The organism is Psychrobacter pacificensis (genome assembly GCF_900101915.1).
GTDB lineage: Bacteria > Pseudomonadota > Gammaproteobacteria > Pseudomonadales > Moraxellaceae > Psychrobacter > Psychrobacter pacificensis.
The window spans coordinates 1-57,671 of record NZ_FNAL01000016.1 but is presented as its reverse complement, the minus strand read 5'-3'; the positions used below and the strand labels follow the sequence as shown (position 1 = coordinate 57,671).

The window sequence follows — 57,671 nt, the reverse complement described above, 5'->3', positions numbered from 1 at the left end:
TCCAGACAATTTATCATTTGATCAAATCTTACAGTCAGGTAAGCGAATGCTACAGCCACCCAAAAAAGAAGTTACCTATGCCTTGGAGGGTAGTGTTTTTATGGCAGGAGCTATCATCCAATGGCTACGTGACAATTTGGGTATGATTCAACAAAGTAGCGATGTTGAAGATTTAGCTCGCCAAGTAGACAGTAGCGAAGGTGTGGTGCTATTACCTGCTTTTACCGGATTGGGTGCGCCTTACTGGCGTTCTGATATCAGTGCTAGCATCACTGGTATGAGCCGCGGTACTACTAAAGCCCATATTGCCCGTGCTGCGTTGGAAGCAGTTGCCTACCAGACTTATGATGTACTCATCGCCATGCAAAAAGACAGCCCTCATCCCTTGACTGAGCTGAGAGTAGATGGCGGCGCGGCAAATAATGATTTGCTGATGCAGTTTCAGGCAGATTTGCTAGATGTTCCGGTGCTACGTCCAAGAGACACAGAGATTACGGCAAAGGGTGCAGCACTACTCGCTGGTTTAAAGACTGGGCTTTACGATGAGTCAACCATGAAAGCATCATGGCAAGTAGATCGTATTTTTGAGCCAAGTATGTCGATTGATGCTCGTGAGCAACACCTTGATAAATGGCAACGTGCCATCGCAAGGTCATTAATGCAGATATAGGGTTGATTTCTATAGTAAATTTATCAATGCTAATCTCTTATGATTACCCAAAGTATGAGCGCACCGTACATAGACGTCATAAAGATACAGGCTGTAACGCAATGTAATCGCAATACGGACACAGTTTACATAATCAGGCTATCTGTCTCTACCTATAAGTTTCTATACTTCAGTTGGATTTAGCAATATCGCTAATCTTTTAGCAAATAAATAATTCAACAAATAATAAATAATTTAGGGACAATACTATGAGTAACCATGACGCTATCGATCGCAGTGAAGTAAAAAACATGTCTAAAGAGACAAAAGAAGATTTGAATGCAGACATTATTACAGGTGAGCCAGGCTCACATCCAGTAGGTACAGGTATTGGCGGTGTAGGCGGTGCAGCAGCAGGTGCAGCCATCGGTACTATGGCAGGCCCATTAGGTACGCTCATTGGTGGTGCAATCGGTGCAGTTGTTGGTGGCGGCGCAGGTCATGCAGCAGCTGAAGCCATTGATCCAACCCATGAGGAAGCTTACTGGCGCGCAGAGTATGCCAATGCTGATTATTACAAAGAAGGTTACGAGTTTGATCGCGACCTACACCCAGCGTATGCGGTAGGCTATGCAAATCGCGCTCGCTATCCAGTAGATGCACGTTTTGAAGATCATGAAGCCGACTTAGAGCGTTCATGGAATGAAGTGAAAGGCGATTCTCGTTTGGCGTGGGATGAAGCGCGTCTAGCATCACGTGACGCATGGCATCGTGTATCGTAGTACGTGTTTTACAAGAAAGTCAGATGTTAAAAAGACTTATGAATATGACTACTGTTTACTCAATGACTTTAATAGATAGCTAACTTAGCAGACGAGCTGTCTCTTAAAAACGCTGACAATAGATTACTATTTCGTTGCTGAAAATAGATTGATTGTACGATTGGTTCTATTAATGACTTTGACCAGCAGTATGTATGTTATTTTAAAACTTCCAAAGTCAACCTTTGGGAGTTTTTTTTGGCATAAAATTTGCTATGAATCCATATGTATGAATATAATATAAGAAAAACAGGGGACTTATGACTAATAATGACGGTAGTAAACAGTTTTATATTGCCACAGCTAATTTATTGAACTTTGCTAACCCTAATCGCATTTATTATGAGAATGCCCCAGCTTATGATAATAAAGCCTATGAGCATAAGCGACGTGGTCTGACAGATCTGCTGGCTAAAGCACACGCTGATATCATTGCCGTACAAGAAGTATGGGATAGTAATGCACTAGAAGCACTAGCTGTCGCACTAGGATTCAAACCAGAGCAGGTGGTTATTCCGCTTGCAAGCAATGACACTGCAAGTCCATATACTCAAGGTAGAGGCGCACAGCATACACCAGCCGTTGGTATTATTAGTCGATTTGAGCAATTAGAGACGACCTTATTAGAAGAGATTGCACCAAAAGCTGTGATTGATATCCCCGATATCGGGCCTCATCAGCATTTTAATCGTCCACCTTTGATATTGCGTGTTGACGCATATGGTCAACCAATAACGATCATCACGGCGCATCTAAAAAGTAAACGTGCGTTTTTCTTACGTGACGAAAATGGTAACCTATTAGAAGACATGGATGATCCAAATATCCGTATTCGTGCCAAGCTTCGTAGTTTGTGCATGCGTGCTGCAGAGGCGGCATCTATTCGTATGTCGATCATGGAACGTTTGCATCACACGCGTGAGCCATTGATACTGCTTGGCGACATGAATGATGTGACTGGTAGCGTAACAACCCAGCTGATGACGGAGACTGGCGAGGTTAATTATGATAAAAGTATGCGTGATGTCGCACTTTTTGACGCCGCTCGTATTCAAGCTCGCTATGGTTGGATGAAAGATGTGGCTTACACCCATATTCATCAAGGTATGCCAGAAGTGATCGATCAATTATTTGTTTCAGAAGAGTTCTTACCTGATAGCAAGTTTTCGCTCGGTCAGGTTGAAAGAGTTGATTATTTCAATGACCATCTTAAGTGGGATTATTCAGATAGGGTGACTGATCATGGTATTATAAGAGCGAAAATTAAACTGAATGATTAACTTCATAAAATTAGATAGTTAACTCTAGTAGAGTGTTAATCGATACATTAACTTTTAACCCATTCATGTCCCTTGCTTGATAGTGTACAAGCGTTTATGATGCCTCCTCATTGAGGTTAGTAGCGATAACGTTGGCTCTACATTTGAGCCACTCGTTGATTCTCCAGTGATTTAGGACGAATGCTACTCAATGAAGATTGAATTTATGAAATAGGACGTAACATTAAGAGATTTACAATGAGTGATAACAAAGACGAAAAAATTGAAGATGTGTTAGTAGATTCGGAGTTGGCAAAAAAACTTGTACCAAACAAGTTTAAATTTACCAGCCAACAGGGCCGCGCACGTCGTCAAAAACTTTTGGCTGGTGCCAAAAAGTTGAGTGAAACACAAGCTATTAATGATATTACTCTAGCAGCTGTGTGTGAAGAAGCAGGAATACCAAGAGCTTCTGCTTATCATTTCTTCCCTAACATTGAAGCAATATTTTTAGCATTGCGCTTTTTGAATGCGATTGAAATATTAGAGATGGTAGAAACCGTTGATATCGGCAACTACGATAGATGGCAAGGATATCTAACCGCGCTGATTGATCAATGCGTGACGATCTTCCATAACGATGAGACCAAAGCCAAACTCATTTATGACACCAATACGCCTGATTTTGAAGGTGATGAATTTGGCGAAGATATGGACCATCAAATTGTTGACTTGGTCTATAAGCGTTTATCAGAGCGTTATGAGATGCCAAATTTTGAGGATATCCAAAACACGCTATTGATTGCTTATAGTATTGTTAATGCGATATTTACCTTGTCTTATCGTCGTCATCAGACCATTACGGATGACTATATTCAAGAAGCAAATACCGCATTTATCGCGTACTTACGCTGCTATCTACCAGAAAAACTACCACGTAAAAACCGCTAATTTTATCTATAGTAGACACAAAAAAGCCGACAACTCTGTCGGCTTTTTTACCTCTGTTATTTAGTAAGGCGCTTTAATTATTAGGCGTTAGATCTTGTCCGCGGCAGATATCATCACTGGCATCTAAAGGCGCATACTGCTTATAGTAGCTGACGATAGATTGCTCTAAAGCCACATTGGTCTGCGCATCATGGGCATTAATATAGGCTTCGCGTGCTTGCTCAAGCCAGCGGTCCGCCATACGAAAATGTATGCCTGACTCACGCCACCCTCGCTTACATTGATTGGTCGCCGCCCAAATTAATGCCACTTCACTAAATGCCATCTCACGTGGCGCTGACTCTATACCGCCACTGTCTTTTAGCGCACTCAGCGTCGCCCACAGATCAGGTCGCATTAGAGCAGAGGTAGTAGGGATATCTTGCTGTAGTTTGATGCTTTGCGCTGTATCGTTCTTTAGCGATTGTAAGATAGACTCTGCCGTTTCTGCCGCAACTATGCCCGCAGCTGAGCGGTTATTCATACTGTCTTGATGGATCGCATAAGTAAGCCATGCTTGTGCTTTGTAAGCGAGGTACTGCTGATGAGCGGTTTTGTCTTTTTGCTGATAGGGCTGTAGTTGCTCTACCATACAGTTGAGTACACGTTGCTGCGTGCTTTGATATTTATAAGAAGGGGCTTGAGCCTGAATATCATCACGACAGTCTACAGCACTATTCGCATCAACGATTTGAGCCGTGTCGTTAGCGATGCTATCTTGTGCTGAAGCAAGGGATACGACACTCAAAAGTAACAGTGCCGAGAGTGCAGTATGTACTGGTTGTTTATAAGCAGTGGTTTTGATGGCAGCTTTAAACATGATGCAAACCTTATCTGAAGGTAATGAGTGTGGGTATTTACCATTATTAGGGCTGACTCTGCGACTCCTGTCTAATCGCTTATTATATTGCCAGTAGACAGGAGTTAAGACGCTATCATTAGCTTACAAGGTAGTCGTATTAACTTGCGTAGAGTCACTGTTTAAACGCTTGTTCTTACGTGGGTCTTCACGCTTGAATAGATTTTCATCAAACTTAAAGCGCAATCTAAAGTAAGCCCCTTCTTGAGTACTGTCGTCATAGGCGATGTCTTCATCTTCAAAGCCCATAAAGTTATAGCCAAGTGACAACCAAAGGTTGGTCATTGGGCTATAGCCCACTTCAGCACCTAACATATAAGACAAATCATCTGCTTGCTTATTCCAATAAGTACCCGCTTGCAAACCAACATCCCAACGTTCGCTAATATCGTACAGACCGCGACCATAAACGGCATGAGCAGTATTGTCACTGGTAATGTTGTCTGCTTCATATTCTGTATACTTACCCGCATAGCGACCAGACAAGGTTAGGGCACGCGTTGGATGGTAGTTACCATTCCATGACCAAACAGTGGTGTCTTTTTGATAAGTATCATCACCCGTGTTATTGTCATCCAAACGATACTCAAGCTTTGCAAGCATGTCTAGTTGATTGCTGTCGTAATCACGATAAGCGGCACCAAGTTGGAAACGATTAATCGTGCGATCACCATCATTATAGTCGATGCGCGAATAGGTATCTTTGGCCAATAAGGTAATCTCATCGGTATAACGATAGGCAATACCTGCGTTACCAAGTAAGGTGTCGCTTGTCTCGCCCCAACGTTTCTCAACACGTCCTGATGCTTTGTAGTTTTCTTTGGCAAGATACTCAACGCCAAAACCTGCCGCCGTGGCGGTGTTGTTCTCTTCGCCTTCTAATGACTCAACGCGCTCAAGCAACGTATTTAGAGTCAGGCCTTCTTGTACATACCACTTGTTTTTCAGACCGATAGCGGCTTCCGCTTCACGCGCACTGATCGCGTCACGCATGCGGTATTCGCTATACACTTTACCGTCTTTCATATAATTGACGTCAAAGCCCACAACGGTACGTTGACGCTCATCAGTATCATCAAGACCATAGCTACCAGACAAGCTATTGATCAAATCATGACGTGCATACAGACGACCCAAGCCACCGATTGGCGTCTCACCACCGATGGACGTCGCGTTACGTGAGCTATTTTCGATATCTTGCTCATACTCTGCAAACACCAAGCTATTATTTAGCTTGGGTAGGCGAGAAGTGATACGGGCACGAACCGTTGTGCCTTCGATGTCTTTGTCAGCATCACTAACGCTATTTAATGCTGACTGGTTGATAATGTCATCGTTAAATAACGTATCGTCAGTAACGTCTACGACATCTGTTGCCGCTTGCGTATTGCGTGAGGCTGCCGTGGCATCTTGTTTGTAGTAACGCACACCGATTTCACCAACGACATTTTCACTCAAACGTTGCTCGATACTGGCTTGTACGCCTTCACGACTCGCGTCAGTAGTATGATCCTTGGTACGCACACCTTCTAACTTCAACGCTGTTTTTTTGTCGTTGAATGTATGGATGACTTCTACGCCAGACTCCGTACGTCCAGCAGTCAGTGGTGATGCACCAGTGACAAATCCTTCATCTGCATCATTGTAATAAGCCTTGGCACGCGTGTCTTTCTTATTATCAAAGTCAAGCTCGACACGTAAGGCATTGCCCTCAACATTATTATCGTCTAATTCTGTGGTGTTGATCTGATTGCTTGGCTGAAAATTAGGGTTCTCAGCTTTGTTCATTGCGTATTCAGCGACCAGCTTTAGCTTATCGTTGAACTTGATAACGCTATTGACACTAGCCAGCTCTTCTTTGTTCAATGGGTCGTCGCTATTGATATAGCTACCACCGATAGCGACTTTATTAGTCAGTTGCTGTTTGGCAGCGATACCACCAACCAAATAGTCCTCACCACCTTCATCCACTTCTACTGTGACACGAATGTAGATAGGATTGCCTTCGAGATCTTGACTCGCAATCGGTGATTTTAGATATAAACTGCGGCTAATCGGGTCTATCTCATAATCAGCAAAACGAGTTAGCGTCTCACGGTTGACGATTAAGCCAGGGTTATTACGGTCGCGAGTGATCACTTCGATAGTTTCTGAGTTCTCTAACACGGCATCGAAGTCTTCAGCTAATGGGTAGGGACCTGAAATACCTAAACCGCGAGTCTCATTAACGCGCTGGCTAGTACTGGTCTCTGCCAAAAACGTAGTCACGCGAGTATTATTATCTTCAAATTGCGCCTTTAGACCAGTCAAGGTGCGATTGTACTGACCAAGCTCAATGCCTTCATCATTGTCAATTTGTGTTTTTAGGTCGCCATACATAGCAAACGAGCGACCTTTGTCTAGACGCACATAGAGCTTACTGGTTGATTGCGCATCAAAGCCCTTAGCCGATGAGTCACCATAGACAGGATAGTATTCGCCAGGCTCGATATCACGGAATAATCGCTCGCCTTTTTTGTCACTGTCATAAGCCAACGTCAGCAAGTAATCTCCGCGCACTTTGCCTTTCAAGAACATTGCCGCACGACCAGTGGCTGAATAATCATCATTGCCTGAGATTTCATGCAGCTCTTGCTCGAACGCGCCTTGTGCGTCTGTGATATTGCTGCCATCAAAGTCTTTGAGAGAGATAGCACCTTCGACGATACCCACAGCAATGAGTGGACGCAGCTTAGCCGTGAACTGTAGTGGGATAATTTGCTTGCTACTACCCGTATCGATGACCAACTCACCTTTGCCTGGTGCGCTTGGCGCGATGACTGGTATTAATAGCTCACCCCCTGATACAGTAACTTGGGTACCGGCTTGATCTTGGCTGCTGTCTTTCAGATTGATACGACCGATATTAGTATCAAGTGTAAGAGAAGTAGTACCGATATAGGGGCGATTGTCGCGATCTTTTAGACTAATAACAACCTGATATTCGCTGATACCATCTGCTGGGACTAGTTGTGCTTGCGTACGATAATCAATCGCTTGCAGACTATCAGGTGTCAATACGGTGATGGTCTGCTCGGAAATAGTTTTGCCATTGATGTCAGTTGCCACACCACGTAGAGTATTGCGTCCGCGTTTTAGGTCAACCGCATAATAGTCAAAAGCCATTACATTTTGCTTTTCTTGCTCAGCAGTTTTACCGATTTGCTGCTCTGATATCGCTTTGCCATTGGCGTATAGAGTAAATATTGAACCAAGTGGTGCTTGTACCTGTACCATCTGCTTGTAAGTACTGAGCTGTTGACCTTCATTTAGGTTAATGAAGGTGACATTATTGTTAGCCACTTCTTTTAGATATTCTTCGAGCTCTTTTTCTACTGGAGGTGCAACCGTTGTCACGGCCATGTCTACACGATTGGTCGCATCCCCAATCATGTCGTTGACAATAGCAGAATCACAGTTGTTACCAAGGTCTAGGTCGCCATTGATATTGCAGCCACTTGCATCGACATTATCAGTCGTGTCGGCATCGTAGTTTGGCTCTAATGTTAGCACTGTTTTTACCGCTTGCTCTAGCGTATCATTCTTAGCACTCACTGATTTGCTACGAGCGATTAACTCGGCGTTCAGACGCTCAGTACTATCGCCCATGCCGCCCACAATCGCAAAATCTGCACGATGTAGCTCGCCATATTTCAAATCGACAAAACGGCTGCCAGCATCACCCGCATTACGGTTGCTTTGGGTGACCAGCTCTGTTTCTCTAGGGATCGTCGTGCTATCTACTTTTAGTACGTGTGTTTTGGCACTGACCCCATAAAAGTTGTATTTACCTTCAGGATCGGTCACGATGAAGTTGCCGTTCTCCATATAAATACGGACACCAGCAACCCCAAGCTCGCCGTCTTCTTTTTGCTGAATACCATCACGGTTGATATCGTGATAGACCTTACCAATGATGATACCGTCAGTATTCATGACGCCGCGTTCTACGTCGATTTTCCACTGTGCTTCTCTTGATACTAAGCTTTGGCCTTGCTCATTGTTAGCAACTGCGATTGCGCGGTTGATACCATCACCACCTAGTGATGAAGCACCGATAAGCACACGATAAGTAATTTTTTTACTTTCGCCATTTTCCATGTTTCCTAAGTTCAATACCTGATATTTACCATCAGCTTTAAACTCGGTGGTCTGTGCTTGATTGATATCAATATCAGTCGTTGGACTAACACGTACACTATTCTCAACGTAGTCAAAACCACGTGGTAAGGCATCTTTTAGCTGTACATCGTAAGCAGTAGCGTTACCATTGTTCGTGATATTGATGGTGTAGCTGACATAATCGCCGAGTTCAGCACTTTTTACGTCACTTTCCTTTGTGACAACTAAAGCTGGGTTGTCATCGACGATATTAATTTGTGAGCTCAGGTCACTGATACGCACGGTGAAGTCAGACGCGTTCGGCAGTTCATCAGCACCAGTACCAACCGAAGGGGCGATACAAGCATCTAAACTGACAGTCAATGTGTCGTTGTTCAACGTTTGGATAAGCTTATCGTCAATAGCGTTAGCGTTATTTTGAGTGGCTGCTGATAGCTGATATTTACCTGTGTTATTACCGGTTTCTATAGCTTTAAGTGAATAGCTATCTCCAGTTTTTGGTGATTTGATGGTTACCCATACTTGATCAGGCTTGTCAGTTTGTACATTACATTGCGCATAGCTGGCACTGACATAAACGTCATCATTAATTTGTGAAATCGTTTTGCTTTCATCAAATTTAGGGGTGGTGAATTTGATACCAGATTCGATAATGACTAAACTATCGGTCGCACTCACGCTAGTCACTGACGGGTCTTCTAAGACAACTGCACCAATCTTAATGTCAGCCGTATCTCCATCCTTACCATTAGCATCTGATAGAGCTTGCACAATAAACTGAATGTTTTCACTCTGACCAAGCTTGATTTGGGCACTCATGTTATCAAGAATCAGTTGTGTATCACCACTATCGACAATGCCGTTTTTATTCAAGTCTTGATAAACTTTCAAATTAGATAGAGTTGGCGATACATCAAGCGTCAGCTCAACAGTCTGATCACTATAGCTAGTATTACTAAGAACATTAACCCAATTCACCAGTGTGTTGGGTGCAACAGTACGCACAGGTTGCTGAGTTAAGTTAATACCATATTCAGATAAGGCAGAGGCTTTGATTTGAACTTGGTTTGAAATGCTATTTTGTTTGATAGAATTGACGTCATAAGAAGCATTAGCGATATTGTTGATAGTTTGTACGAGAGTGGTGGGCGCAGCAAACGCCATATTTGATTGCATAAGCAACATTGCAGCCGTCAGCGCAGAGATCTTCGCTGTATGCAACGTAATACGATTAGACGGTGTCATTAAAGATTTAGTCATATGTCGCTTATCCAATAAAACATAAAAGGGTCGGATAGTAATTCTCCAGCTTGGCTCATCAAAATCAATTAGGTCAAGCTGGAGCGTTAGTCTATAAGCGTCTTGTGAAGCTTATAGACTTTAAAATGTTAAATATCAATTAACGAGCGTTTTTAATTTTGATTTTAAAAGTCAAGGTGCCAACGCCCTGAGGAACTAGGGTATAGTTAGTACCAAGAACTGCAGTACTGGTAGTACTAGCTATGCCTGCAGTAGATGAGGCAGTCGCAGAAGTAGCAGGTGAACCAGCTACTAAATCCGCACCAGCTGAAAAGTTAGACAACAAATCCGAAATGGTTAAATCGTTAAGATTAAAACCTAACGCTGCTGAAGAAGTATTAGTCGCCTGAATACGATAGATAACACACTGATCAGGTTTCGCATCGATCGCAGTCTGAATAAAGGTACTTGCAGCAACCGTACTTGAACAAGTCGCATCTAATGCTTGAGACTTCACTAAAGTTAAGCCTCTAACGTTAGTCGTATCAGTCACTGTAGTAGCAGCAGGTGCATTAATACCAGCAGGTGTTAGTGTTACAACAGAAGTTTCAGTGCTACCAACAGCTGCAGCATCAGCAACAGTTGCAGGAGCAGCTACATTGCCCGACGACACTTTGTAGTTGATTGCTAATGTGCCACCAGGTGCAATACCATTTGGAAATTGAGCGGTTGGTAGTGTAGTGCCATTAAGAGTATATGTATTACCACCAGCAACGGTAGGTTGCAGCGTTATAGTAACCGGAGCGCCATTACCAGGCGGCGTATAAGTAGCACTAACAGGACCAGTAACAGGTCTGACAGCCCCATTATTGCCACCATCAGCAATAGTGAAAGTCAATGGGTTAGCATTGGTACCTTCACCATCTTGACCGCTGTTAGTAATGAGAGTTGAATGAGTCGCTTGACTAGCAGTACCTGAGGCAGGGGGGATTTCTCTAGTCGTTGGATTGCTCACCACAACCGCTCGTCTGGTAAAGTTAGTCACACCAGGACTATCTATACCAGCGCCGTTACCTTCACCCGCATCATCAGGTACTCTAGTAACACCTATAGTGCTATCTGTACTATCCAAAATATCATAGTCAGTACCAAGTACAGGATTAGCAGGTAGCGGGCTAACCGGACCGACAAACTTATCATAGACTTCTGCGTTGTTAGTTACTGAACTATTAGCAGATGTAAACTGATCTCTATCGACGTTAACCGTGAAAGTAATCGTGCGACTTGCGCCAACAGCTAAGTTCGCTACGGCAACATCAATAGCTTGTCGAGTACCAACAGTAGAAATCGTAGCGGTACCAGCACCACCAGTTACGGTCACGTCTGATGCTGTGCCATTAGGTAAACTCAAACCTACAGGAAGGACATCTCTGATAACAATATCAGTCGCAGCAGCACTATAGTCAGTAATCGCGTTAGTGACTACGATACTATAAGCAATCTGTGGGTTAGCGACTGTCAAATCGACAGTACTGGTCGCTGTTTTTACAATTTTGAAAGTAGGCAATCTCACGATAGTTTGGTTTTCGTTCACCAATGTCGCACCAGGTGCATTATTAGCAGTAAAGAAAGTACTGGTCGCTGTTAATGTGCCTACACCTTTGTCATTACCGTTACTATCGTCTGGCGTAGCTGCTTCGTAGCTTAAGTTAGCTCTAGTACCTGGCTGTAGTCTAATAGTACCGCCATTAGTTAGGGTACCTGTCTGTGCTTGAGTTCCTAAAGCGGTGACCTGAGCATCAGTTAAAGGAGTACCATCTGCTTGTACAATAGTAAACGTAACAGGCGCAGTACCTAACGCATAGTCTGGAGTAGCCGTTACCAGTGATGAGTCATTACCTGTGGTATTGATGGTATAAGTATCCGTCACGTTACCCGTGTTGGTTAAATTATGAGTAAAGGTAGTTGTGCCACCTGGCGTAGCAGTCTGATTGATAGCAGTATCGTCACCAATACTACCATCATCAACAGTCGATGTGAGTGCAAAGTTAGCCGTTTCGCTAACGTTAACGGTTACTGTGTTAGAGGTTACAGATGGCTGACTGACGCCAGCAATACTGTAGCTTGCAGTTGCTACGTTATTAATTGGCGCAGCGCCTGCTGTTACAGCGTTAGCTGGGGTCGCTGCATTAGCGCCAGTAGACACACCCATTACTGCGGCGACGCCGACAGCTAGCAGGCTATAGTTAAAAGTGGTTGATTTCATATAATGCTCCAGAGTTAAGATTAAAAATTGAAACGTTAAAAGCGTGAAGGTTTAATGTCTATTGAATTAATTAACGGTGGTATTGAGAGCAACAGCTGCTGACTTTTTAGCTGGCAATAACTTAATATTCCAACGCAGAGTGCGGTATTCAGAATATGGAATCTTGACCATTTTGCCATCGACTTTACGCATAAGTGGTATATCAGCGTAATTCTCACCATCGATACTGGCTTGTGCACTTGCAGGCATCGCATCGCCAGTAAATGTCATATTGGCAGGAATAGGTAGCGTCACCATTAAATCGTTAATATCTTTATTGATGGTATTGGTATAATTCGCTTTATACTGAATCACAGTACCTGCCGGTGCGGTGCGTACTGGCTTATAGACTGTTTTACCTTCCGCATTCTTTATGACTTGATTGGCTGTTAGTTCCATTTTTAGAGCATCATCAGCATGTGCTACATTTAGTAAAGAGCTAGAAGCTATAGTAGCTAATAGAATATTGCGTAGAATCTTGAAACGTTTCATATAAAATCCTTTCTTATACCGTTACTATCATTGGGATACTAATGCTTTGGGCTGCCGTGAAACTGTCTATCATTTGCTATCAGGGTCGTCTGTAAAAAGCACACATTCCCCTTTAAGCTATTGTAACGTAATCGATACAAGTATCAATTATAAAGATGACAAATGGTATTTCAAGATGACCAAACGGTAAAAGCCCTGTCTAAGAAGACAGGGCTTTTTTGTATTAGAAAAGGAAGTAGTAATAATCTAGAGTTGCAATAGATAATAGCTACTGAGTGTTCGCTGTAGTGCCATATTTGGTATTAAAACGAATGGCCTGACGGCGAGTGGCTGTAGTAGCACCTAAGGAAAAAGTATTGGTGATCACTGTACCGTTGTTACCAATAGATACTGAGTTTGTTGCAAATGATGGAGTGCCACTATTTTCACCAATAGGTATTGGATTAACTAAGGTAGAGGTAATTAGCGAATTATTAGAGTCGTTTTTACTCTGTAGCCTATCCTTAATAACAATATCGGCTAAGGAAATATTACCTCGATTGATAGCTTCAATTCTATAAGCGATACATTGTCCTGGCACAATGCCAGATATTGGTTTTATACTATACGCGCTGCTAGCACTACCTTCATAATTAACACTAATTGTGGCAAGGTTATTTAGACTACAGTCATGAATATACTGACTTTTGATCAATACCAATGCAGCATTTGCTTGAATAACATCACCGAAATCATTGCTAGGATAGTTGTACTGACTATTAATGATGTTTATTTGTCGCACATCGCTTGTCGTGTCTACAGAATATGTATAATTACTAGGTTCATTCTGAGTGACACAGAGTCTTGTGTAACTACCTACTTGTGCTGGCGTCAAGCTAAAACTATAGGTTCCATCATTACCAATGTTTACCGTCTGAGGTGAGAACGTACCACTATCACCGGCACATTTATTCAAAGTAATGGTGTGACCAGTAGTAAAGGGGATCCCAGATTCGGTAGGTGAATCGTATTTGCCATTGAAATAAAGACTATTATTTAAGTACTTGCTAGATATATCATCCTTAGATGGATTTGAAACATTACCGTTATCGTTAAATACGGTGCCTGAGAATACGTAGTTTGCACTATTAGTGATAGTACATGTAATTTCATCACCATAAGTAACATTACTAAGGGTGAATGAACGCGTTTTAGTAGTAGGGTTATAGCTCATTGCAGTCGTAGGCATTACTGTTGTACTACCTGTTGTGGCATTACTACAAACGTAAGTCGCATTGTAGTTAGCTATATCACCTAGGGTCGTACCATTCATCACGCGCTCAGTAATAGTATAATTTGTGCTCTCTGCTAGGGTAATCGTTGCACTGGTTCCGTTCGTGATTGTTGAGCCTGTACCAGTAGTGGTAAAACTATTGGCAGCTAATGATCCACCACTAACGGCGATCTCAAACTGATCGTTAGTATTGACACGTGTACCACTCAACGCTTTTTTTACAATGAGTTTGGGCGGCGCGAGGCAAAAGTAGAAATCGGAATAGCCTACTAAATGATCACCAGTTGACGTTGTCGTGGAGGCACCAGAGTATGGATTACCATGTGTGGTTACAAATGGCGTATTTGCTGATTGGGCTCCCCATTCAATATTAAAATTACATGGACTACTAGGACTACAGTTTGCCCACTGGTTTGCAGTAATCGTTTTATTCGAATTGGATACAGTAAAGTTGTTAGCGAAATTGCTAAAAGAACCACCTGTAGTAACAATTGATACCGACTCAGTGTATCTTCCAGCAGCATTTGCATCTAAGTCTTGAACGACAAAACCGTATTTTGTAACGGGTTTATTAATAGTGGCCGTCAACCTGTGATTCACATCAATTTTTTCGCTGCCATGACGCATGTTAAGAGCATTGGTAGTAACACCAGCAAAACTGCTAACTTCTGGATAGCCAGTTCTAATAAAGTTGATATCGGAAAAAGATAAGACGAGTTTAAGACCACTGTCAAAGCTATAAGTGGTACTAGAGTTGCCTGCTGCTGACCAACTCAATGTGGCCTTAGGCGCTGTTGTAGTACTCTTAGAGCCTAAGTAATACATAGCATGTCCACTTGGACATACAGGATCAGCTTCAGCAAAAGCTACATTGCTAATCAAAAACATAGGAATAGCAGCTAACAATGTCATTATCTGACATATATATCTATTGAATAAATGCTTTTTCGTTGAATTCAAAAGTCGCTCTACCTTTTGCATCTCAATATTCCTATGTATTAAAGCCTAATGTAAACGTTTATTTACCAAAAAAAATCGTGTTATACATATTTTGTATTTTAAGTAATATTTTTGTAAAAATCATATTAAATAGATGAATGGCATTTTTGTCATGACCAGTTACCCTATGTTGCAAGATTAACCAGTCATATTCCATAAAGCTATCAATTAATAATATTTACCTAATAACTAATCATTATTTATTTAAAAAATACTTGTTATTTATCCATTTCTCTACAGCCATAAACAATTGCCTCGCAAACGCTTATAATAGAGTGTCAAAATCATTCATGACTGAATATACAGGGACAACAGTATGATCTGTTTTGTAGTTTCGTCCATTTGACGCAGATGTCAATTCTCAGTGGCACTATTTTGTATAATCTAGCTGTATCTCACCGTATGAAACAAGGGAATGCTTGGACATAGCAAGGAAGTCATAAGTAAACCTATATCTCACTTCACACCAGTATTTAACAAAGCCTTACCGTCTAGATAGGTAGGTATGACTGATATAAAAGGATCGACAAAAATGAATTATTACAAGGATGCTGATAGCACCGAGACCCAAGAATGGCTACAAGCCTTTGAGTCTGTTCTCAAACATGCAGATAAGGATCGCGCGCAGTTTCTTCTAAAAGCCTTGTACAATATGGCGGTGCAAGAAGGCCTGCCATTCAACCGCCTTGATACTGCTTATATCAATACCATCGCAGTCGAGGACGAGCCAATGTATCCAGGCGATCTTGGTATGGAGCGTAAAATTCGTGCGTTGATTCGTTACAACGCTTTGGCAATGGTCATGCGTGCCAACAAAAATGATGATGATTTGGGTGGTCACTTGGCGTCATTTGCCTCTAGTGCCACGCTTTATGAAACAGGATTTAACCATTTTTTCCGTGCGGCAAGCGATCACTTCGGTGGGGACATGATTTATTATCAAGGTCACTCAGCGCCAGGTATCTATGCACGTTCTTATTTAGAAGGTCGTCTAACCGAAGATCAGCTTGATAACTTCCGCCGTGAAGTGGGTGGTAAAGGCTTATCAAGCTATCCTCATCCATATTTGATGCCTGACTATTGGCAGTTCCCAACGGTATCAATGGGCTTAGGTCCGATCATGTCGATCTATCATGCTCACGTGCATCGTTACATGGAAAACCGTGGCTTGCTCGAAAAAGAAGGCCGTAAAATTTGGGCATTCTTAGGTGATGGTGAGACGGATGAGCCAGAAAGCTTGGGCGCAATCTCTCTTGCTGGTCGTGAGAAGTTGGACAATCTAATTTGGGTCATCAACTGTAACTTGCAGCGCCTCGATGGCCCTGTGCGTGGTAATGGCAAGATTATTCAAGAGCTAGAGTCGGTATTTCGCGGTGCTGGCTGGCGTGTGATTAAAGTCATTTGGGGTGGCAAATGGGATAGCCTGCTTGCCAATGATGATACTGGCGTGCTCAAACATCGTATGGAAGAAGTGGTCGATGGTGAATACCAGCTATATGAAGCGCGTACGCCTGAATTTACTCGCAAAGAATTCTTTGGTAAATATCCTGAATTAAAAGAAATGGCAGATGCATTGACTGATAAAGACATTGCACGCCTAAACCGTGGTGGTCATGACCCAATGAAGGTCTATGCTGCGTTTAGCGAAGCGATGAAAACCAAAGGTCAGCCAACGGTCGTACTGGTCAAAACTGTCAAAGGCTATGGTTTGTCAAGCACAACACAAGCGGTCAATAAATCGCATCAAATCAAGAAGCTTGATCAAGAGGCGCTTGTGTATTTCCGTGATCGCTTTGATTTGCCATTTACCGATGAGCAATTAGAGACTCTACCATTCTACCGTCCTGAAGAAGGTTCGGCAGAGATGAAGTATCTAAAAGGTCGCCGTGAAGCATTGGGTGGTCATCTGCCAAACCGCCGTAGTGGCCATATTCCGCTGAACATCCCTGAGCTGTCGATATTTGATCGCGTATTAAAGGGTAGTAACGGCAAAGAACAATCAACGACGATGGTATTTGTACGTCTGTTATCAGCCATGCTGAAAAACAAAGACATCCAAGATCGCGTGGTACCAATCGTACCAGACGAAGCGCGTACCTTTGGTTTAGAAGGTATGTTCCGTCAATTGGGTATTTACTCTGCGGTCGGACAAAAATATACGCCAGAAGATAGCGAAGCATTGATGGGCTATAAAGAAGCCATCGATGGCCATATGTTAGAAGAAGGTATCAACGAAGCGGGTGCGATGAGTACATGGATTGCCTTGGCAACCAGTTACTCTGTGAACGCGCTACCAATGATTCCGATGTACATCTATTACTCGATGTTTGGCTTCCAGCGCATAGGTGACTTGGCGTGGGCAGCAGGTGACTGTCAGGCACAAGGCTTCTTATTAGGGGCTACTGCGGGTCGTACGACTTTGAATGGTGAAGGCTTGCAGCATCAAGATGGCCATTCGCAGATTTTGTTTAACACCGTACCGAACTGCGTGAGCTATGACCCTTGCTATGGTTATGAGTTGGCGGTCATCATGCATGATGGCCTACGTCGGATGTACGGAGAAGGCGAGCGCGTTTATTATTACCTAACGCTAATGAACGAAAACTACGACCAGCCTGCCATGCCAGAAGGAAGCGAGGAAGGTATCAAGCGCGGTATGTATTTGCTTGAAGACAACGGCTCAACTCAGGTACAGCTATTGGGTTCAGGCGTGATTCTACGTGAAGTACAAAAAGCGGCTCAGATCCTAAAAGATGAGTTCAATATCACATCAAACGTTTGGAGTGTCACCAGCTTCAACGAGTTGACTCGTGATGGTATGGTTTGTGACGACTACAACCGTCTACATCCAATGAATGAAGAAAAAGTGCCATGGGTTACTGAGCAATTAGCACCGCACGAAGGCATCGTAGTTGCAGCCACTGACTACATGCGTAACTACTCAGAGCAAATTCGTGCTTGGTTACCAGACAACCGTCCTTATACCACGCTTGGCACAGATGGTTATGGCCGCTCTGATACTCGCGAGAACCTACGCAGCTTCTTTAACGTTGATGCGGCTCATATCGTTGTCGCCACGCTTAAGCGCTTAGCGGATGAGGGTGAAGTCGAGATGCGTTTGGTAAAAGATGCGATTTCAAGCTTAGGCATCGATGCGGATCAGCCACCTGCATGGCACCAACAGTCTTATTATGATCATTCTCCAGATGCACCTGCACCAGGCAAAGTCAACCCAAGTCCTGTGCCTGAGTTCGTTGCTGAAGACGATGAAGATATCAGCAATGAAGGCCGCGCCGAAGATCAAGCAGATGCGCCCTTGCTCAATGACGGTGATGTCAAAGAATAATAATCATAAGACTAGGAGATAAAACATGGACATTAAAGCCCCCGATTTGGGTGTCGATAGTGCTGAAGTCAGCGAAATTATGGTAGCAGTGGGTGATGTCATCGCAAAAGATGACAACATCGTTTTGTTAGAGTCTGACAAAGCGTCAGTTGAAGTACCAAGCTCTGCTGCTGGTAAAGTCACCAAAATCAATGTCGCCATCGGCGATCAAGTCAGCGAAGGCATGGTATTGATCGAAGTAGAGAGTGCTGACGCAAGCGATGATAATGACGATACTGCCGAAGAAGTAACTGATTCAGAACAAGCAGACGATAATAATGAAGACGCACCTGTTGAAGATGATGCAGATGCAGAAGAAGCGACTGATGATGCTGGCGAAGGCGCATCGACTACCCATGCACTGCCAGATATAGGCGTTGATGAAGCGCAAGTGGCTGAGATTATGGTGAGTGTAGGCGACACGGTCAGTGCCGATGAGTCTATCCTACTGATTGAGTCAGACAAAGCCTCAGTCGAAGTGCCTGCACCAGAAGCAGGCGTAGTTGAAAAAATCTTGGTTAATGCTGGTGACACTGTTGCCAACGGTCAAGACTTTATCGTTATTAAAGCGGCAGGTACTCCTAAGGCAAAACCGAAAGCAGATACTGCTAAAACTGAAGATAAAGCGGACAAGCCTGCACCGAAAACTGAAAGCAAGTCACAGCCAGCCCCAACAGGCGAGCCAGAGCAAGCGCCTGCACCGACCTCAACTGCTGCACCTGCGGGCAAAAAATTGAGCGAAGCGGAAGTCAATGAAAAGTTGGTTGATGTATATGCAGGTCCTGCTGTACGTAAATTGGCTCGTCAGCTTGGCGTCGATATCACACAGGTAAAGGGTTCAGCACTAAACGATCGCATTCTAAAAGAAGATCTGTTTGCGCATGTTAAAAACCGTTTGACCACCCAACAAGCCGCACCAGCTGCTCAGGGTGCTGTTAGCTCAGGTCTGCCAAAACTACCTGATATGAGCAATGTTGAAATCTGGGGCGAAACAGAAACCCAAGATTTAAGCCGCTTGCAAAAAGTGTCAATCCCGCAGCTGAACTACAATACCTATCTACCGCAAGTGACACAGTTTGATTTGTCTGATATCACCGAAACTGAAAAACTACGCGGTGAGCTAAAGGGTGACATGAAGGCGCAAGGTATTGGCCTGACTATTTTGGCCTTTATTGTTAAAGCAACTGCTTACGCCTTGACTCAGCATCCACGTTTCAACAGTCATTTGAGCGACGATAATACACAAATTATCTTACGTAAGAGTGTCAACATGGGTATTGCGGTTGCGACTGATGACGGCCTAGTGGTTCCTGTGATTAAAAATGCACAGGACAAAGGCATCAAGCAGATCGCGATTGAAATTGGTGAGCTTGCAGGCAAAGCCCGTGATAAAAAGCTCACTACTAAAGATATGCAAGGTGCCAGCTTTACCATATCAAGCCAAGGTATCTTGGGCGGTACATCATTCACGCCACTGGTCAACTGGCCACAAGTAGGCATCTTGGGCGCATCAGAAGCGACCATGCAGCCAGTTTGGAATGACGCTAAGCAAACTTTTGAGCCGCGCTTGATGCTGCCATTATCATTGTCTTATGACCACCGCGTCATCAATGGTGCGGATGCAGCGGTATTCACTCGCTATGTTGCTACATTGCTTGCTGATCCACGCCGTATTTTGCTATAGCTGATACGCTACTTTAAAAACTAAAACCAAAAAAAGACTGCCTAAGGGTGGTCTTTTTTTTGAGCAGTACTGTATTAGATATGAGTAACTATCAGCCAAAAAAAAGCCAGCATCAGCGCTGGCTTTTTATACTTAGATCATCGAGTTTAATACGATTTGTGATTAAAACTGTTTAACAAATGCAATGCCATATGCCCAAGGGCTGATATCGATTTCACCGATGTCACCGCCATCTAAAGTAGCATCTGTTTTGATGTCCATATAGCGTGCATCGATACGGAAAGCTTCAGTTGGAGCGAAAGGAATGTCTAAACCGACATGACCAGCCACACCAACACTATCATCAAGATCTAAATCACCACCAGTAGAGATTCTTTCTTTAAAAAAGGTCGTATAGTTCACGCCAACACCAACGAATGGCTTGATATTCATTGGCATGTTGTCAGAGTCAAAGTGATATTGCACAGAAAGAGTTGGTGGTAAATGTTGGGTTTTACCTGTTAAAACTTGTGTGCCATCCGCACTGTTTAGATCAAAATCATGATGAAATGGAAGTGCTGCGAGTAGCTCAACACCGACATTGTTGGCAATGAAATACTCACCACTAATAGTTGGCTGTATATCGCCGTCAACATCAACAGACAAACCATTATCTAGAGTGCCATTATCACTTTTAGGGTCAACATAATGTGCACCAGCCGCAATAGACCAAGTGCCAGAAGGTACGGCAAAAGCAGTGGTCATGGTAAGGGCAGTGGCAGCGGCTAAAACTAGGGATTGTAGTTTCATGATTTGGTTCCTTAATATATTAAAAGGTTATCAGTGCTAATGAGGGATGACATTGCACACTGATACATAATGTTATAATGGATGATAAAGCGGTAACATTATGACTCCATTATAGTATAAAACCACAATTACTGTAAGGTTTTAATTGTGCTTTACTAAGTTTTATTTAATTATTTATAGTAAAGGCGATAACGGTATAATTATTTTGATTATTTAAAAAAATTGATTATTGTGAGGTAGGGTATAAGCCTGTTGTGATACTCTGAAAATAGGTAGATAAGAATTATAGTCAATCCATTAAAAAAGCGTTACAGCGTTAACCTCGCTTGAAGTATGACGTATACATCTGCACTCGGTTGCCTTGTACCACTCTTAAATTGGATCAACTATATATTGATTATTGCTAATGTCTAAACGGTAGAATTGGAAATAAATGGTGACGGCTTACTGAATTGATATTCATGATTTGATAAAAGGCGTACGTATTATGCTTGGTTATTGTAGCAACTCCCCACTACGTTGTAAGAACGCCCGTTCTACCAACATATTGAATCAGGTAGATTCTTGTTGCCCTGAGTGCCATTTATTTTTAGTACCTGCTCAAGACATCAGCCAGCAATTGCCCGCTGATGAGCAGTTTTTACGATTATCAGTAGTAGGCACCGCATTGGTGCTATTAATAGCAGTCTATCTTTATTATCTACATGGGACATAATATAGTCGAACCACTATTAAAGTGTTACCGCGTTAGACTCGTTTAGCCTACTACTGTAGTACTTGCACTCGTCTGCCTTGTACCACTTTTAATATTGATTGACTATAGCGGCTGCTGATGAACAGGCGATAAGCCAATGCCATGCTGGGTCATGTCAAATAGTTGATATTTTCGTATTGATCAAAGTGCATTGATGAAAGCGCATTGAATAAAGCGTGTGCTCTTGATGATAGAGCGCTTGAACACCTTGCAAGGCAGTTAATTTATTTTATTTACATAATACCGGTATTTCACCGAATAGGGACGGCATGCTACTCCAATCTATAAGGCGCTTACGTCATTTTGTTTATGATACGTTGCAAAATGATGAACATGACACTTTATTTAGCCGCTATATTGATTATTTTCTCATATTTTTGATCATGACCAATGTGGCAGCTGTGATTGCTGAGTCAGTTGACAGCTGGTACTACCCTTATCAAGATTATTTTACTTGGTTTGAAAACTTCTCTATTGTGGTCTTTTCGATTGAGTATCTGCTGCGGCTATGGAGTGTCGCTGAAGCAAAGCCTGATAATACAACGTGGAAGCAGCGCTGGGACTGGATCAGAAGTCCATCTGCTTTGGTAGACTTGGTTGCTATTGTGCCAGCCTTCTTGAACTTCTTTGTCAATATCGATTTGCGCTTCTTACGTATTTTACGTTTATTTCGTATTCTCAAACTGACGCGTTATTTTGCTTCTATGCGTATTTTGCTGGTGGTCATCAGTAAAGAGCGCGGTTCGTTTCAAGCGGTTATTTTTATATTGATTATTATGATTGTAACGGCCTCAAGCGGGATTTATTTGGTTGAAAACCATGCGCAGCCAGAAGAGTTTGAGTCAATACCCAAAGCCATGTGGTGGGCGGTGGTGACGCTTACGACGGTGGGTTATGGAGATGTCACACCAATTACTAACGCTGGTAAAATATTGGGGGCGATCATCACGATATTGGGTGTGGGTTTGGCTGCACTGCCTGCAGGTATTCTGGCGACAGGTCTGGCAAATGAATTGGCACAACGCCGCGAAGAGCTGGAGCAGCATTTTCGTGAGCAGCTGATCGATAGTGATTTTGATTTGGTACAAAATCAGATGATGATTGACAAGATTCGCCGAGAGCTGGGACTGGATAAAGAGCAAGCACAAAATATTGTACTGCAAGTGCTACGTGAGCAAGAGCTTGAGCGGCGCGAAAAAGAAGTGGAGGTGCGTCAAAAGAATTTTTGCCCGCATTGCGGCGAGGCTTTATAACCTAAGTATCTGTCCGATAGTATTCGATAACAATAGACACTTATGCCTAGAGTCTTTTAAACAAAGGTTATCGGTTTGAGATAAAAGGAGACGGTGTGGCAAAAATGCCGCCTCCTGTCATTTTGATTGTTGGCGTTATATTCCCTGAGGGATAGGCAGCGAACGTGCCAATTCATGCGCAACTTCTTGCGCCGCTTTTGAGAGATCTTCTGCGCTCAGTGGTAAATTTTGTAGCGTTAAATGCCAATCATCAACAGACCGGCGCAAATGAGCGACCCAAAGCGTTTTACAATCACGTGGGAGCTGTTTTAGGTTAACTTCAAAACAGCGATTGCCCTCATCATCACTCAGATGTATCTCACCTTTTTTGACTCTAGAGAGAGAATGTCCGTGATACGAGTTGGCAATCAAAGCGATATGGGTGATGTGTAAGGGAATCTCCGCCAACTCTATTCTGATCTGCTCTTGATCCAGCGGTGCTAAATACATCGCTTGCTCTCCGCGATCCTTGCCATTTAGACTATCGCCTTGATGCTTGATGGCTTCAGCTTTATCACGTAGTTGTTTGAACCAAACAAGGTCGCTGATGATGCAGTTTTCATCATATAAAACGCAAGCTAGATCGATATCGACCGCGCTTTTGTCTTTTTTAAAGCGCTTAAATAACCCTTTTGGCTCAATCTTGGTAAATTCATAATTGAGTGCAAAAAACAAGGTTCCAGTGTCCAAGCCCAGTCCTCTCAAACTGTCGGAAAGCAGCGGTGATGGCGCAGTGGTCGGCATAATATTCCTTTTTTAATTTTTAGTGGTTAACGATTAGTGTCATTCGAGTGTTATTCGTTGTTTGTCATTGCAGGTTGGTCCAATACCGCTTGATAAAGGAGTGCAGGCTTGGCGTCTAACAGTCCACTGCCAAAACCACGTAACCACCAAACCAGCTGTGAGGTCAAATTAACGGTCGCTTTTATTGTTAGGGTGTCGTCGTCGTTTGATGTGACGATTTGATCATCACTCAGCTTGCTCTCAGTGAGGCTTCGGCCTGCTTTTTGGGTAAATTTTAGCTCAACGGCTGTGTTTTTACCACGCTCAGCCAACTCACCAAATAATGGATGACTAAAGCCCATACTGCCTTCATCCAAATACGTATCGAGCTGAAAGTTATCTGGTGTCTTTGCTGCGCTCTCTAAAATCTCGACTCTATCAAATCGATGTAGCGCAAAGGTACGAATGGTGGCATCGGGGTCATCGGTACGAGTCGCCAGTAGATAAATAATCACGCCACGCTGAATGATAGCAATAGGGTTTAGCGTATATTCGCTGGCCTCTGATTTATTGCTGCGAGTGTAGCAAGCATTAATTTGCAGCTGATAAAACAATGCATGGTAAATGTTGTCTTTGCTATCTAAATCTATATCTGGGGCAATAAGTGGCTGGGTCGCAGGCTCGATACGTACACGGTCTATCCATGAATGCGTGACTTTACTGTTTTTGAGCTGTCGTCTTGCTAGATCAAACCACGGAAATAGCTCATCTAAAATCACAGGCGGCAATAGCTGAGTGAGATTGGCCTCGACCATATTAAAAGCAACTGCCTGCGATAGATTCATATGCGGCAAGCTTTGCAGCGGTGCATCTTCCTTCCAGCGCCAACCTTGTGGATTGGCGTTGTTTTTTTCGATAGGAAAGCGTTTGGCCAATGCGTTCAAATCACGTTGCACGGTACGCAGGCTGATGTCAAAACCGGCCATCATGAGCTGTTCATAAATATGAGTCGTACCTACCCAGCGATTGCGCTGTAGCTGTGACAGTACTTGCCATTGACGAGCCGTTGTCGCTGCCCCATAACGATTATCCTGGGTCTCTTTTAACACATCATTTTCTGCCGCCTCTATTGCAACTGCTTGCTCATCAGAATCTGATTGAGCTTGAAGGTTATTGGCATTAGTAGAATGTACAGTCATCAAAAAATACCCTTTATAAAGTCACAGGTTATTGTTCTACAGATTTTGGCTGGTTGTTTATCATCTCAGAAAAGTATCAAAGCGTCTAGGGACGTTCGTATACATTTAGACATCGTTTAGGCGCCGTTTAAGCACCGTCTAAACACGTCCTAATTATCATTTTGGTGTGTTGTCATTGACACTTTAAGCTTCACTGTGCTCACGGTTGTCAGTGACGTCACTATCGTTATTTTCGCCTTTGCGATTTTCTTTTTCTATTTTGTCCTCTTTTTTTTGGCGCTTGGCTTTGCGTTTTTTCTTCTCTTTCTTTTTTGACTTTTTATCATCTACCTCATCGTCGCCGTCTTGGTTCTCATCCCATAACATCAGACGATTTAGGACTTTGCCAAATAGGGTGTCCTTGCGGTAGCGACCTTTTTTATTCATGGTATCGATGGGTAGGCCTGTCATCAAGGTCAATGCTTCACTCAAGGTATAAACGCCATAAATATGGAAGTCGCCGTCTTTTACCGCAGCAATGATATCGTCGCGTAGCATGAGTTGTTTGACATTGGCCATTGGAATGACCACGCCTTGAGCGCCCGTCAACTCTTGCTCACGGCACGCATCAAAAAAGCCGGCGATTTTGGCATTGATACCACCAACCGCTTGTACTTCGCCCAGCTGATTCATAGAACCAGTAATGGCAAAGGATTGATCAATAGGGACATTTGCTAAAGCGGATAGTAGCGCACAACCTTCGCTAACGGTGGCACTATCACCATCGATATGGGCGTAGCTTTGTTCAAACGCGAGCGAAGCGCTGAAGTTTAGTGCATGGTGTTGGCTAAATAACGCGCGCAAATAACTGGTCATGATCAACATACCCTTGGCGTGCAAGCTACCACCCAAGTCTACATCACGCTCGATATCAAGGATTTCACCTGCGCCAATATTGGGCTGAATAACGGCAGTGAGGCGCGCTGGCATGCCAAACTCACTATCGGCATAGCTGACGACGGTCAGGGCGTTGACTTGCCCAACTGCACTACCTTGGGTTTGAATCAGCTGCTGGCCGTTTTTGAGTTCGTCCCAGTATAGATCGCGCAAATATCCTGAGCGCTCATCCATGTCGTCAATTGCCTGAGTGACATGATCTGCTGTCACCATTATCTCATCATTTAAACGAGCGTGACGGTTTGATTCATGCAACAGTTTAATCAACAAATCACTGTGTAGGCTTAAACGGTCCTGCTCTTCAGCTTGCAAGCTTAAATGCTCAAGCAACGTGGCTTGCGCGCTACTATCGAATGGATAGAGATCAGCATAATCGATGATGTCTGCCATTTTCGCTACCAGTGCCAATTCATGCTCGCTGGTGCGCGTCACATCATCATGAAAGTCCGCGCGAACTTTAAACACTGCATCAAACTCAGGCTCAAGCTCAAGCAGCTCATAATATAAGTCTGCTTCACCTAATAAGATCACTTTGATATCAAGATCAATGGGCGCTGGTGATAAAGACAAGCTACCTGTTAGCGTTAGCATTTGCTCAAGGCTTGAGAGCTTAATTTTGCGTGACTGTAGTGCGCGCTTTAGACCTTGCCATGCATAAGGATGCTCAAGTAAATGGCTGGCTTCTAGCAGCAGGTAGCCGCCATTGGCACGGTGTAGGGCACCTGCGCGAATCATACTGACATCAGTCGTTACTGTCCCTAATTGAGTGATTTGCTCAACATGACCCAATAAGTTTAGATGGGTTGGTAAGTCTTCAAAGACAACAGGCGCGCCACTGTCTGGTGCGTGACTGACAATGACATTGACCGCGTAACGGCTGGGTGTTGTGGTCAATACAGCCGTCACAAACTCTTCGTCATCGCCGTTAACGATACGCTCTACATGAGTAACCATATCGGCAAATATGGCTTTGAGATAGTCAACCACAAGTGGGTGCGTGGCAAATTGCTCATAAACAGGCGCGAACAAAGGCTGTAGTGCACGGCGTGCGATACTGCGATGCAGTGATTCTATCGCATCGTTGGCTTCGTCTTCTAACTGCTCCAACGCAATGGTTAGTTGACTGAGGCGCTTTTGCATATGGTTTTTCTGTACGAAGTTATTTAACTCAGCCTCGTACTCACTGTTACCATACTCAGAATTTTGAGCGTTGTTTTGCTCTTCATCATGGTTAGTCTTATCGTTGCTCAATATATTGGCTTTTTCGTTATCATTTCTTGGTGATAAATTTGCACTGTTGCTAGATGATTCTGAAGCCTTTACAGGGTCGCTACTACTGTCTGTCGTCAACTGACTGGGATGGACGAAAACTGCCTTGTTATCAAACGAGCGAAACGTTAAGGCTAGATCATACTGTTTGCCCTCAGCGTTTAGCGCGTCGTAAGCATGACTCTCTTTTTGATGTGTATTGTTTTTAATCGCTTCGATTTTACTTTGGTATTGGTCGCTACGAAAGCGTTGGCTTAGTCGCTTTTTTGCCTGTTGCCACAAGTTATTGACCTGCTGTTGTAGCAAGGCGGCTTGTCCTGCAGGTAGACGCAGAGCCAGTGGCGTACGTGGATCGGTAAAATTGTGCACATAAACCCAATCATCAGGCGTTGGTGCGTCGGCGGCAATACGGGCCAACAGGCGACTGATGACAGTACGCTTACCCAAGCCGTTCTCACCAGCAGCAAACACATGATAGCCACTTGCATTGATGTCTAGCGCTGTATGCAAGGCTTTGAGCGCACGTTGTTGACCGAAGCCAACATCTAAGTCAGGCGCAGTACGTGTGTCTGTAGGCAGCTCATCAGGGTCGCTATAGCGTTTTAGTTGCTCAGCTGAAATACGGCAGCTTTTTTGAACCTCAGTAAAAATAGGATTTGGGGCGTTAGATATTACTGGTTTATCGTCTTGTGAGTCAGCGGTAGGTGGTACCATATTATTAGCGTCTTTTGATATTTGAGACATAAGGGGGTAGGGTCGTTCGGTCATAGGCGTTTAAGAGATCATCTTAGCAATAGTAACAGAGTTAAAGAAGCAGTACGGTATTATAAAAAAGCGCTTCTTAGATTTTTATAATCAAGCAGAATATCTTACAAGATATGGCCACAATTTAGCGAAATCATTGAGCATACTTTTGTATCATGGTGAGATAACTATGTAGCAATAGGCGACTGGAGCATAAATTAAGCGGAAGTTTTGCGCTATTAAAGTAGAATAACGCCTCACAAACCGTGCAGATAGTATAAGATGTCCCACATTGGCGCAATCTGCAACTATTCAATGAGCAGACTGCATGATAAAATAGGCGGTTCACATGTCAAAACTGGATAACTCGTTGTATGTCAGCTTCCGCTAAAACCTCTTCGTCGTCTACTAGCACGGGTAATATCAATATTGATCCGACTGGCTTTGTGAAGCTTGGCTCACAATTGCCAAAGCTGGCCAGTATCTTAGCCCAAGCCGTAAATGAGCTAAGTCTATCACTAAGTGAGAAACAGCAGCGCACGTTATTATTATACTTAGACCAGCTTTTGTTGTGGAATAAAGCGTATAATCTGACCGCCATCACCGATCCAGAAGAAGCGCTGATCAAACATGTGATTGATTGCTTGTCTATTATAACGCATTTGCCGACAGGGTCGCTGCTTGATATCGGTACAGGTGCAGGGTTGCCTGCAGTGATTATTGCGATTTGTCAGCCTGAGCGCTCGTGTACAGCCCTTGATAGTAATCAAAAAAAGATTCGCTTTATTAAGCAGATCAGCAGTGAGCTTGGCTTACGTAATATGCAACCGATCGCTTCGCGTATTGAAGCGCACGAAGCCAGCTATGATGTGGTGACTTCTAGAGCGTTTGCCAGTTTGATAGATTTTGTTGAAGTAGCGCAGCCGAGATTGGCAGATGGCGGTTATTTGTGTGCTATGAAAGGCAAAGTGCCAAGCGATGAAGAGCTACAAGCGCTTGATAGTGATTGGCACATTAAGACGATTAAGCTGACAGTGCCGCGTCTGCATGATAGTCGTCATTTGATTGAAATGTCTGCTAAAAATGCCTGAAAGGTAGATACTTCTCAGTCATGAAACAGCAGTCGTTTTTTGTGAAACGCAGTTTACGTTTGTACCTAAATGGCATAGTATTTAAAAGGCACTGAAAATATACAAACGAAAATTGGGTGATTTATAAAAGAATTTTTTTATAAATGGCTGACTTTCATGAAGCGCTGATTTAGTAGCACTGCATAAGCATATAAGATTGAGCGGCAAATAAATTAAAAGAAAAAGTCAGTAACAGACCTTAATAAAATTGAGTGAGTGTATGGAAATCATAGCAATTGCGAATCAAAAAGGCGGCGTGGGCAAAACCACGACGGCGGTAAACTTGACCGCCAGTTTAGCTGCTAAGCGCAAGCACGTACTACTGATTGACTTAGACCCACAGGGCAATGCAACCAGCGGTACGGGTGTCGACAAAAACGAGCTGATGCTTACCATAGCCGATGTTTTACTGGATGGTGTAGCGCTTTCAGAAGCGATTGTGACCAGTCCGGCAGGGTTTGATGTGATCGGTGCCAATCGTGATTTGGCTGGTATGGACATCACATTGATGAGTAAAACGGACAGTCACGAGCTGTTCAAAACGGCGATGAAAAATCTGGTTGATGCGCAGACATCCTCGCAACAGCCGCCATACGATTACGTGATTATAGACTGTGCACCCAGTTTGAACCTACTGACGATTAATGCCTTGGTTGCAACTGATAGTGTGATTATCCCAATGCAGTGTGAATATTATGCATTAGAGGGATTAGCGGATTTATCACAGACGATTGAGCGTCTTACTGAATTAAACCCTAAGTTATATATTCGCGGTGTTGTGAGAACGCTGTTTGATGCGCGTAACACGCTTGCCCGTGATGTGTCTGCTGAATTAGAAGCGCACTTTGGCGATATTATGTATAAGACTCATATTCCAAGAAACATTCGCCTAGCAGAAGCACCCGCGCATGGTCTACCAGTGATTGCTTATGAGAGATGGTCAAAAGGCGCGCGCGCCTATCAAAAATTGGCCGCTGAAGTGATGAAGCAAAGTAGCTAGTTTTTCTATAAAAGCTTTCGAACAATAAAGCACTTAACATTGTATTTAGTAAGCCGCAGCAGTAATCAATTGGCTTTTATTTTAGCGTTAGAGGATAGGTAATCATGGCGAAGAAAAGAGGGTTGGCTGCCAATCGAGGCTTAGATGCCTTATTAGGGTCAATCAAGAAAGAAAAGCAAATCACCGCCTCTGCCTTGCAAGATGATATGGCTGCACGCGATGTGGCCGTGCCAGCTGAAACGCTAGACACCAACATGCCTGTGAAAACTGCCCCCGTCGATGCGGCTGCGCCCAAAGCCAGTAAAAAATCGGCTGCAAAATCCACTGATAATGACACTACTGTCAGTAATAGTACTCGTTCATCACGTGTGACAAGCAAGACGGCTATCAACAAAACGCGTGGTAATAGCACAGACGTAAACGCTTCAGAGGATCAAATCAGCCTCGTGCAGATCGATGTCACGCGTCTACAAGCAGGTAAGTATCAACCGCGCCGTGACATGAGTGAAACGGCACTGGCAGAATTGGCATCTTCTATTGAGCAGCATGGCGTGATGCAGCCCATCGTTATCCGCCCATTGCTCGCCAATGAAGATAAGAGTGAAGTATTTGTCACTCATGAAATTATCGCTGGCGAACGTCGCTGGCGCGCGGCAAAAATGGCGGGTAAGTCGGTTATTCCAGCGATTGAGCGTGCGTTATCTGATGAGCTTGCTATTGCATTGGCCTTAATTGAAAATATCCAGCGTGAAGATCTATCGGTGATCGAGCAGGCAGCCGCGTTGCAGCGCTTTCATACAGAGTTTGGTATGAGTCACGCCATGATTGCTGAAGTGGTAGGCAAGGCGCGTACAACGGTATCGAATTTACTACGTCTAAATCAATTGCATGATACGGTAAAAGATCATTTGGCAAATAGCGCACTAGACATGGGTCACGCTCGAACGCTTTTAGCATTGTCTTCTGAGCAGCAGCCAATCATTGCACAAAAAATCATCGATGGCGGTATGACGGTGCGAGAAGCTGAAAAGCTGGTCAAATCCATTTTGAACCCTGTACCCAAGGCTAACCGTGTCGAACAAGCACAGTCTCGTGACGAAGAGCGTCTCACGCAAAGATTGACAGATATGTTGGGTGCTGAAGTCAAGCTTAAGCACAAAAAAGACGGGCAGGGTAGTGTTGAGATCTTTTTTCACAGTCAAGACCAGTTAGCTGCTTTGATTAAACACATAGAAGCACAGGCTTAAGACAATACGCAAGCTAGTAGGACTGATTTATTAGTAACGACTATTTACGTATAAATCCATCTACGTAATAACTGTTTTTAAAAATATGGAAGAGAGCAAATATGTGGGAGTTAGTAAAGGCAGGCGGCTGGCTAATGACACCTATTGTCGTCTGCTCTATATTGGCATTGGTTATCATTATTGAGCGTAGTCATACATTGCAATTTAGCAAGACTGTGCCTAGCAGACTGCGTGAGCAGCTCATCACTCGCCTACGCGAAAATGGCGATATCGGCCGTACACAATTGATGAATGTCAAAGAGAAGACAGCGCTTGGTGATATTTTGGCAACGGGGCTGCTCTATCGTCAGTACGGCCTAGAGTCTATGACCATGCATATGCAAAATCGTGCTAGCGTACAAGTCCACCAGCTAGAAAAAAATATCAATATGTTGGGTACAATTGGTGCCATTGCGCCATTGCTTGGATTATTAGGTACGGTATTAGGTATTATTTCTTCATTCTTAGCGATTACTGATGGTGCGATGCAAGATCCAACAATGCTTGCTGCTGGTGTCTCACAAGCACTAATTACCACGGCTGCTGGTATGATCGTCGCCATCCCAGCGCTTGTCGCGTATCGATACTTTCAGCGGCGTATCATCGACATCAATGCACAGTTCGAGACTCAAGCAGGGCTGATGATTCAAGAGCTATACGACTACCAATTGCTCGACAATACTTACGTAGCGGCACCTGCTAATAGTATGACTACTATTGATGAGCGTGCTACTGATCGATTAGATGTAGATAAAAGCAATATGGCGACAATATAATTGTCATAGTTTTGATCCTGAGTTTGATGCTCAAAGTACGTTCGTAATAGCAGGTAAGTAGAAGAGATTCATATGCGCTTTAGAAAACCGACTGTTGAGCCGCTTGAAATTAATCTGACGCCCATGATTGATTGCTTATTGTTTTTAATCGTCTTTTTACTACTGGCTACTTCTTTTAATCATTTTAGTCGTTTAAATATTATCCTTCCTGAAGCAGAAGGTGTGGCGCAGACAGAGCAAAAAAATAGTATAGAAGTAGCTGTACAAGAAGATGGCAGTTATTTGGTGAATGGTATTACGCTTGCTAGTAGTAACGAGGCTGAACTGACCAGCATGTTGCAGCAAGAAGCAGGAAGCAATCGCGATATGCTATTTGTCATCGCAGCGGATGCCAACGCTACCCATCAATCTGTCGTACGGGTGATGGATGTTGCTGGTAAACTCGGATTTTTGAACTTAAATATCAGCACCGTTGTCCCACTTGGTCAAACTTTGCCGCAATAATATTTGCCGCATCATTACTATAAACTGTGTATCAAGCACAGCCCATTCATGTCATGACACCTACATTGAGGCTTTTATGAGCCAAGCTTATACACCTGACTCTACAAAACCTTCTGCTAAAAAACCTTCAGCAGCCCCGTCTAATCCGCCAAAAAGTAAAACTTTACTGCGTCTATTAAAATATCTAAAACCGTATTGGTGGGCTTTGCTACTGACTGTTTTGGGCTTTGCTATCAACGCAGGAACTGAGATTTGGATTGCCAAGCTGTTGCAATACATTACTGATGCCATTAACCAAAGTGATCGAAGCAAACAGGCATTATTTCCATTACTCATCATTGCGCTATTTTTCGTACGCGGTTTGGGCAGTTTTTTGGGTAACTATTACTCGGCTTTGGTCTCACGTAATTTGGTTTATGAGCTGCGGGTCGAGGTTTTTAATAAACTACTGCGCTTGCCAAGTTCATTCTATTTGGCCAATCCTGCTGGTACGATCTCATCCAAGTTGATATTTGATGTTGAGCAAGTCACTGCTGCCAGTACAGACTCAATGAAGACCTTGCTGCGTGATGGTTTGACGGTTGTGGCATTGATAGGGTTTTTGCTTTATAGCAACTGGCGCTTGACTCTAATCCTATTTGTCGTATTGCCACCAATACTATGGCTCATTCGCATTGCCTCCAAGCGTTATCTTAAGCTCTCTAAAGGTATCCAAAAAACGATGGGTAGTGTCAGTCATATTACCAATGAGGTCATCAGTGGCTATCAGGTGGTAAAGAATTATGGCGGACAAGCATATGAAGCCGAGCGCTTTGATAAGACTTCAAAAAAGAACTTACGTCAAGGCATGAAGGTGGTCGTCACCAATAGCATCAATACCCCAGCAGTACAGCTGCTGATGGCGATAGCGATGTCGGTGGTGGTATGGCTTGCATTGAGACCTTCAGTTATTAGCGGTATTTCAGCAGGAGAGTTTATCTCTTATATTGCGGCAGCTGGTCTGCTCAGTAAGCCCGTCCGTTCATTGACTGATGTCAATCAAAAACTGCAAAAAGGCATTGCTGCTGGTGAGTCGATTTTTGCATTACTTGATGAGCCAGAAGAGGAAGACACAGGCACTATCAGCAAGGCGTTATCTGGTCAGATGTCTTTGGATAATATCAGTTTGGTATATCCAGATTCGACAGTTGCTCTACGTGATTTTACGTTAAATATAAAAGCAGGCGAGACGGTTGCATTGGTAGGACGAAGCGGAGCAGGCAAGTCCTCCTTGGTTAATCTCTTAACGCGTACTTTAGAAACCTCTTCAGGACAAATTACCTTAGATGGTGTGCCGATAGACCAGATTAAGCTAGAGAGCTTGCGCGCACAAATTGCGATGGTGAATCAGCAGGTTGTACTATTTAATACCACAGTATTTAATAACATTGCTTATGGGGGATTGGCCAACAAGAGCCAAGCTGAGGTCGAGGAGGCTGCAAAAGCGGCTTTCGCGCATGACTTTATCATGAAAATGCCAAACGGCTATCAAAGCGAGATTGGGGCCGAAGGGCTCCAGCTGTCTGGCGGCCAGCGTCAACGACTATCTATTGCTCGCGCGTTGTTAAAAGATGCGCCGATTCTGATTTTGGATGAAGCCACCAGTGCGCTTGATAATGAGTCAGAGTATTATATTCAGCAAGCGCTCGATAACGTCATGAAAAACCGTACGACGCTAGTGATTGCGCACCGCTTAACGACTATTGAATCTGCGGATCGTATTGCTGTGATGGATGGTGGTCAGATAGTTGAGCTTGGTACCCATAATGAGCTGATGCAGCTGCAAGGCCATTATGCGCAAATGTATGCTCGAGACTTTGAGTAGAATAGATTTATTTGATAAAGCGTCAACGCCTAAGCAGCGAATCGATAGGATACATGGCAATTATTTATGAGTATTGAGACGATAATTACTAATGCATGGCAACGTAAGGCCGCTTGGTTATGGCTGTTGCTACCTATTAGCTGGCTTTATGGACTGATCACCTTGCTTCGTCGTCACGCTTATAAAGTTGGGCTGCTATCAAGTTATCGCGCACCTATACCCGTCATGGTCATTGGTAATATCAGTGTGGGTGGTAGCGGCAAAACACCGTTAATTATCGCCTTGGTCAATCACTTGCAAAAACGAGGCATAAAAGTCGGCGTCATCAGCCGCGGTTATGGTGGCGATACGAGCCAAATGCCAGCATTGGTCAATGCCACCAGTTTGCCTAACGTAGTAGGCGACGAGCCATGTTTGATTGTTCATATGACAGGCGTTGCCATGGCAGTATGCCCGAATCGTCAGCAAGCAATTACTACCTTGTTGGATGCTGAACCTGATTTGCAATTGATTATCGCTGACGATGGTTTGCAACATTATGCGCTCAAGCGGGATATAGAGTGGATTGTGGTAGATGCCGCGCGAGGGTTTGGTAATGAGCAATTATTACCAACCGGATTTTTGCGTGAGCCAATGTCACGACTAGAAGGTGCTCATGTGATTTATCATGACAAGCCAAAAACAGACTTGTCGCATTATCATGAAAGCAGTAAAAATTCACACCCTCCTGAGCGCTTGAGCATGCATTTGCAAGCTGATGAATTGCAACATCTATGGAGTCCTCAATCACCTATTAAGCAAATAGATAATGTCGTTCCTGCCAGCAATAGTAGAGTACACGCAGTCAGTGGTATCGGCTACCCACAGCGTTTTTTTGATACGTTGGAGTCTCTTGGTTTTGACGTGATAGGGCATCCTTATCCTGATCACTATGACTTTAGTTTGGCTGAGCTTTTACAATACAGCGATTATCCTATCGTCGTTACCAGTAAAGATGCGGTAAAAATAAAAGCATTGCTGTCAGACTATACGGCGGAGCAAGCATCAAGTGATGAGTATGCACAGCTCGTTAGCAGGTTGTGGGTTTTGCCTGTGACGGCCGTATTATCCGATAACTGTTATGATAATCTAAACCAGCAATTAAAAGCTTTGGGTATTGAGGCTGACTCTGATGTTGGTACAAAAACGCCATCATAGATAATAGTCAATACGTCAAACTGACACAATTTTTAGGAATAAACCATGTCGCTTGTCACCACACCTGCCAAAACCCATATTGTGATTCCTGCACGCTTTAAGAGCACACGGTTACCCGGTAAGCCATTATTGAGCATTCATGGCAAAGCGATGATACTTTGGGTGGCTGAAAAGGCAAAAACAGCAACCTTTGCTGACGATATGTGTATTGCGACTGATGATGAGCAAATTGCAAAGGTCTGTATCGATGCCGGTTTTGATGTCGTGATGACAAGTAGCGAGCATGCTTCAGGCACTGACCGCTTGGCGGAAGTGGCGGCTATCAAAGGCTGGGCTGATCATGATATTGTGGTCAATATGCAGGGTGATGAGCCTCTTGTGCCGCCCTTACTGCTCGAGCAGGTACAGGCGCTTTTGGTAGCGGATGAGGCCAGCGTCATGGCGACACTCTGTGAGCCTATCGATGATTACGATACATTCCAGCGACCTTCTGTGGTAAAAGTGGTCAGCCAACATACGAATAATTTGCAGCGCGCGCTTTATTTTAGTCGAGCACCGATTCCTTGTGATCGTGATATCGTATTGGCGGATGACAATCAAAGACAGCCACCGAAGAACGCATATCGTCATTTGGGTTTATATGCTTACCGCGTTAGTCTATTACAGCAGTTTGTTGCATGGCCACAGACGCCGCTTGAGCAGCTTGAAAGCCTAGAGCAGCTACGAGTGCTAGAAAACGGTAAGCTTATCGCCATTGCAGAGGCCGCCTGTCAACTGCCGGCTGGTGTCGATACCCAAGAGGATCTAAACCGTTTAAATGCCATGTGCTTGGCTGATTTTCAAAACCCCACTAAATAATGATCTGAGCAAGCGCTCGCACATTATCCAGAGTATCATTAGCGTGCCGCATCCTAAATATCTAAAAACGTGATAGAGCTATTGTTATGAATGATCTGACAGCAAATGTAGGCGCGCAAGAGCGTTCAGATAGTATCTATTTTGCGCCCTTATTGCCGTGGCAACAGACATTGTGGTCGCAATTGACGCAGCGAGTATTGACTCAGCAGTCCTTGCCGCATGCATTGCTCGCTGCTGGTATGCAGGGAATGGGTAAACACGCCTTTGTATGGCGGTTGGTGGCTTGGTTATTATGCCGCGAGCATGATACGAATCCACTAGGCGCATGCGGCACGTGTGAAAGTTGTCAATGGCTCAAGTCGGGTACTCACCCAAGCTTGCAAGTGCTGCCAATCGTGAGTATGCCAATCAATGCGGATAGCGACACCCTCCAAGACAAATCAAGCAGCGCAAAAGACAAAAAAGCCACTAAGAGCACCAGCAACAGCGCGATTAAAATCAAAGTGGATGACATTCGTGCCTTGCAGCCTTTTATTTATCAAGGCGGGCAAGGGATGCGCATCTGTGTGTTAGATCATGCTGAGCAAATGACCGTCGCCGCTGCCAATGCGTTACTCAAAACCTTGGAGGAGCCGCAAGCGCAAGTTCATCTATTTTTAATCAGTGACACGCCTGCTCAGCTGCTTCCGACCATCAAGAGCCGTGTACAACAGCTGGCATTACAGACTATTGAGCCCGCTGTTGCTATCGATTATGTGACAAAAGCGCTCGGTCATACCATCAATCGTGAAGCCGTCAGTAAGATGGCGATTGAGCAGTTGATACAATTAGCAAACGGCGCACCTCTCGCTGCGGTAGCATTGGCACAGGCACCGTGGTACAGCAAACGTGCACTGTGGCTGACCACATGGCAGGCACTGCGAAGTGGTAAACGTAGTAGCGTAGCGGCAAGTGATTATTGGCAAAAACAGCTGAGTATTAAAGAGTTTATTCAACTGTCTGAACGGATGCTCCTAGACATAAAGCGCATCTGCCTAGGACTGAATGAATTACAAACAGATATCAACCTATCAGAAGCATTAGCCTCTTATCAACCCGATGCTCTCAATCTAGAAGTATTCGGCGATAGTTTGCAGCAAACCAAAGTTGCACTGCAACAAAATGTGCAAGAAAAATTTGCCTATGATAAGCTAATGCAAGAATTGGCCTGCTTGTAGGAGTGGTGACATAGCCTTTGTGAGCTATTGAAACTTATTGATATAAATTGCTTTTGTTTATATCTCACAATCATTTATAAAAATATATTTGACCCAATTGATAAAGGAAGCTGATTATGGCAATGCCAGGACGCGGCGGGATTTTAACCTGCCATATTGAGACTATCGAAACGTTGTATGCCAGCTATCTGTCTTTTGTGAACAATGGCGCTTTGTTTGTGCCCTCTGATCAGCCGCAGCAATTGGGTAATGAAGTTTTTATTGCTGTTACACTGCCCAACTCTAGTGAGCGTTTGCCAATGAATGGTAAGGTTGTTTGGATCAACTCCAAAACGCAGAGCGGTCGACCAGCAGGCTTTGCTGTGCAAATTGGTAGTGATATCGCAGGACAACGAATCAAGAACGAAGTTGAGCGTTTATTGGCTGGTAAAATAGATAGCCTGCAATCCACTTATACCATGTAGCCCATACCACTTAACCCAAAAACCTAGGCGTCTTTATCGATGGTCATCATGGCTATATTGTATGATTAATAAAAAAGCCTTATAACTGTATAAGGCTTTTTTTAGGATATATATCCATGAGTGCTAGTAGCGCGACGGTACGTACATATCATCAGGAATAGGCTCGCGGTAGTATTCGTCATCACGTTTGCGACTGGGCAATTCAACTTCCTCACGAGGTATCTCTTTATAAGGAATCTGGTCGAGCAGATGTGCAATACAGTTGAGCCTAGCGCGCTTCTTATTGTTGCCTTCAACCACCCACCATGGGGCCTCAGGGATATGAGTGCGCTCAAACATGGTCTCTTTTGCTTTGGTATAATCCTCCCAGCGCCTACGGGATTGTAAGTCCATCGGCGAGAGTTTCCACTGTTTTAGCGGATCGTATATTCGGCTCATAAAGCGTGCATGCTGCTCATCGTCAGTAATAGAAAACCAGTATTTCACCAAGCGAATGCCTGATCGCACAAGCATGCGTTCAAACTCTGGCACTGACTGGAAAAATTCCTCATATTGCTCATCAGTACAAAAGCCCATGACGCGCTCGACACCGCCGCGATTGTACCAACTACGATCAAACAAAACGATCTCACCTGCGGCTGGTAGATGCGCGACATAGCGCTGAAAATACCACTGGGTTTGCTCGCGTTCAGTAGGAGCAGGTAAGGCGGCAACACGGCACACGCGTGGATTTAGCCGCTGAGTGATACGTTTAATGGCCCCACCTTTGCCAGCAGAGTCTCGCCCTTCAAAGATAACGACGATACGCTCACCATTTGCGACCACCCAGTCTTGCAGCTTAATAAGTTCTCGCTGCAATCGTACCAACTCATGGAAATAGGTACGCCGATCCAGTTTTTCTTGCTCACTCATCTCACGACCATTGAAGCGAAAGTCACGTGCATAGTCATCTATTTCGTTTTCTAGCTCTTCATCGTAGGTATCGATAAGGTCTTGATGCATTTTTCGACGTAGCTCATCATCAAGAATGTCTTTTTCGATGCGCTCAGCCAAGATGGCTTGTTCTCGGTTGTATTGATCTAATTGCTCCTGGGTGGTGAGTGATTGAAAGTCAGTGGTTGTAATGGGTTTTGTCGTTACCAATTTATCAGAGCCAAAAATGATTTGTCTCATTTTTCTTAATAGAAACTTTTTTTTAAGTAGAAATTCTGTCTTACCCATAAATATTACCTTTGTTTGGCGTGTCAGCTTTTTTAAGAGGCTACTATCTAGGTCGGTTCTATCATAGCAAAGTACAGACAATAAAAAATGCCCTTTAACTATTTAAAGGGCATTTTTTATGAGAATAGATGAGCTGATAAAAATGATGAATCAAGTACTCATTTTCATTCGTTACTTACCGAACTTATTTTTCTAAGATGCAAGTCACGCCTTGACCACCGGCTGCGCAGATAGAGATTAGCGCACGGCCTGAGCCTTTTTGGTCAAGTAGTTTTGCGGCGGTGGCTAGGATACGACCACCGGTCGCGGCAAATGGATGGCCTGCTGCTAGCGATGAGCCATTCACGTTTAGCTTGCTGCGATCGATCGAGCCTAGTGGCGCATCAAGACCTAGGCGCTCTTCACAGAATGTCTCATCTTCCCAAGCGGCGAGTGTCGATAGCACTTGTGAGGCAAACGCTTCATGAATCTCATAGAAATCAAAGTCTTGTAGCGTGAGGCCAGCGCGCTCAAGCATACGCGGTACCGCATAAGCGGGTGCCATGAGTAAGCCTTCGGTAGTACCAGATTTACCGATAAAGTCTACCGCTGCTGTCTCTTGGTGCACGATATAAGCCAGTGGTTTTAGACCATGCTCTTTTGCCCATTCATCAGTACCCAATAGGACACAAGATGCGCCATCAGTCAGTGGCGTTGAGTTAGCAGCAGTCATCGTTGGATTGGCGTTCTTTTTGCCAAATACTGGCTTTAGCTTACCCAGTTTCTCTAGCGTGGTGTCTGGACGTAAGTTGTTATCACGAGTCAGACCTTTGTATGGGGTGATCAAGTCATCAAAGAAACCTTCGTCATAAGCGCGTGCTAGGTTTTTGTGACTGTTAAAGGCAAGCTCGTCTTGAGCTTCACGAGTGATGTTCCACTCAAGCGTGGTGATGGCTTGGTGCTCGCCCATCGATAGACCAGTGCGCGGCTCGCCATTTTGCGGTGAGTCAATCAAGTCTTTTGGATTTAGACCCATCAATGCCTTTAGGCGTTGCTTGTTGTCTTTGGCGGCACCAAGCTTGATCAGTACTTTACGCAGACCATCACCAATAGCGATAGGCGCATCTGAAGTAGTATCTACGCCGCCTGTAATGGCTGAATCGATAATACCCAGTGCGATTTTGTTCGCAGAAGCAAAGGTCGCTTGTAGGCCAGTTCCGCACGCTTGTGAGATATCATAGGCTGGTGTGTGTGGGTTCAGCGCTGTGTTCAATGTTGCTTCGCGAGTCAGGTTGATATCGCGGCTTAGCTTCATAACGGCACCAGCGACCACTTCGCCGATGACTTCGTCTTGTAAGTTGTAGCGCTCAACCAAGCCGTCTAGAGCCGCAGTCAACATATCTGTATTGCTGACGTCAGCGTATGAGCCATTTGAGCGAGCAAATGGAATACGGTTACCACCTAAGATTGCCACACGATTCTGGTTTGTAGCAGGTTTGGTTGTACTCGCTTTTTTAGTTGCAGTCGCTGGTTTTTTAGCTGCTGTGGTTTCTACTTTTTCATCATCTGGTTGTTTGCTAGTGGTATTTTTAGTCTCTGAGTCGTTGGTATCAGTTCCTTTAGCGTCAGATTTTTTAGTAGCTGGCGCTTCTTTTTTTGTGTTGTCAGCTTGTGTGCTATCAGCCTTGGTATCGTTGGCCTTAGTATCAGCTTTAACGTCAGCAGTTTTAGCAGGTTCATTGTTTTCAGCAATTTCTTGTGGTTTTGCATCGCTGGCTTTAACAACAGTGCTTTCGACAACTGGACTATCAGGGTGGTTATTTTTATTACTCATAATATTATCCTTAAAAAGTATGGGCAGAAAAGTTGAAGGGTAAAAATAAAAAGTGGCAAAGTCATGTTAAGCAAAAATCAAATATTATCATTTATCGCCTAGTGTCGCTGTGTATGATAAGTCGTTTTGTGCTCGTTTAATGTATGTCTTTAGCAAACGATGTGTCGCTTGTATAAGTTCAATGACAGCTTTAAGCGTACTGGTTAAGGCGCTGATAGACTGACGAGTACCAACGAATATCAGATAGTAGCATTGCATAATGATATGTTTGATAATATATTGTTATCAATAATTATGTTTGCCATAACTTATACGTCAGATTTTAACATGTTATGATGGTCAGTAAGTGGGTAAAAAGTCGTCAGCTTGTATACTGACTTGTTTACAGATTGTTGTAGACATTGTCTGTTTTTGGACATGTTTTTAATGGCAGTGTATAGTTTGGCCAGTTTTAAAATGATTTACCAAATATCAATAATTACAATGTTGATGAGTCTATATAATAGGCGTATTACATTTAGTGTTTATTATTATTTCAACCATTCATTATTTATAGGGAATATATTATGTCAGACCGTTATGGTGATTTTGTTCAATCTTCTATTGGTAAAAAAGTCGCAAAGAACTTAGGTTTGCCAATGCCAGCGACGCTTGATCGTTTTGAAAGCGGTGAGCGTTTGGTTCGTGGCAGTGTACTAGTTGGCCGTGCTAATGGTGAGGACAAAAGCATTAGTGAATCTGTTGCACGTATTTTGTTAGATGTGCATGCTGATGTATATGTAAACAGCAGTGATGATGTTAAAGACGCCCTTGCTGATGCAGGCGTTGAAGCAAAAGCCAATACAGGTGGTGACGATCAGTTCAAAGTATTGCTTTTTGATGCAAGTAATATCAGCAATGCAGATCAGCTAAAAGAAGTGTACGAGTTTTTTCATAGCGTTGCGCGCCGCGTTGAAAAATCAGGCCGTGTGATCGTTATTGGTCGTACGCCAGAGGACATCACTGATATCGAAACTGCCATGGCACAACGGGCACTTGAGGGCTTTGTAAAATCAGTAGGCAAAGAGTTCAAGCGCGGCATTACAGCTCAGCTTATCTATGTAGAAACAGGCGCTGAGCAAAACCTAGACTCGACCTTACGCTTTTTCACTTCAGCACGTTCAGCTTATGTCTCAGGACAAGTGGTACGCGTGAGCAAGGGCGACTCAGTTGATGTCGATTGGAATCAGCCTCTAGGCGGTAAAACGATGCTAGTGACGGGCGCAAGTCGCGGTATTGGCGAAGCAATTGCTCGCGTCTTGGCTCGCGAGGGCGCGCATGTAATCTGTCTTGATGTACCGCAGCAGCAAGCTGACCTACAAAAAGTTGCTAGCGAAATCAGTGGCTCTGTATTGACAGTAGACATCACTAGCGATGACGCTGGTGCAGAAATCGCAGATGCGGCGCAAAAGCGTGGTGGTCTGGATTCAGTCATTCATAATGCTGGCGTGACACGTGATAAGACATTGGCCAGAATGGATGAGAAAAAGTGGGATATGGTCATCGATATTAACTTGGGCAGCATTGCTAAGCTGAATCGCTACTTGCTTGATAATGACGTGCTAAAAGAAAACGCCCGTATCGTCTGTGTGTCATCTATTTCAGGTATCGCTGGCAACATGGGTCAGACCAATTATGCCACTTCTAAAGCGGGTGTTATTGGCTTGGTTAATGCGACTGCTAAGCAGTTAGAAGACAACGCAAAAGGCATGACCATCAATGCAGTAGCACCAGGGTTTATCGAAACACAAATGACGGAAGCGATTCCGTTTGCTATTCGCGAAGCGGGTCGTCGTATGAATTCAATGAGCCAAGGCGGTTTACCAGTTGACGTGGCTGAGACCATCGCATGGTTGGCTTCACCTGCTTCGGGTGGCCTAAATGGCAACACAGTTCGTGTTTGTGGTCAAAGCTTACTTGGCGCATAATACTGATTTGTTGGTGAGACTGTGTGGCAAATGAGGAGAAAGTAGCGTGATGGTATTATCCCTTGTTTTTGATTTGCCTCACATATGCTTACGAAATATTTGCTGATAATTTGTAATAAAGCTGCCCACGGGTGGCTTTTTTATGATAAAAACACAAGAGCCATCAGCCAAACTATTTTTTGCTATTAAAGATACTTGCAAAATTGATTGAATATAGTACTCATTGATAATAGGTATCAGTCAATGACTGCTTAATGTCTTTAGATACGTTAAAAATCTTGTTCAAGCCACATTTAGGATTTACTTATGCCAGACACCCATTATGACGCGTTGCCAAAAGCGCACACTACCTATGCCAATATTGTCAAAAGCTTACTACCGATTGGTAACAGCGGCAAAGTCAGTAAAGATCAATTGCCACAGGCCACCTATTACGTCGATGATTTGCATATCGATCATGATAATCTAAACGACTATCGTAAAATTTGTGGCTTTGCTGATAATAGTAAAGTTCCAGCGACGTACTTTTCAGTACTATCACAGACTCTACAGATGAATATGATGGTCAAAGAGCCGTTTCCGTTTGCGATGTTGGGTCTGGTACACGTAGACAATAGCGTCACGCAGCATCGTCCTATCGGTGAGCGCGAAACGGTGTCCATGTCGGTCACTTTTGATAACTTGCGTGACCATGCTCAAGGTCAGCAATTTGACTTTGTCACCACGGTCAAAGCAGAGGACAAAGTGATCTGGGAAGGAACGTCAACTTACCTATCACGCAGCAAAAAAACGGCCAGCAGCAAAGATAAAAAAAGCACACCGCGTCCAGTTGCTGTGAAGCCAGAAGTAGGTAAAAAAGACGTACACAGTATTTTTGAAGTGCCAGAAGATATCGGTCGCCGTTATGCTTTTGTTTCAGGTGACTTTAACCTGATTCATTTGCACCCACTATCAGCGCGCGCGTTTGGCTTCCCTAAAGCGATTGCACACGGCATGTGGTCAAAAGCTAAGTGTCTTGCTCTAATGGATGAGCTGCCTGATGCTTATACCGTTGATGTTTCTTTCAAGTTACCGATCTTTTTGCCAGCAGAAGTGGAGCTTATTGCGCAGCCAATCGCTCAGCTTGAAAGTGTCGGCGATACCTGTGATTTTGGCTTATATAGCTCCAAAAACAGTAAGCCACATTTGGCGGGTGTCGTGACGTTAAATAGCAAGTAGCAAGCATTGTACGACGTATTCAAACCGATATCTTAATAGCCATATTTAACCAACACGTTTATCATTATGACTGCACAAAACATGAATTCACAAAATAGCGCGACAAGTACGGATCAAGCTGACAGATCAATGACTATTGATACAGTAGCTGCTAATGACAACGCTGTCACTAATATCTCAATTAATGACCATAGCGATTCTGACAATGGTGTTGATTTGTCCGCTGTCTTTGAGCCTTATTTTCGTCCGGATGCCAATACTATTGTGTGCGGCGCGTTAAATGAGGAAAAAGTCGCCGCTCTAGCAAAAGCTGGCGTTGAGTTGGTGATTAATTTGCAGTCAGAGGATGAGTTGAGTTTTAATGAATCAGCGGCCGTTGAGCGTGCAGGAATGAGCTATGAGCACCTGCCTATTAATGGCGCTGAAGAGCTAAAGCAGCTTAAGATATTGGCTTTTGATAATATATTGCGTCAGTATCATGGTAAAAAGATGGCCATACACTGTGGTTCAGGCAACAGGGTAGGGGCTGCCATTGCACTACGCGCAGGCTGGTTGCGTGGTCGCAAGATGGATACGGCTATGGAGCGTGGACGTAGTCACGGCTTGACCAAGCTTGAACAAGAAGTCCATAATCGCTTGCTAGTACCGCGCTAAATTATCATAATAATTGAAGCATAAAAAGGCGACCGATAGGTGGCCTTTTTTATTGGTTATCAATGCATTTATACTGATCTCCAATATCTCTATAACGCATGTACCCAACTGATTTTAATACGAGGTCAGTTCACAATACTGGAGCAAGGTAGCAATGATGGACGACAACAAGCAAAATAATGATAAAAATATCGATACATCTATGAGCATAGATTTACAACGCCGCTTACAGCAGTTATTTACAGACTTACAGCTAGATGACGCGCCAGCTGGTGGTGCTGTGGTTGTGTATCAGGCAGGCGAGTGTATTGCACAGGCAAGTACAGGTATGGCGCGTTTGGATGCATCATGGCAGTCTGATACGCTTGCCATCAATTTTTCTACCGGTAAAGGCATCTTAGCGACGCTACTGCATGTATTGGTTTCGCAGCAGCTGCTTGGTTATGATGTGCCTATTGCTCACTATTGGCCAGAGTTTGCCGCAACAGGTAAAGACAAAATTACCTTGCGACAGGTGATGTCACATCAGGCGGATTTGTTTTCGATCACCAGTATCGATGTCGATAGTGACACGATGCTCGATTGGCGCGTTATGCTGAATCATATTGAAGAAATGCCTATCACAGCACCTGAGGACGCCGCTGTATATGACAGCGCTTATAGCGCGTTGGTCTATGGTTGGGTACTTGGCGGTGTGATAGAAGCCGTAACGCATATGTCATTAGCCGAAGCTTTACGTCAGTATCTAACCGAGCCTTTAGGTATTGCAGACAGTTGCTATTTTGGTGTACCAGATAGCAAAGTAGATCAAGTAGCAAAGCTTGCCAAAGACTTTGAGTCATCAAATGAGGATAGCGTACAACTGCGTAACAAGCGCCAAAAACCAACCCTAAAATCCGACTCACCAAGCACCTTACATACTTATGCAAGTCTGCCTAGCTATTATTGCTGGCAACAGAAAATGCTCAATGATGAGCGTACAGCTGAAACGCAAAGTAGCCTTAACGACGATCTGGACGATAAAAATATTGATAACATACAACCTGTATTAAATACTGCGCGTATTAATAGCCTATATTTTAATACCAGTCAGCTCAATCTTAAAAACTATAAAGCAGCGCTCATTCCTGCCGGAAAACAAGCACTTGATTATCACAATCGCAAGACACTACAGGCAATCATTCCCGCTGCTAATGGCGTCGCTTCAGCGGATGCGCTAGCCACTATCTATGCTATGTTGGCCAATGGTGGGGTTTGGCAAGGGCAGACGCTAATTGATAGTGCTACGTTTAAGCAGCTCTCCGCAATACAAGTCACAGGCCTAGATGCTGTCATGCCAGCGCCTATGCAGTGGCGACTGGGCTACCACAGATTATTCAGTATATGCAGTGGTAACGACACTATCGATAATAGCATTGATCCAGCACTATCAGGGTTTGGGCACATGGGATATAACGGCTCAGTCGCTTGGTGTGATCCTACGCGTCAACTGTCATTTGCCTTTATCCATAATTTTGATACCACCATGCTCAACGATATTCGTCAGTTTGCATTGACAGAAGCGGTTCTGGGCTGGGTTGATGAAGTACGCTGATAAAGGCAATTCTATAAATGAATCCACTTTATCAATGATAATAACAGCATGAGTGGTTAATGATGCTCTTTTGGTGTCATTTTAAGTAGCCTTGTTGCGCTCAGACCATGGATGAAGATGGAGGTCAGAATCACAATCGAGCAGACAATCCATAGTTTGAGCGCATCATCCTCAGCAAAGAAATCTGTGTTGAGCGCATAAGACAGATAGTACAAAGTACCAATACCGCGTATACCTAGTGCTGAAATTGCGTATTTTTCAGTACGGGGTAAATGAAGTCCTGATAACGCGATAAATCCGCCAATTGGGCGTATGAGTAGTAGGAAAGTAAAACTGACGATATACACACGCCATGTTAGCTCAACACCAGCTTGCAAACCTTGACCCAAGAACATACCAAAAATAACCAGTACTAACGACATCAACAAACCTTCTGATTGCTCAGCAAAATCGTGTAGTTTTTGATGGTAGGAGTGCTCACATTCTGAACGCCTAAATGCAAATGCAGCGACGAAGACAGCGATAAAACCATAGCTGTGCACATACTCTGCGACACCATATGCCACCAAAGTCAGAGCAATAACTACATATCCTTGCGATATCGTGGTCTCACGGGTGTGTTTAGAAAATACTACTTTGGCCATCGCCTTACCAACCAGCACACCAACCAATACCCCTGCGCCAATCTTCCACAAAACATCATGGGTGAACCATGACCACAGCATCTCACTGGTAAAAGCGTTTCCTTCACTAAAAGCTTCCGCAATTTTAATCGCCAAGTAAACAAAAGGAAAAGCCAATCCGTCGTTTAACCCTGCTTCTGAAGTCAACGTAAAGCGAGGTGTGTCTTCTCTTCCTGTATTAGGGGGGCCCACCTGAATACTAGATGCCAGAACAGGATCGGTAGGTGCTAATACCGCACCCAGCAAAATAGCAGCGCCAAGGCTCAAGCCAAAGGCATAATAGCCTAACCCTGCCATCGCAAAAATACCGATGGGCATCGTAATGAGTAAGAGCCTAACCGTCGGTCGCCACAGCTGCCAAGAGAAATCAGTATCAATTTTGATACCCGCACCAACCAATGAGACTAAAATGACAATTTCAGTCAGTTTTTCGATGATTATTCCATTATTGATAGGGTCCAAAAACGATAGAGACGTCCACCAGTAACCCATCATCAAGCCAAAACTCACTTGTAGCATAGGCAATGATATCGAGGTGCGTTTAAAGATAACAGGAAACAATGCCCCTAATAAAAAGGCGATACCGCAGATTAATAAAAATAAATTGTAGTTCTCAATCATAAGGTTTTCGCACGTTGTTATATTTTAAGGAATTGTTTTGAGAGGTTTGCTTTCGATATTGATAATGGTTGGTATAGATGTTTAATATCTAGCCTGCAATATGACTTATCATAACGATAAAAAAGAATTATTACCGAAAGAAATAGTTATCAGAACGACAGATGCGTTGTTTTTTGGTGAAAAAAAAGCCTGCATGGCGCAGGCTTGATAGATTTTTATAAATAAGTTATGAAAACGAAGGGTTTAGATAGAGTTCTTAGCGCTCAACTTGGCTTACGTCGCGCACAGCGCCAGTGTCCGCACTGGTCGTCATTGCAGCATAAGCACGTAATGCCGGCGAGACATGACGATCACGACTGACGGGTTTCCATGCGTCGCGACCGCGTGCTTCCATAGCTTCTCGGCGTGCGGCTAAGTCTGCATCACTGACTTGCATGTTGATAGTACGATTTGGAATGTCGATGTGAATGCTATCACCTTCTTCAACCAGACCAATGGCACCGCCTTCAGCAGCTTCTGGGCTAGCATGACCGATTGATAGACCGGATGTGCCACCAGAAAAACGACCATCAGTGAGTAGGGCGCATTCTTTACCCAAACCTTTTGACTTCAGATACGTCGTTGGATAGAGCATCTCTTGCATACCAGGGCCACCTTTAGGGCCTTCATAGCGGATGATGACCACATCGCCTGCAACGATTTTGTCGTCTAAAACTGCCGCGACAGCTGCATCTTGTGATTCAAAAATACGTGCGCGACCGGTAAAGGTTAAGATACTCTCATCGACACCAGCGGTTTTGACCACGCAGCCACGCTCGGCAATATTGCCATACAGTACAGCCAATCCACCATCTGCAGAGTAGGCGTGTTCGGCACTACGGATACAACCTGACTCACGGTTGACGTCAAGGTTTGACCACTCTTTTGATTGTGAAAACGCCTCGGTGGTGCGAACGCCACCCGGTGCAGCAAGGAAGCGCGCGCGTGCCTCATGGTTATCACGATTCATGATATCCCATTTATCAATCGCTTCTTTCATTGTCGTACTATGGATAGTCGGTACGTCAGTTTTCAACAATCCCGCACGATCAAGTTCAGCCAACAAGGCAAAGACACCGCCCGCACGATGCACGTCTTCCATATGGAATTTTTGTGAGGCAGGGGCTACTTTTGCTAGGCATGGCACACCGCGGCTTAGACGGTCAATATCAGCCATTTTAAAATCAATCTCAGCTTCATTGGCCGCAGCAAGTAGATGCAAGATCGTATTGGTTGAACCCCCCATGGCAATATCTAAGCTCATCGCGTTCTCAAAAGCGGCTTTGGTCGCGATTGAGCGTGGTAATACTGAATCATCATCTTGCTCGTAGCGACGTTTCGCAAGCGAGACAATAGTGCGTCCCGCTTCCAAAAACAGCTCACGGCGTAGTGAATGAGTAGCGAGTAGTGAGCCATTACCCGGTAGGGCCAAGCCTAACGCTTCGGTCAAGCAGTTCATCGAGTTGGCTGTGAACATCCCAGAGCACGAGCCGCAAGTCGGGCAGGCTGAGGCTTCGATAGTGGCCACATCCTCATCACTGATGCTGTCATCAGCCGCGTCCATCATTGCATCGACGAGGTCAAGTTTACGAATGGCACTGCTGTCATTACTATCGGTATTGTGGCTCTTACCAACGGTGCTGGCTAGGATTTTGCCCGCTTCCATTGGGCCACCTGAAATAAATACCACAGGTATATTAAGACGCATTGCCGCCATTAGCATACCCGGTGTGATCTTATCGCAGTTAGAGATACACACTAGCGCATCTGCACAGTGGGCATTGACCATGTACTCGACCGAATCAGCGATCAAATCACGACTTGGCAGAGAATACAGCATACCGCTATGACCCATGGCGATACCATCATCGACCGCAATGGTGTTGAACTCTTTTGCAACGCCGCCAGCTTGCTCAATCTCGCGTGCGACCAGCTGCCCAAGATCTTTTAGATGCACATGGCCGGGTACAAACTGGGTAAAAGAGTTGGCAATCGCAATGATTGGCTTGTCAAAGTCGCCGTCAGTCATGCCGGTGGCACGCCATAATGCGCGCGCGCCTGCCATATTACGACCGCCGGTAGAGGTTTTTGAGCGATAATCCATGTGATATTCCTTACAAATAGGCGGGGTTGTTAAAATCTGCACCCTCAGTTCTGATAAGGATAGTGTGCTTTTTATAGAGGGTGAGGACTAGTGAATAATACTAATTCGTTACCATACCATTAGATATGAATAATAAAAAATCATGTGCCAATAATAATGAAGTTATAACCATAAAAGATGGGTAAAAATGGACTATTCAAGACGCGCTAAGATGGCTTTTTCAAACCAAGGTAGTTCAGCTTTATCGGCTTCTAGCTTCATAATAACTGCCAGCGCATGGGTGGCCAAAAGCTGTTGATAGTCACTACTCGCATCAATCGTCAATAGCGATTCGGCAGGTAGCTCTTGCGTATTAGGGTTTTGCTCGTCAATACTGATTAATGTCTGCTTGTTATTTTTATAAAGGACGTCTACACGACCAAAAAACTGCCAGTCTTCAAAAGCGGCAATAATAGCGTCGGCGGCATCCTTAGTATAGATTTGCTGCGTCTTTTTGCCTGTATTGGTCCAATGCAGACGAACGGCTAACTGCAATGCCTCACTAAATACCACCAATGAGCCCATAATTTTTACATGCCAAGGACTGGTCAGTAGCTCCTCGTCAATGCCAATTAATTGAGCCGCTTCACGAGCGGACATAGGTGTATTGAATTGAAGCAGTAATTCAGGTGTAAGCGGATGCGACTGCTTGACGGCATCGTCTAAGCTATCATAATGATACAGAAAAGGCAGTGGCAAATCTTGCATGACGGTCTTTTTGATGATTTTACAGTTGTGTATCTGCCAGCCAATCGCCTTGTCAGTCAAAGCTTCTGCTAAGATGATAGCGTTTGGATCGATAGTTTTAGTACCGCTTTCACTCTCAATATCAGAGTATTCTTCCTTATTATCAAGGGTTATAGCAGTATTATTCATATCTGTTTGAGTTGGCAAAGTAGACGAATCCATAAACATAGCGTTATTAAAATAGAGGGTTAATATAACATTTAAAAGGCATGGCCCGCCAATAAATTAGTGGGATAAGCTAGGGAGTGTACAGCTTGATTTTATCAACGACGGAAATGATAGCAACTTGTACTAAACTTATATTTCGTCCACTATATGACAAGCGCTCTAAACCATTTTAAAAGCTGTTAAGCATCCAACAATCAAATAATCAAAGGAAAAAATAATGACTGAAGTAAATCAAAAGACTGCTTATGATGACAATAATATTTTTGCCAAAATGTTAGATGGTGATATTCCTTGTCATAAAGTCTATGAAGACGACAAAACCCTTGCTTTTATGGATATCATGCCGCAAGCCGAAGGTCATGTATTGGTGATACCCAAGCAAAAAGCGGTAGATTTGGTAGATCTTGAGCCAGAGTATGCCGCTGCTGTCCTGATGACTTCTAAAAAGGTTGTGCAAGCACAGCGTCAAGTGTTTGAGCGTGAAGGGGTTATTCAGATGCAGTTGAATGGCTCACAAGCCGGTCAAACGGTTTTTCATTATCATGTGCATTTGATTCCATCGAGTATTCACGAGTTAGGACGTCATGCAGTAACGCAGGCTGATCAAGGTGAGCTTGCAGATATTGCCAAGCGACTTGCTACAGCTATTAGTGCTGCCTGATATCGAGGCATAAATTGCTAGGATGATAGGTATATAAGATTGAAGGGCAACTAACAAGTTGCCTTTTTTATTGCCCAGTAATCATTGTGTAATAAACGTTAAGTTATTGTTGTAAACACGCGTTTATCTTGGGATTTGGCTAAAGTTTATGTTACATAGTATTCCCATCTACACAGAATGCGTCGGTATTATTGCTAACGTGCTGTTTTAATATTGATGACATCTATTGTTTGTAAATTGATATCTACTATGTTGATGAGTATCAGGGATAGGATTCTTTATCACTTATTTTTACGGATTTGAGGATACCACTGCTTATGAGTAACGGTTCACGCTCTACCATTTTACTACCAGTCTTTATACCCGCAGCTGTGATTATGCTGCTGTTGGTCATCGGTACCGCCATCAATCCTGAGGCAGCAGGGGCGCTGTTTAGCGATGTGCTTAGTTTTACGACCGAGACCTTCGGCTGGTTTTACATGCTGGCGGTGGCCCTGTTTTTGATGTTTATTATTGTACTGGCGTTTTCGTCTTATGGCAGTATCAAGCTGGGCCCTGATCATGGGGAGGCGGAATACGGATTCCTTGAATGGTTTGCCATGCTGTTTTCGGCAGGCTACGGGATTGCGCTACTATTTTATGGAGTAGCGGAACCAGTGATGCATTTTTCTAGTCCGCCAATGTCTGATCCGCAGACCATTGCGGCGGCAAAAGAGGCGATGCAGATTGCTTATTTTCACTGGGGTTTTCATATTTGGGCGATTTATGGTGTCGTTGGTTTATCACTGGCATATTTTGCCTTTCGTCATGGTCTACCATTATCAATACGTTCGACACTGTATCCGATTATTGGTGACAGGATTCATGGCCCTATCGGTCATACGGTCGATGTGTTTGCGATATTGGGTACGATGTTTGGTATTGCCACCAGTCTTGGTCTGTCAGTATCGCAAATCAATGCAGGTCTAAACTACTTATTACCTGATATTATCCCCGTGAATACTACCATACAGGTCGTGGCGATTGCATTAGTGACATCGGCAGCACTGGTGTCCGTATTGGCAGGGATGGACAAAGGGGTAAAACGCTTGTCTATTCTAAATATGGTATTGGCAACCGCGTTGATGGTGTTTGTATTTGTAGTAGGGCCGACGATCTTTATCCTAAATGCCTTTATGGAAAATACGGGTAGTTATTTGGGTAATATCATTGAGCGTACCTTTAGCTTACAAGCGTACGAGAATAGCGATTGGATCGGTAGCTGGACCTTATTTATCTTTGCATGGACGATTGCATGGGCGCCTTTTGTCGGTCTGTTTATCGCCAAGATTAGCCGTGGCCGTACCATCCGTGAGTTTGTACTCGGTGTGATGTTGGTGCCAACGTTCTTTACGTTCTTTTGGTTTTCGGTGTTTGGTGATACTGCCCTACATATGATTATGGTCGATGGCTATAACTCACTCATCAGCGAGGTACAAAACAACCAAGCGATTGCTTTATTTAAATTATTAGAGCGGTTACCGTTTACCGAATTTGTGTCGTCATTGACTATTTTGTTGATTATTACGTTTTTTGTGACGTCATCAGATTCTGGCTCATTGGTGATCGATTCGCTAGCGGCTGGCGGGCGTAGTGATACGCCATGGTGGCAGCGCAGCTTTTGGGTAGTGACTGAAGGGGCCGTTGCCGCGGTGCTTTTGATTGCTGGCGGTCTCACAGCGCTACAAACGGCGGCAATCGTTAGTGCACTACCATTTGCGATTATCATTCTGATCTCCATGTTCGGTATGTGGCGCGCATTGCGTATCGAGGGACATCGTAATCAAAGTCTCGATCAAAATAACAAACTACCGCCGCACTTGCTTAAACCGTCTGCATGGCGTGAGCGCATCGACTATATGGCTGATAAGCCCACACGTGACAAGGTGCTAAACTACATCAAAGAAGTGGTGATGCCCTCGATGATGGAAGTGTCGTCTAAATTTGCAGAAACAGGTTGGACGACTGAGGTGAATTATGATGCAGCCAATAACCGTGCCGTGCTTGAGTTGCAACGTGGTGACGATGTCGAGTTTTGGTATGAAGTGCGCTTGTCTGAACATGAAGCGCCTGATTATTATACTGAAAGCAGCGCCGACACCTTGCCGCAAGAACACTATCATCGCGCTGAGGTGTATCTGCGCCGTGGTGGTCAGACCTATGACTTATACGGTTATAAGTCTGAATCGGTGATCAATGATATCATCGATCAGTTTGAGAAGTATTTGCACTTCTTGAATGTGTCACCTGATAGCCTACCGTGGCGTATGCAAGCGCATGATGATGCTATCACGCTAGAGCAGGGCAGTGTGCTTGATAAATAATGAATAGAATGTATCAAAAATGAGTAATGCTTATGCAAGCTATTCACGTTAATCGCTTGCAATAAATGTAAGAATCCTTAGAATAACGGCTTGTTTTCCTTACAAATCAAGCCGTTTTTTTATGTCTATTGATTCTCCTGTGTTACCTTCATCCTCGACTTCGTCCGACCATCCATTGTTGCAACCCTTAAATATAGGTGGTCTGACGATTGAAAACCGTTTGATGGTTGCGCCGATGGCGGGCGTGACGGACAATCCTTTTCGCCGATTGTGTAAGTCATTTGGCGCAGGTCATGCGGTCAGCGAGATGATCATCGCTGATACGGCACTTTATGCACGCAAAAAATCCCTGTATCGTGCCAATTTCGACAATGAGATTGCGCCTATTTCTGCACAGATAGCAGGCGCAGAGCCAGACAAATTGGCTGAAGCGGCTCGTTATCAAATCTATAATGGCGCGCAGATTATCGATATCAATATGGGCTGTCCGGCCAAAAAAGTCTGCCGTAAGCTGGCAGGCTCAGCGCTGCTGCAAGATGAAGATTTAGTAGCAAAATTGCTTGACGCTGCAGTCAATGCCGTTGATGCGCCTGTGACATTAAAAACACGATTGGGGTTTGAAAACGGTCGTGAAAACATCCTGCGAGTCGCTAAGCGGGCAGAGCAAGCAGGTATTGCCGCGATTGCGATTCATGGGCGTACGCGCGAGGATATGTATACGGGCGAGGCGCGTTATGAGTTAATACGCGAAGTCAAAGACAGCATTAGCATTCCTGTCATTGCGAATGGCGATATCGATAGCGCGCAAAAAGCGCAGCATGTTTATGAGATGACAGGCTGTGATGCGGTGATGATTGGGCGAGCCGCGCAAGGGCAGCCGTGGATATTTCGTGATATTGAGCATTTTTTACGCACAGGTGACGTGCTTGATGCCCCAAGTGTGAGCGAGATTAAGGAAGTTGTACTGGCGCATTTGCAAGAGCTGTATGACTTTTACGGCGAGTACTCCGGCTGCCGTATCGCCCGCAAGCATATTGCGTGGTATACGACAGGCATCCCCAACTCCAACGCTTTCCGTCAAGCGATGTATGGCGAGGAGAGTACAGCAGGGCAGTTCCGCGTGGTTGAGCGTTTTTTGCAGACGCATGAGTAGTAATGATCTGTACAGTTTCATCACGCTTATCATAAGCATAAATCACTGATACCTCTTTCAGCTCTATTGATTAAAGCTATATTTTATCAACAGGAGCGGCTTCGTTAAAAGGCATAGCATCAGGGTTTTTCTCAGATGTTGGCTTTTCTTTTTGCCAAGGGAATCGGCCTTCTAGCTCAACTTGTAGTGATAAACTCAAAAACGTACGAATAAGCACGATAATACCCAATACTAAGACTCTGCGTAATGTCGGCTCTGTCACCACCGTTGCCATAATGTCTGCGGCAATCAGTACCTCAAGTCCCAAAAGAATGGATTTGCCAACGGCCTGCCTGCTCTCTACATAGGTATTATGGTTCAGGCCGCCCGATATCCGAAATGCTTTGTAAAAGGCAAAGAGGAGTCCAAAGAACATAATCAAGACACCAATGACTTCGACTATCTTGGCAATCAAGTCAATATAATGGGTTAGGTTTCCGATCAAAATAATGTCTCCTCTGTATCAGTCAGCAAAAAGTATGGTGCTAAATATCGTCACTATTATATGATGATATATCACTATAAACCTCTAAAACCGTCAAGTTAACTATCAGCTATTGGTGTTTTGTTCACTGTATGCGATATTTTTTTGCTATGCTGTAAACGAATATTCATTGGCATAGGACAGACAAAAAGGACTTTTTATGGCTAATCCCTCGAAAAAAGCAATAACAAAAGCAGTAAAAGGCAAGAATATTATCATTACGGGTGCATCAAGTGGTATTGGCGAGCGTACGGCTTTTTTATTAAGTGAGTGCGGGGCGCATGTTATTTTGTTGGCGCGTACTGAAGACAAACTAAAAACCGTCAAAGAAAATATTGAAATATTGGGTGGCAGGGCCAGTTATTATCCATGTGACCTCACCAATATGGATGAGATTGAGAAAATCAGCGAACAAATTCTTGCTGATTTTAAACATGTGGATGTATTGGTCAATAATGCTGGTCGTTCGATTCGCCGTTCAGTCCATGAGTCGGTCAACCGTTTTCATGACTTTGAGCGCACCATGGAAATCAATTATTTTGGCGCGGTCAAAATTATTTTGGGTTTCTTGCCGACGATGATTAGCCGCCAAACAGGTCAAGTCGTCAATATCTCTTCGATTGGGGTATTGGCCAACAGCCCTCGTTTTGCCGCGTATGTGGCGTCAAAATCTGCACTAGATGCGTTTAGTCGTTGCTTAGCCGCGGAAGTCAAAGGCGATAATATCAAGGTCACCAATATCTTTATGCCTTTGGTACGTACCCCTATGATCGCCCCCACCAAGCTATACCGTTATATGCCAGCTTTGATGCCTGATGAAGCTGCATTAATGGTCGCAAAAGCGATTGTCCATAAGCCAAACAGTATTGCCAGTAATATGGGCAAATTCGCCTCAGCCACTTATTCGTTGGTGCCAGCATTTAACGTCGGTATTCAATCAATTGGTTATCGTATCTTCCCAAGTTCGACGGCAGCGCAAACGACTGATAGCAAGCCTAACTTTGCTCAGCGTGCCTTTGCTAGAATTCTTCCTGGTGAGCATCACTAAGATAGGTTTATTCTTAATTATTACGAAAACAAAAAAAGGATACGATGGTATCCTTTTTTAATACTGTAAAAATGGCTTAAATCCATATAGTTAAGTAGGGGAGTGGCAGCATTTTGTTCTTAGCAATTTACTTCGGTTAAAGTTTATTTACCATATATGGGCTTAGCGTGAGAATACGACGTGCTTTCGTCCTTCCATCATTACTAATGAATAGACTAATAGATAAAAGTTTGACAAAAAACCTAAGAAAATATTTATTATAATGAAATATTCAGAACCCACTAGAAAGCTTCTCATGATTCTTGAGTTTCCCGCTGAGGTAAAGCCAAAGAACATAAACCAACCTATATTTATAAGAAGTAATATTAATGCAGTTATAAGAATAGTTCTTTTGGGATTTTCACCGACTGCATGACTTAACTTATCTGGGTTTTTTGCTGCTAGTTTAAATTCCCTGACAACTTTGTTTGATACCCCTTTCATGAAATAAGTGAGAGTAATTATAAAAAATATTAATACAAAATATAGTATAACTGCATCGCTCAGCAACCTTATTCTACCCGAAGCTAATTCCATTGATTGTGCAAAGGGAGTAATACCTTGATAGTTTTTGTACTTGGAGCCTAGTATTAAAGAAGTCTTAGATTAACACATGAAGTGCAATACCAAATGCAAGGTGAAAAAAAGACCTAGATGCGCTAGCATCAAAGTTTTTATCCACCGACCAAAGTGAGATTGCAACCATGAGCTATACACATCTAAGCCTAGGTGAACGATACCAGATTTATGCCCTTAAAGGGGCAAAACATAGTATTAATTTTATAGCGAGGGTGTTAAACAGAAGTCCCAGTACCATATCAAGAGAGCTTAGGCGTAATAAAAGCCTACGAGGTTACCGAGCAAAGCATGCTAATAACAAGGCTTGTGACAGACGGGC

At 43.9% G+C, this 57,671-nt stretch carries 42 protein-coding genes (1 of these 42 running past the window's edge); 27 read left to right on the top strand and 15 right to left on the bottom strand.

Annotation, left to right across the window (positions count from 1 at the left end; translation table 11 throughout):
- The 4 genes from glpK to BLR43_RS09900 form a co-directional block, all read left to right on the top strand.
- Positions 1 to 670 carry the 3' end of a glycerol kinase GlpK gene (gene glpK / locus BLR43_RS09915; RefSeq protein WP_071001332.1) on the top strand. The gene continues 941 nt to the left of window position 1, outside the view, so only the last 670 of its 1,611 coding nucleotides appear in the window; its start codon lies beyond the left edge, outside the window; it ends in the stop codon at positions 668 to 670.
- A 248-nt stretch (positions 671 to 918) separates the two neighbouring features.
- Positions 919 to 1,431 (top strand): hypothetical protein, encoded by a 513-nt coding sequence (locus tag BLR43_RS09910; RefSeq protein ID WP_071001334.1) that lies wholly within the window; start codon positions 919 to 921, stop codon positions 1,429 to 1,431.
- A gap of 299 nt (positions 1,432 to 1,730) precedes the next feature.
- Positions 1,731 to 2,750: an endonuclease/exonuclease/phosphatase family protein gene (locus BLR43_RS09905; protein WP_071001335.1), complete on the top strand. Its 1,020-nt coding sequence runs from the start codon at positions 1,731 to 1,733 to the stop codon at positions 2,748 to 2,750.
- A 237-nt stretch (positions 2,751 to 2,987) separates the two neighbouring features.
- Entirely contained in the window at positions 2,988 to 3,680 is a 693-nt protein-coding gene (locus BLR43_RS09900; RefSeq protein WP_071001337.1) for a TetR/AcrR family transcriptional regulator, read from the top strand.
- Between the two features lie 73 nt (positions 3,681 to 3,753).
- Here BLR43_RS09900 and BLR43_RS09895 read toward each other — a convergent pair whose 3' ends face one another.
- The 5 genes from BLR43_RS09895 to BLR43_RS09875 form a co-directional block, all read right to left on the bottom strand.
- Entirely contained in the window at positions 3,754 to 4,539 is a 786-nt protein-coding gene (locus BLR43_RS09895) for a hypothetical protein (protein ID WP_093070864.1), read from the bottom strand.
- A gap of 123 nt (positions 4,540 to 4,662) precedes the next feature.
- Positions 4,663 to 9,999: a DUF11 domain-containing protein gene (locus tag BLR43_RS09890; protein WP_093070862.1), complete on the bottom strand. Its 5,337-nt coding sequence runs from the start codon at positions 9,997 to 9,999 to the stop codon at positions 4,663 to 4,665.
- Between the two features lie 139 nt (positions 10,000 to 10,138).
- On the bottom strand, positions 10,139 to 12,244 hold the full coding sequence (locus tag BLR43_RS09885; protein WP_093070860.1) for a beta strand repeat-containing protein: 2,106 nt from the start codon (positions 12,242 to 12,244) through the stop codon (positions 10,139 to 10,141).
- A 66-nt stretch (positions 12,245 to 12,310) separates the two neighbouring features.
- Positions 12,311 to 12,775, bottom strand: a complete 465-nt coding sequence (locus BLR43_RS09880; RefSeq protein ID WP_093070858.1) for a hypothetical protein — start codon at positions 12,773 to 12,775, stop codon at positions 12,311 to 12,313.
- 268 nt (positions 12,776 to 13,043) lie between these two features.
- Positions 13,044 to 15,029 carry a hypothetical protein gene (locus BLR43_RS09875; RefSeq protein WP_143007429.1) on the bottom strand — a complete coding sequence of 662 codons (1,986 nt, stop codon included), beginning with the start codon at positions 15,027 to 15,029 and terminating at the stop codon, positions 13,044 to 13,046.
- Positions 15,030 to 15,579: 550 nt separating this feature from the next.
- Between BLR43_RS09875 and aceE the strand changes: the two genes are divergently transcribed.
- Complete coding sequence (aceE, locus tag BLR43_RS09870) at positions 15,580 to 18,393, top strand: pyruvate dehydrogenase (acetyl-transferring), homodimeric type (RefSeq protein ID WP_093070854.1); 2,814 nt, start codon at positions 15,580 to 15,582, stop codon at positions 18,391 to 18,393.
- 25 nt (positions 18,394 to 18,418) lie between these two features.
- Positions 18,419 to 20,116 carry a 2-oxo acid dehydrogenase subunit E2 gene (locus BLR43_RS09865; RefSeq protein WP_093070852.1) on the top strand — a complete coding sequence of 566 codons (1,698 nt, stop codon included), beginning with the start codon at positions 18,419 to 18,421 and terminating at the stop codon, positions 20,114 to 20,116.
- 162 nt (positions 20,117 to 20,278) lie between these two features.
- On the opposite strand, the gene BLR43_RS09860 is transcribed toward BLR43_RS09865, so the two are convergent.
- Entirely contained in the window at positions 20,279 to 20,905 is a 627-nt protein-coding gene (locus BLR43_RS09860) for an OmpW/AlkL family protein (protein WP_071001346.1), read from the bottom strand.
- 487 nt (positions 20,906 to 21,392) lie between these two features.
- Between BLR43_RS09860 and BLR43_RS13480 the strand changes: the two genes are divergently transcribed.
- Positions 21,393 to 21,620, top strand: a complete 228-nt coding sequence (locus tag BLR43_RS13480; protein ID WP_143007428.1) for a hypothetical protein — start codon at positions 21,393 to 21,395, stop codon at positions 21,618 to 21,620.
- A 308-nt stretch (positions 21,621 to 21,928) separates the two neighbouring features.
- The gene (locus BLR43_RS09855) at positions 21,929 to 22,912 is read left to right on the top strand and encodes an ion transporter (RefSeq protein ID WP_093070850.1); all 984 of its coding nucleotides are present in this window, start codon (positions 21,929 to 21,931) and stop codon (positions 22,910 to 22,912) included.
- A 135-nt stretch (positions 22,913 to 23,047) separates the two neighbouring features.
- Here the strand turns inward: BLR43_RS09855 and BLR43_RS09850 are convergent, their stop codons facing one another.
- From BLR43_RS09850 to BLR43_RS09840, 3 genes are all read right to left on the bottom strand, one after another.
- A complete protein-coding gene (locus BLR43_RS09850) occupies positions 23,048 to 23,695 on the bottom strand; it encodes a TerD family protein (RefSeq protein ID WP_093070847.1) in 648 nt (215 codons plus the stop codon).
- 50 nt (positions 23,696 to 23,745) lie between these two features.
- A complete protein-coding gene (locus BLR43_RS09845; protein WP_071001349.1) occupies positions 23,746 to 24,873 on the bottom strand; it encodes a helix-turn-helix transcriptional regulator in 1,128 nt (375 codons plus the stop codon).
- A 183-nt stretch (positions 24,874 to 25,056) separates the two neighbouring features.
- Positions 25,057 to 27,822 carry an AAA family ATPase gene (locus tag BLR43_RS09840; protein WP_379542897.1) on the bottom strand — a complete coding sequence of 922 codons (2,766 nt, stop codon included), beginning with the start codon at positions 27,820 to 27,822 and terminating at the stop codon, positions 25,057 to 25,059.
- 374 nt (positions 27,823 to 28,196) lie between these two features.
- Here BLR43_RS09840 and rsmG point away from each other — a divergent pair, with 374 nt between their 5' ends.
- The 10 genes from rsmG to BLR43_RS09790 all read left to right on the top strand — a co-directional run bounded on the left by rsmG (position 28,197) and on the right by BLR43_RS09790 (position 38,118).
- A complete protein-coding gene (gene rsmG, locus BLR43_RS09835) occupies positions 28,197 to 28,913 on the top strand; it encodes a 16S rRNA (guanine(527)-N(7))-methyltransferase RsmG (protein WP_071001351.1) in 717 nt (238 codons plus the stop codon).
- A 259-nt stretch (positions 28,914 to 29,172) separates the two neighbouring features.
- The gene (locus tag BLR43_RS09830; protein WP_093070840.1) at positions 29,173 to 29,952 is read left to right on the top strand and encodes a ParA family protein; all 780 of its coding nucleotides are present in this window, start codon (positions 29,173 to 29,175) and stop codon (positions 29,950 to 29,952) included.
- Positions 29,953 to 30,056: 104 nt separating this feature from the next.
- On the top strand, positions 30,057 to 31,199 hold the full coding sequence (locus BLR43_RS09825) for a ParB/RepB/Spo0J family partition protein (protein WP_071001353.1): 1,143 nt from the start codon (positions 30,057 to 30,059) through the stop codon (positions 31,197 to 31,199).
- Positions 31,200 to 31,300: 101 nt separating this feature from the next.
- Positions 31,301 to 32,014, top strand: coding sequence for a MotA/TolQ/ExbB proton channel family protein (locus BLR43_RS09820; protein WP_071001354.1), 714 nt, complete (start codon positions 31,301 to 31,303; stop codon positions 32,012 to 32,014).
- A gap of 72 nt (positions 32,015 to 32,086) precedes the next feature.
- Positions 32,087 to 32,518 carry an ExbD/TolR family protein gene (locus BLR43_RS09815; protein WP_058024949.1) on the top strand — a complete coding sequence of 144 codons (432 nt, stop codon included), beginning with the start codon at positions 32,087 to 32,089 and terminating at the stop codon, positions 32,516 to 32,518.
- A 76-nt stretch (positions 32,519 to 32,594) separates the two neighbouring features.
- Positions 32,595 to 34,382 (top strand): lipid A export permease/ATP-binding protein MsbA, encoded by a 1,788-nt coding sequence (gene msbA / locus BLR43_RS09810; RefSeq protein ID WP_071001355.1) that lies wholly within the window; start codon positions 32,595 to 32,597, stop codon positions 34,380 to 34,382.
- A gap of 66 nt (positions 34,383 to 34,448) precedes the next feature.
- Positions 34,449 to 35,579, top strand: coding sequence for a tetraacyldisaccharide 4'-kinase (lpxK, locus tag BLR43_RS09805; RefSeq protein WP_071001356.1), 1,131 nt, complete (start codon positions 34,449 to 34,451; stop codon positions 35,577 to 35,579).
- A 45-nt stretch (positions 35,580 to 35,624) separates the two neighbouring features.
- Positions 35,625 to 36,437 carry a 3-deoxy-manno-octulosonate cytidylyltransferase gene (gene kdsB, locus BLR43_RS09800; RefSeq protein ID WP_093070837.1) on the top strand — a complete coding sequence of 271 codons (813 nt, stop codon included), beginning with the start codon at positions 35,625 to 35,627 and terminating at the stop codon, positions 36,435 to 36,437.
- Positions 36,438 to 36,523: 86 nt separating this feature from the next.
- Positions 36,524 to 37,654: a DNA polymerase III subunit delta' gene (locus tag BLR43_RS09795; protein WP_071001358.1), complete on the top strand. Its 1,131-nt coding sequence runs from the start codon at positions 36,524 to 36,526 to the stop codon at positions 37,652 to 37,654.
- Between the two features lie 116 nt (positions 37,655 to 37,770).
- Positions 37,771 to 38,118 (top strand): PilZ domain-containing protein, encoded by a 348-nt coding sequence (locus BLR43_RS09790; RefSeq protein WP_058024954.1) that lies wholly within the window; start codon positions 37,771 to 37,773, stop codon positions 38,116 to 38,118.
- Positions 38,119 to 38,241: 123 nt separating this feature from the next.
- Here the strand turns inward: BLR43_RS09790 and ppk2 are convergent, their stop codons facing one another.
- Positions 38,242 to 39,291 (bottom strand): polyphosphate kinase 2, encoded by a 1,050-nt coding sequence (gene ppk2, locus BLR43_RS09785; RefSeq protein WP_228724600.1) that lies wholly within the window; start codon positions 39,289 to 39,291, stop codon positions 38,242 to 38,244.
- A gap of 232 nt (positions 39,292 to 39,523) precedes the next feature.
- Positions 39,524 to 41,152 (bottom strand): acetyl-CoA C-acetyltransferase, encoded by a 1,629-nt coding sequence (locus tag BLR43_RS09780; protein WP_071001359.1) that lies wholly within the window; start codon positions 41,150 to 41,152, stop codon positions 39,524 to 39,526.
- A gap of 566 nt (positions 41,153 to 41,718) precedes the next feature.
- On the opposite strand from BLR43_RS09780, the gene BLR43_RS09775 reads away from it, so the two are divergent.
- From BLR43_RS09775 to BLR43_RS09760, 4 genes are all read left to right on the top strand, one after another.
- Positions 41,719 to 43,119: a 3-oxoacyl-ACP reductase gene (locus BLR43_RS09775; RefSeq protein WP_058024956.1), complete on the top strand. Its 1,401-nt coding sequence runs from the start codon at positions 41,719 to 41,721 to the stop codon at positions 43,117 to 43,119.
- A gap of 306 nt (positions 43,120 to 43,425) precedes the next feature.
- Positions 43,426 to 44,337 carry a MaoC family dehydratase gene (locus BLR43_RS09770; RefSeq protein ID WP_071001360.1) on the top strand — a complete coding sequence of 304 codons (912 nt, stop codon included), beginning with the start codon at positions 43,426 to 43,428 and terminating at the stop codon, positions 44,335 to 44,337.
- 81 nt (positions 44,338 to 44,418) lie between these two features.
- Positions 44,419 to 44,991, top strand: coding sequence for a protein tyrosine phosphatase family protein (locus BLR43_RS09765; protein ID WP_227517162.1), 573 nt, complete (start codon positions 44,419 to 44,421; stop codon positions 44,989 to 44,991).
- Between the two features lie 157 nt (positions 44,992 to 45,148).
- Positions 45,149 to 46,585, top strand: coding sequence for a serine hydrolase domain-containing protein (locus BLR43_RS09760; protein WP_083328791.1), 1,437 nt, complete (start codon positions 45,149 to 45,151; stop codon positions 46,583 to 46,585).
- 56 nt (positions 46,586 to 46,641) lie between these two features.
- Here BLR43_RS09760 and BLR43_RS09755 read toward each other — a convergent pair whose 3' ends face one another.
- The 3 genes from BLR43_RS09755 to BLR43_RS09745 all read right to left on the bottom strand — a co-directional run bounded on the left by BLR43_RS09755 (position 46,642) and on the right by BLR43_RS09745 (position 50,980).
- Positions 46,642 to 47,889, bottom strand: coding sequence for a cation:proton antiporter (locus BLR43_RS09755; protein ID WP_071001361.1), 1,248 nt, complete (start codon positions 47,887 to 47,889; stop codon positions 46,642 to 46,644).
- A 256-nt stretch (positions 47,890 to 48,145) separates the two neighbouring features.
- The gene (ilvD, locus tag BLR43_RS09750) at positions 48,146 to 50,032 is read right to left on the bottom strand and encodes a dihydroxy-acid dehydratase (RefSeq protein ID WP_093070835.1); all 1,887 of its coding nucleotides are present in this window, start codon (positions 50,030 to 50,032) and stop codon (positions 48,146 to 48,148) included.
- Between the two features lie 192 nt (positions 50,033 to 50,224).
- Positions 50,225 to 50,980 carry a hypothetical protein gene (locus BLR43_RS09745; protein WP_227674243.1) on the bottom strand — a complete coding sequence of 252 codons (756 nt, stop codon included), beginning with the start codon at positions 50,978 to 50,980 and terminating at the stop codon, positions 50,225 to 50,227.
- Between the two features lie 223 nt (positions 50,981 to 51,203).
- On the opposite strand from BLR43_RS09745, the gene BLR43_RS09740 reads away from it, so the two are divergent.
- The 3 genes from BLR43_RS09740 to dusB all read left to right on the top strand — a co-directional run bounded on the left by BLR43_RS09740 (position 51,204) and on the right by dusB (position 55,163).
- Complete coding sequence (locus tag BLR43_RS09740; protein WP_093070832.1) at positions 51,204 to 51,647, top strand: HIT family protein; 444 nt, start codon at positions 51,204 to 51,206, stop codon at positions 51,645 to 51,647.
- Between the two features lie 317 nt (positions 51,648 to 51,964).
- Positions 51,965 to 54,010, top strand: a complete 2,046-nt coding sequence (locus tag BLR43_RS09735; RefSeq protein ID WP_093070830.1) for a BCCT family transporter — start codon at positions 51,965 to 51,967, stop codon at positions 54,008 to 54,010.
- A gap of 121 nt (positions 54,011 to 54,131) precedes the next feature.
- Positions 54,132 to 55,163: a tRNA dihydrouridine synthase DusB gene (gene dusB / locus BLR43_RS09730; protein WP_083328792.1), complete on the top strand. Its 1,032-nt coding sequence runs from the start codon at positions 54,132 to 54,134 to the stop codon at positions 55,161 to 55,163.
- A 76-nt stretch (positions 55,164 to 55,239) separates the two neighbouring features.
- Here dusB and BLR43_RS09725 read toward each other — a convergent pair whose 3' ends face one another.
- Positions 55,240 to 55,647, bottom strand: coding sequence for a DUF1622 domain-containing protein (locus BLR43_RS09725; RefSeq protein ID WP_244265498.1), 408 nt, complete (start codon positions 55,645 to 55,647; stop codon positions 55,240 to 55,242).
- Between the two features lie 199 nt (positions 55,648 to 55,846).
- Between BLR43_RS09725 and BLR43_RS09720 the strand changes: the two genes are divergently transcribed.
- Together BLR43_RS09720 and BLR43_RS14040 are read left to right on the top strand one after the other, a co-directional pair.
- The gene (locus BLR43_RS09720) at positions 55,847 to 56,734 is read left to right on the top strand and encodes an SDR family NAD(P)-dependent oxidoreductase (protein ID WP_071001368.1); all 888 of its coding nucleotides are present in this window, start codon (positions 55,847 to 55,849) and stop codon (positions 56,732 to 56,734) included.
- Positions 56,735 to 57,477: 743 nt separating this feature from the next.
- Positions 57,478 to 57,671, top strand: a 194-nt coding sequence (locus BLR43_RS14040) for a helix-turn-helix domain-containing protein (RefSeq protein ID WP_143007427.1), incomplete at its 3' end; no start/stop codon positions are given.

What these genes read in the sequence shown, in the direction of transcription:
- BLR43_RS09910 (WP_071001334.1), top strand. Translation starts at nt 919, where the DNA reads ATGAGTAACCATGACGCTATCGATCGCAGTGAAGTAAAAAACATGTCT.
- BLR43_RS09905 (WP_071001335.1), top strand. Translation starts at nt 1,731, where the DNA reads ATGACTAATAATGACGGTAGTAAACAGTTTTATATTGCCACAGCTAAT.
- BLR43_RS09900 (WP_071001337.1), top strand. Translation starts at nt 2,988, where the DNA reads ATGAGTGATAACAAAGACGAAAAAATTGAAGATGTGTTAGTAGATTCG.
- BLR43_RS09895 (WP_093070864.1), bottom strand. Translation starts at nt 4,539, where the DNA reads ATGTTTAAAGCTGCCATCAAAACCACTGCTTATAAACAACCAGTACAT.
- BLR43_RS09890 (WP_093070862.1), bottom strand. Translation starts at nt 9,999, where the DNA reads ATGACTAAATCTTTAATGACACCGTCTAATCGTATTACGTTGCATACA.
- BLR43_RS09885 (WP_093070860.1), bottom strand. Translation starts at nt 12,244, where the DNA reads ATGAAATCAACCACTTTTAACTATAGCCTGCTAGCTGTCGGCGTCGCC.
- BLR43_RS09880 (WP_093070858.1), bottom strand. Translation starts at nt 12,775, where the DNA reads ATGAAACGTTTCAAGATTCTACGCAATATTCTATTAGCTACTATAGCT.
- BLR43_RS09875 (WP_143007429.1), bottom strand. Translation starts at nt 15,029, where the DNA reads ATGCAAAAGGTAGAGCGACTTTTGAATTCAACGAAAAAGCATTTATTC.
- aceE (WP_093070854.1), top strand. Translation starts at nt 15,580, where the DNA reads ATGAATTATTACAAGGATGCTGATAGCACCGAGACCCAAGAATGGCTA.
- BLR43_RS09865 (WP_093070852.1), top strand. Translation starts at nt 18,419, where the DNA reads ATGGACATTAAAGCCCCCGATTTGGGTGTCGATAGTGCTGAAGTCAGC.
- BLR43_RS09860 (WP_071001346.1), bottom strand. Translation starts at nt 20,905, where the DNA reads ATGAAACTACAATCCCTAGTTTTAGCCGCTGCCACTGCCCTTACCATG.
- BLR43_RS13480 (WP_143007428.1), top strand. Translation starts at nt 21,393, where the DNA reads ATGCTTGGTTATTGTAGCAACTCCCCACTACGTTGTAAGAACGCCCGT.
- BLR43_RS09855 (WP_093070850.1), top strand. Translation starts at nt 21,929, where the DNA reads ATGCTACTCCAATCTATAAGGCGCTTACGTCATTTTGTTTATGATACG.
- BLR43_RS09850 (WP_093070847.1), bottom strand. Translation starts at nt 23,695, where the DNA reads ATGCCGACCACTGCGCCATCACCGCTGCTTTCCGACAGTTTGAGAGGA.
- BLR43_RS09845 (WP_071001349.1), bottom strand. Translation starts at nt 24,873, where the DNA reads ATGACTGTACATTCTACTAATGCCAATAACCTTCAAGCTCAATCAGAT.
- BLR43_RS09840 (WP_379542897.1), bottom strand. Translation starts at nt 27,822, where the DNA reads ATGTCTCAAATATCAAAAGACGCTAATAATATGGTACCACCTACCGCT.
- rsmG (WP_071001351.1), top strand. Translation starts at nt 28,197, where the DNA reads ATGTCAGCTTCCGCTAAAACCTCTTCGTCGTCTACTAGCACGGGTAAT.
- BLR43_RS09830 (WP_093070840.1), top strand. Translation starts at nt 29,173, where the DNA reads ATGGAAATCATAGCAATTGCGAATCAAAAAGGCGGCGTGGGCAAAACC.
- BLR43_RS09825 (WP_071001353.1), top strand. Translation starts at nt 30,057, where the DNA reads ATGGCGAAGAAAAGAGGGTTGGCTGCCAATCGAGGCTTAGATGCCTTA.
- BLR43_RS09820 (WP_071001354.1), top strand. Translation starts at nt 31,301, where the DNA reads ATGTGGGAGTTAGTAAAGGCAGGCGGCTGGCTAATGACACCTATTGTC.
- BLR43_RS09815 (WP_058024949.1), top strand. Translation starts at nt 32,087, where the DNA reads ATGCGCTTTAGAAAACCGACTGTTGAGCCGCTTGAAATTAATCTGACG.
- msbA (WP_071001355.1), top strand. Translation starts at nt 32,595, where the DNA reads ATGAGCCAAGCTTATACACCTGACTCTACAAAACCTTCTGCTAAAAAA.
- lpxK (WP_071001356.1), top strand. Translation starts at nt 34,449, where the DNA reads ATGAGTATTGAGACGATAATTACTAATGCATGGCAACGTAAGGCCGCT.
- kdsB (WP_093070837.1), top strand. Translation starts at nt 35,625, where the DNA reads ATGTCGCTTGTCACCACACCTGCCAAAACCCATATTGTGATTCCTGCA.
- BLR43_RS09795 (WP_071001358.1), top strand. Translation starts at nt 36,524, where the DNA reads ATGAATGATCTGACAGCAAATGTAGGCGCGCAAGAGCGTTCAGATAGT.
- BLR43_RS09790 (WP_058024954.1), top strand. Translation starts at nt 37,771, where the DNA reads ATGGCAATGCCAGGACGCGGCGGGATTTTAACCTGCCATATTGAGACT.
- ppk2 (WP_228724600.1), bottom strand. Translation starts at nt 39,291, where the DNA reads ATGAGACAAATCATTTTTGGCTCTGATAAATTGGTAACGACAAAACCC.
- BLR43_RS09780 (WP_071001359.1), bottom strand. Translation starts at nt 41,152, where the DNA reads ATGAGTAATAAAAATAACCACCCTGATAGTCCAGTTGTCGAAAGCACT.
- BLR43_RS09775 (WP_058024956.1), top strand. Translation starts at nt 41,719, where the DNA reads ATGTCAGACCGTTATGGTGATTTTGTTCAATCTTCTATTGGTAAAAAA.
- BLR43_RS09770 (WP_071001360.1), top strand. Translation starts at nt 43,426, where the DNA reads ATGCCAGACACCCATTATGACGCGTTGCCAAAAGCGCACACTACCTAT.
- BLR43_RS09765 (WP_227517162.1), top strand. Translation starts at nt 44,419, where the DNA reads ATGAATTCACAAAATAGCGCGACAAGTACGGATCAAGCTGACAGATCA.
- BLR43_RS09760 (WP_083328791.1), top strand. Translation starts at nt 45,149, where the DNA reads ATGGACGACAACAAGCAAAATAATGATAAAAATATCGATACATCTATG.
- BLR43_RS09755 (WP_071001361.1), bottom strand. Translation starts at nt 47,889, where the DNA reads ATGATTGAGAACTACAATTTATTTTTATTAATCTGCGGTATCGCCTTT.
- ilvD (WP_093070835.1), bottom strand. Translation starts at nt 50,032, where the DNA reads ATGGATTATCGCTCAAAAACCTCTACCGGCGGTCGTAATATGGCAGGC.
- BLR43_RS09745 (WP_227674243.1), bottom strand. Translation starts at nt 50,980, where the DNA reads ATGGATTCGTCTACTTTGCCAACTCAAACAGATATGAATAATACTGCT.
- BLR43_RS09740 (WP_093070832.1), top strand. Translation starts at nt 51,204, where the DNA reads ATGACTGAAGTAAATCAAAAGACTGCTTATGATGACAATAATATTTTT.
- BLR43_RS09735 (WP_093070830.1), top strand. Translation starts at nt 51,965, where the DNA reads ATGAGTAACGGTTCACGCTCTACCATTTTACTACCAGTCTTTATACCC.
- dusB (WP_083328792.1), top strand. Translation starts at nt 54,132, where the DNA reads ATGTCTATTGATTCTCCTGTGTTACCTTCATCCTCGACTTCGTCCGAC.
- BLR43_RS09720 (WP_071001368.1), top strand. Translation starts at nt 55,847, where the DNA reads ATGGCTAATCCCTCGAAAAAAGCAATAACAAAAGCAGTAAAAGGCAAG.